50 protein-coding genes (1 of these 50 only partly in view) are annotated in these 56,964 nt (G+C 65.2%); 20 read left to right on the forward strand and 30 right to left on the reverse strand.

Annotated features, from left to right (window positions below; all coding sequences use genetic code 11):
• Nucleotides 1-127: the end of a phospholipase D-like domain-containing protein gene (locus KRZ98_RS04585; RefSeq protein ID WP_217672491.1), read on the forward strand. The gene continues 1,340 nt to the left of window position 1, outside the view; only the last 127 of its 1,467 coding nucleotides appear in the window; its start codon lies beyond the left edge, outside the window; its stop codon occupies nt 125-127.
• Here KRZ98_RS04585 and KRZ98_RS04590 read toward each other — a convergent pair.
• The 6 genes from KRZ98_RS04590 to KRZ98_RS04615 all read right to left on the reverse strand — a co-directional run bounded on the left by KRZ98_RS04590 (nt 124) and on the right by KRZ98_RS04615 (nt 6,324).
• Nucleotides 124-402 carry a BrnA antitoxin family protein gene (locus KRZ98_RS04590; protein ID WP_254798096.1) on the reverse strand — a complete coding sequence of 93 codons (279 nt, stop codon included), beginning with the start codon at nt 400-402 and terminating at the stop codon, nt 124-126. The two genes, KRZ98_RS04585 and KRZ98_RS04590, sit on opposite strands and share 4 nt — an antisense overlap.
• The gene (locus KRZ98_RS04595; protein ID WP_217672492.1) at nt 362-634 is read right to left on the reverse strand and encodes a BrnT family toxin; all 273 of its coding nucleotides are present in this window, start codon (nt 632-634) and stop codon (nt 362-364) included. Before KRZ98_RS04595 ends, KRZ98_RS04590 begins: the two co-directional genes overlap by 41 nt.
• A 128-nt stretch (nt 635-762) precedes the next feature.
• Nucleotides 763-4,206 (reverse strand): chromosome segregation protein SMC, encoded by a 3,444-nt coding sequence (gene smc / locus KRZ98_RS04600; RefSeq protein ID WP_217672493.1) that lies wholly within the window; start codon nt 4,204-4,206, stop codon nt 763-765.
• A 74-nt stretch (nt 4,207-4,280) separates the two neighbouring features.
• Complete coding sequence (locus tag KRZ98_RS04605) at nt 4,281-5,015, reverse strand: thioredoxin domain-containing protein (protein ID WP_217672564.1); 735 nt, start codon at nt 5,013-5,015, stop codon at nt 4,281-4,283.
• A gap of 55 nt (nt 5,016-5,070) precedes the next feature.
• Nucleotides 5,071-5,736 (reverse strand): thioredoxin domain-containing protein, encoded by a 666-nt coding sequence (locus KRZ98_RS04610; protein ID WP_217672494.1) that lies wholly within the window; start codon nt 5,734-5,736, stop codon nt 5,071-5,073.
• Between the two features lie 45 nt (nt 5,737-5,781).
• A complete protein-coding gene (locus KRZ98_RS04615; RefSeq protein WP_217672495.1) occupies nt 5,782-6,324 on the reverse strand; it encodes a DUF721 domain-containing protein in 543 nt (180 codons plus the stop codon).
• 26 nt (nt 6,325-6,350) lie between these two features.
• Between KRZ98_RS04615 and KRZ98_RS04620 the strand changes: the two genes are divergently transcribed.
• The 4 genes from KRZ98_RS04620 to KRZ98_RS04635 are packed head-to-tail and all read left to right on the forward strand — an operon-like array spanning nt 6,351 to nt 10,507.
• Entirely contained in the window at nt 6,351-7,433 is a 1,083-nt protein-coding gene (locus KRZ98_RS04620) for an A/G-specific adenine glycosylase (RefSeq protein WP_217672496.1), read from the forward strand.
• Complete coding sequence (nudC, locus tag KRZ98_RS04625; protein ID WP_217672497.1) at nt 7,420-8,337, forward strand: NAD(+) diphosphatase; 918 nt, start codon at nt 7,420-7,422, stop codon at nt 8,335-8,337. Before KRZ98_RS04620 ends, nudC begins: the two co-directional genes overlap by 14 nt.
• Nucleotides 8,338-8,379: 42 nt before the next feature.
• Nucleotides 8,380-9,726 (forward strand): TldD/PmbA family protein, encoded by a 1,347-nt coding sequence (locus tag KRZ98_RS04630; protein WP_217672498.1) that lies wholly within the window; start codon nt 8,380-8,382, stop codon nt 9,724-9,726.
• On the forward strand, nt 9,713-10,507 hold the full coding sequence (locus KRZ98_RS04635; RefSeq protein WP_217672499.1) for a 3'(2'),5'-bisphosphate nucleotidase CysQ: 795 nt from the start codon (nt 9,713-9,715) through the stop codon (nt 10,505-10,507). The genes KRZ98_RS04630 and KRZ98_RS04635 overlap by 14 nt, the downstream gene beginning before the upstream one ends.
• Here KRZ98_RS04635 and KRZ98_RS04640 read toward each other — a convergent pair.
• The gene (locus KRZ98_RS04640) at nt 10,504-11,202 is read right to left on the reverse strand and encodes a GDSL-type esterase/lipase family protein (protein WP_254798098.1); all 699 of its coding nucleotides are present in this window, start codon (nt 11,200-11,202) and stop codon (nt 10,504-10,506) included. The genes KRZ98_RS04635 and KRZ98_RS04640 overlap by 4 nt on opposite strands.
• 156 nt (nt 11,203-11,358) lie before the next feature.
• Here KRZ98_RS04640 and KRZ98_RS04645 point away from each other — a divergent pair, with 156 nt between their 5' ends.
• Nucleotides 11,359-12,321: an acyltransferase gene (locus KRZ98_RS04645; RefSeq protein WP_217672501.1), complete on the forward strand. Its 963-nt coding sequence runs from the start codon at nt 11,359-11,361 to the stop codon at nt 12,319-12,321.
• Between the two features lie 4 nt (nt 12,322-12,325).
• On the opposite strand, the gene KRZ98_RS04650 is transcribed toward KRZ98_RS04645, so the two are convergent.
• Both KRZ98_RS04650 and purD read right to left on the reverse strand, forming a co-directional pair.
• On the reverse strand, nt 12,326-12,865 hold the full coding sequence (locus KRZ98_RS04650; protein WP_217672502.1) for a hypothetical protein: 540 nt from the start codon (nt 12,863-12,865) through the stop codon (nt 12,326-12,328).
• 65 nt (nt 12,866-12,930) lie between these two features.
• Nucleotides 12,931-14,208: a phosphoribosylamine--glycine ligase gene (purD, locus tag KRZ98_RS04655; RefSeq protein WP_217672503.1), complete on the reverse strand. Its 1,278-nt coding sequence runs from the start codon at nt 14,206-14,208 to the stop codon at nt 12,931-12,933.
• A gap of 7 nt (nt 14,209-14,215) precedes the next feature.
• On the opposite strand from purD, the gene xseA reads away from it, so the two are divergent.
• From xseA to KRZ98_RS04670, 3 genes are read left to right on the forward strand one after another with little or no spacing between them, the layout of a single operon-like run.
• Entirely contained in the window at nt 14,216-15,712 is a 1,497-nt protein-coding gene (gene xseA, locus KRZ98_RS04660; protein ID WP_217672565.1) for an exodeoxyribonuclease VII large subunit, read from the forward strand.
• Nucleotides 15,713-15,732: 20 nt separating this feature from the next.
• A complete protein-coding gene (locus KRZ98_RS04665) occupies nt 15,733-15,945 on the forward strand; it encodes a DUF2093 domain-containing protein (RefSeq protein ID WP_217672504.1) in 213 nt (70 codons plus the stop codon).
• Nucleotides 15,942-16,784 (forward strand): M23 family metallopeptidase, encoded by an 843-nt coding sequence (locus KRZ98_RS04670; protein ID WP_217672505.1) that lies wholly within the window; start codon nt 15,942-15,944, stop codon nt 16,782-16,784. The genes KRZ98_RS04665 and KRZ98_RS04670 overlap by 4 nt, the downstream gene beginning before the upstream one ends.
• Before the next feature lie 5 nt (nt 16,785-16,789).
• Here the strand turns inward: KRZ98_RS04670 and KRZ98_RS04675 are convergent, their stop codons facing one another.
• Nucleotides 16,790-17,332 carry a hypothetical protein gene (locus KRZ98_RS04675; protein WP_217672506.1) on the reverse strand — a complete coding sequence of 181 codons (543 nt, stop codon included), beginning with the start codon at nt 17,330-17,332 and terminating at the stop codon, nt 16,790-16,792.
• A gap of 395 nt (nt 17,333-17,727) precedes the next feature.
• On the opposite strand from KRZ98_RS04675, the gene KRZ98_RS04680 reads away from it, so the two are divergent.
• Entirely contained in the window at nt 17,728-20,727 is a 3,000-nt protein-coding gene (locus KRZ98_RS04680) for a TonB-dependent receptor (protein WP_217672507.1), read from the forward strand.
• Between the two features lie 257 nt (nt 20,728-20,984).
• On the opposite strand, the gene KRZ98_RS04685 is transcribed toward KRZ98_RS04680, so the two are convergent.
• Entirely contained in the window at nt 20,985-22,019 is a 1,035-nt protein-coding gene (locus tag KRZ98_RS04685; protein ID WP_217672508.1) for a hypothetical protein, read from the reverse strand.
• A gap of 111 nt (nt 22,020-22,130) precedes the next feature.
• On the opposite strand from KRZ98_RS04685, the gene KRZ98_RS04690 reads away from it, so the two are divergent.
• Both KRZ98_RS04690 and KRZ98_RS04695 read left to right on the forward strand, forming a co-directional pair.
• Nucleotides 22,131-23,411 (forward strand): aspartyl/asparaginyl beta-hydroxylase domain-containing protein, encoded by a 1,281-nt coding sequence (locus KRZ98_RS04690; RefSeq protein WP_254798099.1) that lies wholly within the window; start codon nt 22,131-22,133, stop codon nt 23,409-23,411.
• A gap of 75 nt (nt 23,412-23,486) precedes the next feature.
• On the forward strand, nt 23,487-23,738 hold the full coding sequence (locus KRZ98_RS04695; protein WP_217672566.1) for a hypothetical protein: 252 nt from the start codon (nt 23,487-23,489) through the stop codon (nt 23,736-23,738).
• Nucleotides 23,739-23,774: 36 nt separating this feature from the next.
• Here the strand turns inward: KRZ98_RS04695 and clpB are convergent, their stop codons facing one another.
• Together clpB and KRZ98_RS04705 are read right to left on the reverse strand one after the other, a co-directional pair.
• Nucleotides 23,775-26,354, reverse strand: a complete 2,580-nt coding sequence (clpB, locus tag KRZ98_RS04700; protein WP_217672510.1) for an ATP-dependent chaperone ClpB — start codon at nt 26,352-26,354, stop codon at nt 23,775-23,777.
• A 104-nt stretch (nt 26,355-26,458) separates the two neighbouring features.
• Complete coding sequence (locus tag KRZ98_RS04705) at nt 26,459-28,081, reverse strand: M28 family metallopeptidase (RefSeq protein ID WP_217672511.1); 1,623 nt, start codon at nt 28,079-28,081, stop codon at nt 26,459-26,461.
• 150 nt (nt 28,082-28,231) lie between these two features.
• On the opposite strand from KRZ98_RS04705, the gene KRZ98_RS04710 reads away from it, so the two are divergent.
• The 3 genes from KRZ98_RS04710 to KRZ98_RS04720 all read left to right on the forward strand — a co-directional run bounded on the left by KRZ98_RS04710 (nt 28,232) and on the right by KRZ98_RS04720 (nt 32,021).
• Nucleotides 28,232-31,099, forward strand: a complete 2,868-nt coding sequence (locus tag KRZ98_RS04710) for a pitrilysin family protein (protein WP_217672512.1) — start codon at nt 28,232-28,234, stop codon at nt 31,097-31,099.
• Between the two features lie 23 nt (nt 31,100-31,122).
• On the forward strand, nt 31,123-31,425 hold the full coding sequence (locus tag KRZ98_RS04715; RefSeq protein WP_217672513.1) for a hypothetical protein: 303 nt from the start codon (nt 31,123-31,125) through the stop codon (nt 31,423-31,425).
• A gap of 101 nt (nt 31,426-31,526) precedes the next feature.
• On the forward strand, nt 31,527-32,021 hold the full coding sequence (locus KRZ98_RS04720; protein ID WP_217672514.1) for a MarR family winged helix-turn-helix transcriptional regulator: 495 nt from the start codon (nt 31,527-31,529) through the stop codon (nt 32,019-32,021).
• On the opposite strand, the gene KRZ98_RS04725 is transcribed toward KRZ98_RS04720, so the two are convergent.
• The 11 genes from KRZ98_RS04725 to KRZ98_RS04775 form a co-directional block, all read right to left on the reverse strand.
• Entirely contained in the window at nt 31,977-32,915 is a 939-nt protein-coding gene (locus tag KRZ98_RS04725) for a glycoside hydrolase family 43 protein (protein WP_217672515.1), read from the reverse strand. The two genes, KRZ98_RS04720 and KRZ98_RS04725, sit on opposite strands and share 45 nt — an antisense overlap.
• A complete protein-coding gene (locus tag KRZ98_RS04730; protein ID WP_217672516.1) occupies nt 32,912-34,123 on the reverse strand; it encodes a glycosyl hydrolase 53 family protein in 1,212 nt (403 codons plus the stop codon). Before KRZ98_RS04730 ends, KRZ98_RS04725 begins: the two co-directional genes overlap by 4 nt.
• Nucleotides 34,124-34,233: 110 nt before the next feature.
• On the reverse strand, nt 34,234-34,989 hold the full coding sequence (kduD, locus tag KRZ98_RS04735) for a 2-dehydro-3-deoxy-D-gluconate 5-dehydrogenase KduD (protein WP_217672517.1): 756 nt from the start codon (nt 34,987-34,989) through the stop codon (nt 34,234-34,236).
• A gap of 107 nt (nt 34,990-35,096) precedes the next feature.
• Entirely contained in the window at nt 35,097-35,936 is an 840-nt protein-coding gene (kduI, locus tag KRZ98_RS04740; RefSeq protein ID WP_217672518.1) for a 5-dehydro-4-deoxy-D-glucuronate isomerase, read from the reverse strand.
• 82 nt (nt 35,937-36,018) lie between these two features.
• Complete coding sequence (locus KRZ98_RS04745; protein ID WP_217672519.1) at nt 36,019-36,651, reverse strand: LUD domain-containing protein; 633 nt, start codon at nt 36,649-36,651, stop codon at nt 36,019-36,021.
• Nucleotides 36,648-38,042: a lactate utilization protein B gene (locus KRZ98_RS04750; RefSeq protein ID WP_217672520.1), complete on the reverse strand. Its 1,395-nt coding sequence runs from the start codon at nt 38,040-38,042 to the stop codon at nt 36,648-36,650. The genes KRZ98_RS04745 and KRZ98_RS04750 overlap by 4 nt, the downstream gene beginning before the upstream one ends.
• Nucleotides 38,039-38,809: a (Fe-S)-binding protein gene (locus tag KRZ98_RS04755; RefSeq protein WP_217672521.1), complete on the reverse strand. Its 771-nt coding sequence runs from the start codon at nt 38,807-38,809 to the stop codon at nt 38,039-38,041. The genes KRZ98_RS04750 and KRZ98_RS04755 overlap by 4 nt, the downstream gene beginning before the upstream one ends.
• A complete protein-coding gene (locus tag KRZ98_RS04760) occupies nt 38,806-39,774 on the reverse strand; it encodes an alpha/beta hydrolase (RefSeq protein ID WP_217672522.1) in 969 nt (322 codons plus the stop codon). The genes KRZ98_RS04755 and KRZ98_RS04760 overlap by 4 nt, the downstream gene beginning before the upstream one ends.
• On the reverse strand, nt 39,771-40,649 hold the full coding sequence (locus KRZ98_RS04765) for a rhamnogalacturonan acetylesterase (protein ID WP_368389783.1): 879 nt from the start codon (nt 40,647-40,649) through the stop codon (nt 39,771-39,773). The genes KRZ98_RS04760 and KRZ98_RS04765 overlap by 4 nt, the downstream gene beginning before the upstream one ends.
• Nucleotides 40,646-41,410, reverse strand: a complete 765-nt coding sequence (locus tag KRZ98_RS04770) for an SDR family NAD(P)-dependent oxidoreductase (RefSeq protein WP_217672523.1) — start codon at nt 41,408-41,410, stop codon at nt 40,646-40,648. The genes KRZ98_RS04765 and KRZ98_RS04770 overlap by 4 nt, the downstream gene beginning before the upstream one ends.
• A gap of 22 nt (nt 41,411-41,432) precedes the next feature.
• On the reverse strand, nt 41,433-42,272 hold the full coding sequence (locus KRZ98_RS04775; RefSeq protein WP_217672524.1) for an IclR family transcriptional regulator: 840 nt from the start codon (nt 42,270-42,272) through the stop codon (nt 41,433-41,435).
• Nucleotides 42,273-42,461: 189 nt separating this feature from the next.
• On the opposite strand from KRZ98_RS04775, the gene rhmD reads away from it, so the two are divergent.
• The 5 genes from rhmD to rhaT all read left to right on the forward strand — a co-directional run bounded on the left by rhmD (nt 42,462) and on the right by rhaT (nt 47,406).
• A complete protein-coding gene (rhmD, locus tag KRZ98_RS04780) occupies nt 42,462-43,646 on the forward strand; it encodes an L-rhamnonate dehydratase (protein ID WP_217672568.1) in 1,185 nt (394 codons plus the stop codon).
• 22 nt (nt 43,647-43,668) lie between these two features.
• Nucleotides 43,669-44,526 carry a fumarylacetoacetate hydrolase family protein gene (locus KRZ98_RS04785; protein ID WP_217672525.1) on the forward strand — a complete coding sequence of 286 codons (858 nt, stop codon included), beginning with the start codon at nt 43,669-43,671 and terminating at the stop codon, nt 44,524-44,526.
• On the forward strand, nt 44,523-45,275 hold the full coding sequence (locus KRZ98_RS04790; protein WP_217672526.1) for an SDR family NAD(P)-dependent oxidoreductase: 753 nt from the start codon (nt 44,523-44,525) through the stop codon (nt 45,273-45,275). Before KRZ98_RS04785 ends, KRZ98_RS04790 begins: the two co-directional genes overlap by 4 nt.
• 167 nt (nt 45,276-45,442) lie before the next feature.
• Nucleotides 45,443-46,345 (forward strand): amidohydrolase, encoded by a 903-nt coding sequence (locus tag KRZ98_RS04795; RefSeq protein ID WP_217672527.1) that lies wholly within the window; start codon nt 45,443-45,445, stop codon nt 46,343-46,345.
• The gene (gene rhaT, locus KRZ98_RS04800) at nt 46,342-47,406 is read left to right on the forward strand and encodes an L-rhamnose/proton symporter RhaT (RefSeq protein WP_217672528.1); all 1,065 of its coding nucleotides are present in this window, start codon (nt 46,342-46,344) and stop codon (nt 47,404-47,406) included. The genes KRZ98_RS04795 and rhaT overlap by 4 nt, the downstream gene beginning before the upstream one ends.
• Here the strand turns inward: rhaT and KRZ98_RS04805 are convergent.
• The 6 genes from KRZ98_RS04805 to KRZ98_RS04830 all read right to left on the reverse strand — a co-directional run bounded on the left by KRZ98_RS04805 (nt 47,382) and on the right by KRZ98_RS04830 (nt 56,901).
• On the reverse strand, nt 47,382-48,398 hold the full coding sequence (locus KRZ98_RS04805; RefSeq protein ID WP_254798100.1) for a glycoside hydrolase family 43: 1,017 nt from the start codon (nt 48,396-48,398) through the stop codon (nt 47,382-47,384). The two genes, rhaT and KRZ98_RS04805, sit on opposite strands and share 25 nt — an antisense overlap.
• The gene (locus KRZ98_RS04810) at nt 48,361-49,857 is read right to left on the reverse strand and encodes an MFS transporter (protein ID WP_217672529.1); all 1,497 of its coding nucleotides are present in this window, start codon (nt 49,855-49,857) and stop codon (nt 48,361-48,363) included. Before KRZ98_RS04810 ends, KRZ98_RS04805 begins: the two co-directional genes overlap by 38 nt.
• Before the next feature lie 95 nt (nt 49,858-49,952).
• On the reverse strand, nt 49,953-52,448 hold the full coding sequence (locus tag KRZ98_RS04815) for a glycosyl hydrolase 115 family protein (RefSeq protein ID WP_217672530.1): 2,496 nt from the start codon (nt 52,446-52,448) through the stop codon (nt 49,953-49,955).
• Nucleotides 52,449-52,457: 9 nt separating this feature from the next.
• Nucleotides 52,458-53,573 carry a glycoside hydrolase family 88 protein gene (locus KRZ98_RS04820; protein WP_217672531.1) on the reverse strand — a complete coding sequence of 372 codons (1,116 nt, stop codon included), beginning with the start codon at nt 53,571-53,573 and terminating at the stop codon, nt 52,458-52,460.
• Between the two features lie 2 nt (nt 53,574-53,575).
• Nucleotides 53,576-56,578: a beta-galactosidase gene (locus tag KRZ98_RS04825; protein ID WP_217672570.1), complete on the reverse strand. Its 3,003-nt coding sequence runs from the start codon at nt 56,576-56,578 to the stop codon at nt 53,576-53,578.
• 8 nt (nt 56,579-56,586) lie between these two features.
• Nucleotides 56,587-56,901: an L-rhamnose mutarotase gene (locus KRZ98_RS04830; RefSeq protein WP_217672532.1), complete on the reverse strand. Its 315-nt coding sequence runs from the start codon at nt 56,899-56,901 to the stop codon at nt 56,587-56,589.
• Nucleotides 56,902-56,964: the final 63 nt, after the last annotated feature.

Here is a 56,964-nt window from a genome sequence, read left to right on the forward strand (position 1 = left end):
TGTGCAGGCCTGGCTGGCCGACCATGAGGTGCTGGACCCCGAAGGCCCGGACGAAATGTTCGAGGCGGTGAGCGAACGCGGCCTGTTCCGGCGGATGAAGGGCTGGTTCGGGCGGGTTAAGGATTAAAGGCCGAGCGCCTTGCGCAGTTCGGCGTTGATCCGGCTTTGCCAGCCCGGCCCGGTGGCGCGGAAACCGTCCAGCACGGCGGCGTCGAGGCGGAGGGTTACCTGTTGCTTGGGATCGTCCGATTTGGGGCGACCGGGACGGGTCAGCGTGCCAGTGGCGGGACGGATGACCTTATCGCCGATGCGAAATTCGGCGCGGTCAAATATCTCATCCGTCCATTCGGGAATGTCATCATCATCCCAATCTGCGGGCAAAGGCTTTCTGCTCTCGGTCATTGCACTTCCTCATGGAAATGACCCGGATGCCATCATCAACTGGCGTCCAGACCACCGTAATGAGCCTGTCGTTCATCAGGCCATAAGTCTGAAAACGCGGCTCCACATAGTCATATCTATCGTCCTCTACCGTGTAGGATGGACTGTCAAAAACCTGCGCGGCGTCGGCGAAATCCAGTCCCCGCTCCTGCAGGGTTTTCAATCGCTTTGCCGGATCGAAACTCAATTCCATAACCCAGTATCTCCGGTCGATCAGCAGTGCCTTGGCCGATCAATTGTCCCGTTACATGGCTGGGTCTAGTTACCCAGTTACAATATTGTAACTACGCAAAGTGTCAAGCATTTCCGTAACTACAAAAATCATTCCGCCGCCAGTAGTGCCTCGGCGCTCTGGAGGTTGACGGAGACGAGGCGGCTGACGCCGCGTTCGACCATGGTGACGCCGAACAGGCGGTGCATCCGGGCCATGCTGACGGCATTGTGGGTGACGATGAGGTAGCGGGTCTGGGTCTGGGCCACCATGGCGTCGAGCAGGTCGCAGAAGCGCTCGACATTGGCATCGTCGAGCGGGGCGTCGACCTCGTCCAGCACGCAGATCGGCGCGGGGTTGGTCAGGAACAGGCCGAAGATCAGTGCCACGGCGGTCAGCGCCTGTTCGCCACCCGACAATAGGGTGAGCGCGGCGAGTTTCTTGCCCGGCGGCTGGGCCATAATCTCCAGCCCCGCCTCCAGCGGGTCGTCGCTGTCGATCAGCTCCAGATGCGCCTGCCCGCCGTTGAAGAGCGTGGTGAAGAGGCGGCGGAAATGGCCGTCGACCGCCTCGAACGCGGCAAGCAGACGCTGGCGCCCTTCACGGTTGAGGCTGCCGATCGATCCGCGCAGACGGTGGATCGCCTGGGTCAGTTCTTCGCTTTCGGCGCGGCTGGTCGCCTGCACCTGTTCCAGTTCCTCCAGTTCCTGTGCCGCGACGAGATTGACCGGGCCGATCCGCTCACGATCGACACTGAAACGTTCATGATTGGCCTGTTCGGTCTGGGCGAGCCGGATGTCGGCGCTGGCGAAGCCCAGTTTTTCGGGTAGCAACGGCGGCGGACATTCGAAGCGTTCGCCCGATAGCCGATTGGTTTCGATCCGCCGTTCGTCGGCGGATTCAGCGCGGGCGATGGCGGTAGCGCGGGCTTCGCGGGCTGCGGCGAAAGTCTCGCCACTATGTGCAGCTCGCTGTTCGGCTTGGCGCAAGGCGGCTTCGGCGTCCTGCTCCGCGTGGCGGGCGGCATCGGCGGCGGCGATCAGGGTTGCGCCCTGATCGTCCAGCGATGCGATGGCCTGCGACAGCGCCTCTGGCTGGCCTTCGATCGTGGCGCGTTCGGTGGCGATCTCTTCGCCGCGCGCGACCATGGCGGCGATGCGCTTGGCCGCTTCGCCCGCGCGGGCGCGCCAGCCCTTGATTTCCGCGTCGGCGGCACCCTGTCGTTCGCGGTCGCTCGACAAGGCACGGTCGGCCAAGGCCTGATCGGCCTGCAACTGGCTGACCACAGCGCGCGCCTTTTCGCTCGCCTGTGCCAGCGCGGTGACCTGCGCGCGTGTCTCGGCCCCGTCAGGCATGGCGGCGCGGGCCGATTGGGCGCTGTCATGATCGGCACGGGCGGCGTCGGCATCGCGCCGCGCCTCGATCAGCCGTTCCTCTATTCCGTCGCGTCGCCCGGCCAGCCGTTCGAGCGCAGTGGTCGCCTCGTCAGCGGTGCGCAGCGCGGTGCGCAGGCTCTGATCGGCCTGGGCGAGCTGGGTACGGCCACTGGCTAGGGCTTCGCTGGCAGCCTGTTCGCGGGCCTTGGCGTCCTGTTGCGCGGCGGTGGCGGCATCGACATGCGATTGGGCGGCTGGGCGGGCGGCGGCGATCGCCTCCAGCCGGTTGAGCCGGATCAGCCGTTCCGCCGCCGCCGCGCCGCCTTCGATCGCGACATAGCCGTCCCAACGGCGCAGCTGGCCATCGCGGCTGACGAGGCGCTGGCCGACGGCGAGAGGCTGGCCCTCGTCGCTGTCGACAACGGCGATCTGGGCCAGACGGCGCGCCAGTTCGGGCGGGGCGGTAACATGGGCGGCAAGTGGCGCGCAGCCATCGGGCAGGGCGGGATCGCTGGCCAGCGAAGCTGCGCCTGCCCAGCGGCGTTTGCCGTCCGGGGCGATTGGCGCTTCCAGATCGTCGCCCAGCGCCGCGGCGAGCGCGCGTTCATAGCCGGGCGAGGCCTTGAGCTGGTCGAGCGCGCGAGTGCGGCCGCCGGGGCCGCTATCGACCGCGCGTTGGAGCGCGGCGGCTTCGCTGTCGAGCGCGGCCAGTGCGGCGCAGGCGGCGGAGAGCGCGCCTTCGGCGGCGGCGCGTTGCTCGCTGGCGGACTGGCGCGCGGTTTCGGCGGCGTGGATTGCGGCTTCGGCAGTGTCGCGGGCGGCGCTCGCCTCTTCCTGCGCGGCGATGGCGGCGGCGCGCCGGGTTTCAAGCGGGGCAGGGTCGGGCAGGGCGGCGGCTTCGCTGGTCAGTCGCTGAACCTCGCGTTCTGCGCGCTCCAGTCGGGAACGGGCGGCGACCAGCGCGGCTTCGGCGACGCGCAGTTCGGCCTGTTCGCCCGCCTGTTTCGCCATCGCCTTGGCGAGATCCAGTTCGGCGTCGCGCGCGCCATCCTCGGCGCTGGCGATGCGGCTGGCGAAATCGGGGCGCAGCTTTTCGGTCTCGGCGATCCGGGCTTTCAGCGTCGCAATTTCGGCAGTGAGGCGCGCGATGGCGTCGGCAGCGTCATTGGCGAGCGTGCCTTCGCGGGCGCGATCCTCCTCCAGCCGGGCGGCCTGCTGGGCCAGATCATGCAGCCGCCGGACCACGCCGTCGCGCTCCGTGCGCAGGGTGGACAGGCGATGGCCCGCTTCGCTGGCGTCGTCACGCGCGCGCTGGGCGGCGGCGCGACGGTCGGCCAGTGTGGCGAGGGCGGCCTGCGCATGGGCGGCGGCGGCCAGTTGCGCCTCCTGCGCTTGGGCGACGGCGGCTTCTGCTTCCTTCGCCTGCGCGCGGGCGGCTTCGGCGCTGGCATGGGCTTCGCGCCAGCGGGCAAAGAGGGTGCGCGCTTCGGCTACGCGAATCTGGTCGGACAGGCGGATATAGCGTTCGGCAGCGCGCGCCTGACGACGCAGCGCATTGGCGCGGGCGTCCATGTCGAGCAAGATTTCGGCAAGCCGCGCGAGATTGCCTTCGGCAGCGCGGAGCTTCTGTTCAGCGTCCTTGCGCCGGACATGGAGACCCGCAATGCCCGCCGCTTCCTCCAGCATGGCGCGCCGTTCCTGCGGTCGGGCTGCGATGACGGCGGCGATGCGGCCCTGGCTGACCAGCGCCGGGCTGTGCGGGCCGGTGGCGGCATCGGCGAAGATCAGCGACACGTCCTTGGCGCGGACGTCGCGGCCATTGGCTCTGTAGGCACTGCCCGCGCCGCGCTCGATCCGGCGGGTGACTTCCAGTTCGCCGTCCGCGCCGACATCTACGGCGCTGAACAACTCGCCCTGTTCCTGCACGGTGAGCAGCGAGACTTCGGCAAACTCGCGCTGGGGCCGGGTGGCGGTGCCTGCAAAGATCACATCCTCCATGCCGCCGCCGCGCATGGATTTGGCGCTGGATTCGCCCATGACCCAACGGATCGCTTCAAGCAGGTTGGACTTGCCGCAGCCATTGGGGCCGACGATGCCGGTCAGGCCGGGTTCGATGCGCAATTCGGTTGCATCGACGAAGCTTTTGAAGCCCGAAAGCTTGAGCCGCTTTATTTGCATGGGGACGCGCAGGGGCAGTGTGCCGCCCCGGCCTTTATACGCTCAAGCGCTGATGTCCGCCCCCCGACGCGCAATCAGATGCCTGCTTCCTTGAGCTTGGGCTGGAGTGTCGCCCAGTTGGCGACATTGTCGACCAGCACGCCGTTGATCAGGAAGCTGGGGGTGCCGGTGATCTGGTACTGGCTGTTGGCCGCCTCGACGCCCTTGGCCAGCTTTTCCGCCGATGCAGTGTCAGCAAGGCATTGTTTCGCCTGATCTTCGGCAATGCCGCGCTGCTTGGCGAAATCGACCAGGCCCAGCGCACCCGCCAGCTTGCCGAAACGCTCTGCCGGGGGGGCGCTCATCAGCGCCTGATAGGGCTGGTCGCCCAGTGCCTGCGCTTTCTCGAACATGGCATTCTGGTTGGCGAAAAACTGTTCAGACAGGGGATAGAAAATATCCTTGCCGCCGCAACGGGCCAGCAGCGCGGTCGAAATGTCGATCGGGTCGCGGACAAAGGTGCGGAATTCAAAGCTCATCTTGCCAGTATCGACCAGCTTTTTGATCTCTTCCGAGGCTTCGGCGGAGAAATCCTTGCAATGGCTGCAGGTGTAGGAACCGAACTCGACCAGCTTCAATTTAGCCGCCGGATTGCCCATCACATAATAGCCATCGGGCGTTTCCGCGACAGTTTCCGACCAAGTGGCTCCCGCTGGCGGGGCGACGGCGGCGATGGCTTCGCCCTTGGGCGTGGCCCCCTCTTCGCTCTTGCCACAGGCGGCGAGGGTCAGGGACAGGGCGATGAGGGCAACACCGGACAAGGCTTTCACGACGGGCAAGGCTCCGATTATGGGCGGGTTGGCAGGTTTATTAGATCAACTTAGATCAGCGCGCGGCGGGGGGCAATGCGGCCTGGAGCTTGCCCCAGTCCGATCCGGCGACCAAAGTGCCGTTGATGGTGAAGCCGGGGGTGCCGCTGATCTTCACCTTGTTCCACGCTTCGTCCGTCATCGCCATGATCTGCTTCATCGCCATGGGGCTGGCGATGCAGGCGTTAAGCTGGGCGGGGGTATAGCCACGCTTGGCCATCAGCGTGTAGAGGCCGGTTTTCTGGCCGATATCGCGCAGCGCCGCGATCTGGTCGGTCGGCTTGGTGGCGTCGCGGTCATAGGATTGGAGCTGTTCCATCCAGGCGTCCTGATTGGCAAACAGTGCCTCATGATTGCCCATGAAGCGCGCCGGGCCGCCGCAGCGGGCGAGCAGGGCGGCGGTCAGGTCATATTTGTCGCGCACGGCGTTGCGTATTTCGACGCTGACCTTGCCGCCCTTCACATAATTGGCCTTGAGCGGGGCGCTCGCCTCGCCAACGAAATGGGCGCAATGGCTACAGGTGTAGCTGACATATTCGACCAGCTTGGTGGGCGCGGCGGGATTGCCCATGGCGTGGCCGCCGATGGCCGAGATGGTGACGCGGCTGACCCAGTTGGCGGCAGGCGCGGCCAGGACGGCGACGGGAAGGGCGAAGAGGGCGAGGGGGAGCAGTTTTTTCATGAGACAGGTCCATTGAACGACTGGCCATGAACGCCAGCCGAATATTCAGCCGATTTTGGGCAGGCCGCTGCTGTTGGCAAGCCCCTGCGCCAGCGATTCCAGCACGGTGCGCAATTCCGGGTCGCCAATGTCGCGCAGCGAATCGCCCAGTTCGACCGGAATGGGTTTGAGGTTGCGCGGCGGTGGGCGGCGTTCAGCGGGGGTCGGCATGATGTCTCCCTGCCGCATCGCAACTTTCGCCACGGCGGCATAGCCGAAAAAGCGGTTCACCCGTTCAATCAGGTCGGGCAACATATGCTGCACCATTGGCGCATGGCCGCTCATGACTGTCAGTTGCAGCGTGCCGCCTGCCTTCTGCCCCACCGGGAAGCGGATCGATTCGGGCGCGGAAATGCTGGCATAATGGCTGCCGACGATTTCCGACCATCGGGTGACGATGCTCGATTGGACGAAGCCGAATTTGCGGAAGGCGGCGCGGCCGATGTCGGGCATCAGGTCGGCGATTCGCCGCGATCCGCCGATGCGCGGGCGTTCCGCTGCTGGAATGGCGCGGCTTTTCACTTTAGGCGTCGGGGGGCGTTCCGTCATGGGTCGCACCATGGCATAGCGCCGCCATGCGCGTCGAGGGTGACATGACAAAGGACGGGGGAAAAATAGCAACGGACCTGCTGGCCCATTATGATGTCCATGCCCGGCGCCTGGCGTGGCGCGCGCTGCCCGGTGCCAATGCGGCCGATCCTTACCGGGTCTGGCTGTCCGAAGTCATGCTGCAACAGACGACGGTGGCGGCAGTCGGCCCCTATTTCGCGACATTCACTGCGCGCTGGCCCAGCGTCGAGGCGCTGGCGGCAGCGGCGGATGCCGATCTGATGGCGGCGTGGGCCGGGCTTGGCTATTATGCTCGCGCCCGCAACCTGCTCGCCTGCGCGCGGGCGGTGGTGCGCGACCATGGCGGGGTGTTCCCCGATACGGAGGAAGGGCTGCGCGCGTTGCCGGGGGTGGGTGCCTATACCGCCGCTGCGGTGGCCGCGATCGCCTTTGGGCGGCGCGCGGTGGTGGTGGACGCCAATGTAGAGCGCGTGGTGGCGCGCCTGTTTGCCATCGACACCCCGCTGCCTGCCGCCCGCCCGGCGATCCGTGCGGCGGCGGATGCGATCACGCCCGATGCGCGGGCGGGGGATTTTGCGCAGGCGATGATGGATCTGGGCGCGACCATCTGCACGTCGCGCAATCCGGCCTGCGGCATCTGCCCGCTGCGGAACGATTGCGCGGCGGTGCGGACGGCCGATCCTGCGGCCTATCCGGTCAAGGCGGCCAAGAAGGCGCGGCCCCACCGGACTGGTCATGGCTGGTGGATCGAGCGGGCGGACGGCCATGTCTGGCTGGTCCGTCGCCCGGACAAGGGATTGTTGGGCGGGATGCGCGCATTGCCCAGTTCCGACTGGAGCGCCGATCCCGACGCCACACCGCCCTTTGCCGCCGACTGGCGGATGCTGGCCGAGCCGGTCGATCATGTTTTCACCCATTTCTCACTGGCGTTGGCCGTCCACACGACCCATGTGGGGGAGGATCATGCCCCGTCCGGTGCGGGCGAATGGTGGCCGGTCGCGCGCATTGCCGATGCGGGGCTGCCCACTTTATTTGCCCGCGCGGCGCAGGCGGTGTTGAAGGAGAAGGATGCGGATGCACGGCACTGACCCCCGGCTGGACGATCCGCCCGGCTTCGTCGGCGGCACGCTCGACCGCGTCGATCATATCCGCACCAACCCTGCACTGCTGGCGCAGACCTTCGCTGATCCGGCGGCGCGGCTGCTGGTGCTGGACGGGCTGGAGCCGGTGGAGGTTGATGGCGCGCTGGTGCTGGAGCCGATCGAGGCTGACGCGAGGGTCGAGGATCATGTGCTGCTGGGGCTAGATCCGGCGGGGCGGCCTATATTTGCTGAACTGCTGGTCGAGTTGACGAGTGGTTTCGGTGCGACACCGCGTAGCCGGGCGCTGGCAGGGCAGGTGTCGGCGCAGGAACTGGCGCTCTATGGCACGGCGCGCAGTCTGCTGCATTGGCATGTCCGCCACCGATTCTGTGCGGTGTGTGGGGGGAGGACTGGTCCGGTCAAGGCGGGCTGGGCGCGCCAGTGCGGGGCATGTCAGGCGGAACATTTCCCGCGCGTGGACCCGGTGTCGATCATGCTGGCGGAATATGAGGGCAAGGTGTTGCTGGGTCGTCAGCACGCCTGGCCACCGGGTCGCTATTCGGCGCTGGCGGGCTTTATCGAGCCGGGCGAGACGATCGAGGAAGCGGTCGCGCGCGAATTGTTCGAGGAAGCGGGCATCCGCGTCCATGACGTGCGCTATGTGATGAGCCAGCCATGGCCCTTCCCATCGTCGCTGATGATCGCCTGTATCGCGCAGGCGACCGGCGACGCGCTGAGCCTGGACGCGACCGAGATTGAGGACGCTTTCTGGTGTGATGCCGATGGCGTGCGCGCGGCGATGGCGGGGGAGCCGGACGCGCCCTTCATCGCGCCGCCGCGCATGGCGGTGGCCTGGCACCTGCTCGACCGCTGGCTGGCGGGCGTTGCCCCGCGCGAGCCAAGCGCGTAAGGCCGGTCACTCCATATATCGTTTCGGGAATAGCTTGCCTCCATGCTCAGCCTAGAAGAAGCCCAGTCGCGCGCGCAGGATCTGGTGAGCGCCGCGCGCAAGGCGGGAGCGGATGCAGCCGACGCCATTTATGCCTGCAACGCATCAACCAACGTATCGGTGCGGCTGGGGGCGCTGGAGGATGTCGAACGGTCCGAGGGCGAGGAAATCGGCCTGCGCGTGTTCATCGGGAACCGGTCGGCCAGCATTTCCGCGTCCGACATGAATCCCGCGACGCTTGGGACGTTGGTTGATCGCGCAGTGGCGATGGCGCGCGAGGCACCTGAAGATCCCTATGCGGGCCTGGCCCCGCAGGACAGGCTGATGAAGAAGCGCCCGCCAGCGCTGGACCTGACCGACAGCGAGGAGCCGGAACCCGCCGCGCTCCGCGAACGCGCGCTGGTGGCTGAGGAGGCTGCGCGCGCCGTGCCGGGCATCACCAACAGCGAAGGCGGCGGCGCGTCGAGCGGGCGCAGCCAGGTGGCGTTGGCGACCAGCCATGGCTTTGCCGGTGCCTACGGCGCGACCAGCCACTCGACCTGGGCCAGCGTATTGGCAGGCAGCGGCGCAGACATGCAGCGCGACTATGCCAGCCATAATGTGCGCCATCTGGAGGATCTGGACGATGCCGAGGCGATCGGCGTGCGGGCGGGCCAGCGGGCAGTGGCGCGGCTGAAACCGGTCAAGGTCGATAGCGGGGTCATGCCGGTGATTTTTGATCCGCGCATCGGCTCCAGCCTGTTGGGGCATCTGATTGGTGGCATGGTCGGCCCAGCGATTGCGCGGCGGTCGAGCTTCCTGCTCGAATCGCTGGGCGAGGCGCTGTTTGACGCGGGCGTGACCATCATCGACGATCCGCTGCTGGTGCGCGGCCTTAGATCGCGCCCGTTCGATGGCGAGGGGCTGCCGGTCGAACGGCGCGCGCTGATCGACAAGGGGGTGCTGACCGGATGGCTGATGGACAGCGCGTCGGCGCGGCAATTGGGGCAGGAGCCAACCGGCCATGCCAGCCGGGGCGGGAGCGGCGCGCCGGGCGTCAGCATTACCAACGTCCATATGGAAGCGGGCAGCATATCGCCGGGCGACCTGATGGCGGACGTGAAGCGCGGCATCTATGTCACCGAACTGATCGGTATGGGCGTCAATGGCGTCACCGGCGATTATAGCCGGGGGGCGGCGGGCTTTCTGATCGAAAATGGCGCGGTGGCCCATGCCGTGTCGGAAATCACGATTGCCAGCAATCTGAAGGCGATGTTCAAATCGCTCGTCCCCGCCAACGACCTGCATTTCCGCTATGCGATGAACGTGCCGACGCTGCGCGTCGACGGGATGACCGTTGCCGGGGGCTGAACTGGATCTGCGCGCCATCGTGGCGGCCGTGTCGGACGCGGCCGATCATGCGCTAACGCTGTGGGCAGGTGGCGAGACGCGCGTGCGCCAGTGGGAAAAAGTGCCCGGCCACCCGGTGTGCGAGGCTGATCTGGAAGTGGACGGCCTGCTGCGCGCATCGCTGGGCGCGATCGATCCGGGCGCGGGATGGCTGTCGGAGGAGACGGCGGATACCGTGCATCGGCTGGGCGTGTCGCGGGTGTGGGTGGTCGATCCGATCGACGGCACGCGCGATTATCTGCGCGGGCGACCCGGATGGGCGGTGTCGGTCGCGCTGGTGGAGGATGGCGCGGTGCGGCTGGGTATATTGGCAGCACCCGCTCGCAACGAATATTGGATCGCGCAGGCCGGGCAGGGCGCGACGCGCAACGGGCGGACTCTTCGTGCTGGTTCGCGCGATGCTCTGGCGGGCGCGCGGGTGCCGGCCGAACAATTGCCGCGCATCGACCGTGATCTGGTGACGGTGGAAAAGCCCAACAGCATCGCGCTGCGCATGGCGATGGTTGCGGCGGACGAGGCCGATCTGGTCGCCACGGTGCGCTGGGGCAATGAGTGGGACATCGCCGCCGCCGCGATCATATGTCAGGAGGCGGGCGCTATGGTGACCGATGCGCTGGGCGATCCGTTGCTGTTCAACCGGCCCCGACCGACCGCCTTTGGCCTGCTCTGCGCAGCGCCCGGCATCCACGCTGCCGCCACCGAACGACTGGCGCCGCGCGCGCGGGAGATATTGGGCGGTTAAGTGCAACTGCGCAGCGTATCGGTGGGCAGGATTTGCTTCAGGCGATGGCGCACGACGTCGGCCCAGATATGATAGCCCTGCGCATTCATGTGGACGCCGTCCGGTTGATAATTGTCCCCAAGCTGGCCGTCCTTGAGCAATGGCGACGTGATGTCGGCATAGAAGCTTGCGGGCATATGCGGGATCAGCCGCTGGGCGGCGGCGTTGAACAGGCGCTGATCCGGCAGGCTGGCGGCGCGACCGGGGCTGGGTTTCATCGACAACACAAGCACCGGCAGATCGCCGAATTTTTGGCGGCGCATGTCGAGGAAGGCGGCAAGCTGGCGGATGATGGTGCGCACGGGAACGCCGGTGGCGATGTCATTTTCCCCCGCATAGAGGATGATCGCACGGGGGTGACCATCGGCGGGGTCGATATGGGCGAAGCGCGGCAGAATGTCGACAAAAGTCGCGCTGTTGATGCCGCGATTATGGGCGATCCACGGGGCCATGTCGCGATCGAGGCTGGTCCAGCGGTGGACCGAGCTGCTGCCCACGAACCAGAGGGTGCAGTTGCCCTGACGGTTGGCATCATCAGGCAGGACCATATTGGCTTCGCGATAGCGTGTGACGAGCATCCAGCTGCCGACAATCAGGCCGAACACGGCCAGCGCCACTGCCAGCTTGGCCAGGGGCGATGCGTTGAGGCTAGTCAAAGGGCGCTTATCCGTCATCCCGTCCAGTCTTAGCGCATTTGCCGGCGCGGAAAAGCCACCGTAAAGGGACGCGGTAGCGCCTTGTTTACCCTGATGGTTAATTGGAAGGCAGCAGTCCATGCGCTAACTCCATGATCGGGGACATGGGGTTATCATGTGACGAAAAATCCGTCGGTGGACCTGCTCAAGGGTGCGCTGATCATATTGGTCATGGCCGGACATTCCATGGAACTGACGCAACAGCATCATCTGGCGCTGTGGGTCGGGGCGGGCTTTCGTATGCCGTTGATGATCGGCATTTCAGGCTACCTGCTCAATGTGACACGAACCCGGAACGACCCGCCGGAGCGGATGTTTGGCCGTTATGGCAGCCGGATGCTGCTGCCATGGGCCGTGGCGCTATTGGTCTATATATTGGTCAGTGGCTGGCAGATCAGCTGGACGTTGCCGATCGAGCTGCTGCTGCACCCGCCCTTCCACCTCTGGTATGTGCCGGTGCTGTTCTTCCTGATCCTGGTGACGCGGCTGGTGCCTTTGTCGCCGCTCCTGTTGCTGGCGATCGGTACGCCAGTCAGTTTGGCGACCATGTATAGTTTCGGGCTGAACCATGGCGTCGTCGGCGTCAGCCTGTTGTCGCCCGATAGTCGCTTCCTGCGCTATCCGGTCTATTTCTTCTTCGGGATGCTGATGGCGGAGCGGGGATTGCCGACCCGCTATCTGGGGGTGACGCTGCTGCTGGGCGCGCTGGGCATGGGGTGGTGGAGCGCACTCTATGGCAGCGAAAACGGTCTGGCCTTTGTGCCTGCCCGGTTGCTGATGTGCCTGGGGCTGATCGCGCTGCTGCCTCAGCTGTCGGCGCTGCGCCTGTCATTTGGACCGCTCAATGCGGTCGGGCGGGACAGCCTGTTCTTCTATCTATGGCACCCGTTGGCGATGGCGGCGGTCATGTTGGCGGGCGCGGGTGCGCTTCCCACGTTGGCGCTGTCCATCCTGCTGCTGGCGATCGCCAGCAGGTGGTCGGCGCGCAATGCGCTGGTTCAGAGGCTCGTTGGCAGTGCGGCGGCAGTGCGTCCGGCGTCAGCGTCGATGGGGCAAGCACCGGTTCCGGCCAGCGCCTGACCGGTCAGAGCTTGCCATATTTGGCTTCGAAGCCGGCAATGTCGCCTGCCGCGAGATATTTGGCCTGATCGATCCACTGGTCGCGGACCGGACGGCCTTTGAAATTGCCGAGTTTCGCGTCGATCGCGGCCAGGTCCGTGTCGGTCCAGGCGGCGATTTGGGCGAAGCGGGTGATGCCGAGCTCAATCAGCAATGTCCTGAGCTTTGGCCCCACGCCTTTGAGGCGGAGCAGGTCGTCCTCGCCTTCCGGTGCAGCCGTGACGGCGGGTGACACAGGCACGGGTTCGTGTGCCGGTGTCGGTTCGACTGCGACGGGGGCGATTGGCGCGGTGACGGGGGCCTCGGCTTCGACCGGCACGACGACGGGGGCAGCGGGCACCGGCTCCACAAAGGCGACAGGTGGGGTTTCGGCGGGCGGGGTTGGCGCGATGTCCTGCATAACGTCCTGGGCCTTGCCCCTGCCGGACAACAGAAAGACGAGGCCGATGATGACCAGCAGCCCGATCAGCAGCCACAGGCCATAGTCCATGAAAAATTCCTGCATCGCGCGTCGCCTTTCGTGAATATGCCGTCGCTATCTAGGGCTGTGTCGCCCCGCTCGGCAAGGCTTCATGCCTGTTCGCGGGCGACTTCGCGCCAGCCAATGTCGCGGCGGCAGAAGCCGGTGGGGAAGTCGATCGCATCGACCGCGGCATAGGCCGCCGCCTGCGCCGCGCCGACCGTATCGCCGGTTGCGGTCACATTGAGGACGCGACCGCCATTGGCGACCAGCGTGCCGTCCTGATCCGCGGTTCCGGCGTGGAACACGAGCGCGCCACCGGCCTGCGCCGCGTCGATGCCGCTGATTGCGCCACCCTTGTCCGGGGTGCCGGGATAGCCATTGGCGGCCATGACGATGGTGAGCGCGGTGCGGCTCGCCAGCTCGACCGGACCTTGGGCTTCCAGCGTCCCCTGCGCGACGCTGAGCAGCAGGTCGACCAGATCGCCGTCGAAGCGCATCATCAGCACCTGACATTCCGGGTCGCCAAAGCGGGCATTATATTCGATCAGCTTGGGGCCCTGATCGGTCAGCATCAGCCCGGCATAGAGGACGCCGGAATAGGGCATCCCTTCCGTCGCCATGGTGGCGACCGTAGGCTTGATGATCGTTTCGATGACCTGGGCTTCCAGCTCAGGGGTCAGGACGCGGGCCGGGCTATAGGCACCCATGCCGCCGGTATTGGGTCCGGTATCGCCATCGCCTACGCGCTTGTGATCCTGCGCCGATCCGAAGGGCAGGATGGCGGTGCCGTCGGTCAGCGCGAAGAAGCTGGCTTCCTCGCCGGCCATGAATTCTTCCAGCACCACTTCCTCGCCCGCAGCGCCGAACGCGCCGGAGAACATGGTGTCGAGTGCTTCGAGCGCCTCGTCACGGGTTTCGGCGATGATCACACCTTTGCCCGCGGCCAGACCATCGGCCTTGATCACGACCGGCAGCGCGAAATCGTCGAGCGCGGCAATCGCGCCATCCTTGCTGGTGACGCGGACATAGGCGGCGGTCGGAATGTTCGCGCGTTTGCACAGATCCTTGGTAAAGCCCTTGGACCCTTCGAGCTGGGCGGCTTTCTTGTTCGGGCCGAACACCGGCACGCCCATGGTGCGCAGATTGTCGGCGAGGCCATCGACCAGCGGCGCTTCCGGGCCGATGACGACCAGGCCGATCGAATGGCGGGTGCAGAAATCCAGCACGGCGCGATGATCGGTTGCGGCGAGGTCGACCAATGTCGCGTGCTGGGCTATGCCGGGGTTGCCCGGCGCGGCGTAGAGCGTATCGAGCCGGGGCGATTGCGCCAGCTTCCACGCCAGCGCATGTTCACGGCCGCCGCCGCCAAGCAAAAGGATGTTCATGTCGCCCATGTCCCCGGAATATGATGCCTATGACAGTTCGGGCCGCCTGTTAGCGGAGGAACGGGCGGGCGACAACGCGCCGCCGCTGTCCGTCAGCGAATTGTCGGGGTTGCTCAAGCGCACGGTGGAGGATCGCTTCGGCCATGTCCGGCTGCGCGGTGAGATTTCCGGCTTCAAGCGGGCGGCGTCCGGGCATCTCTATCTGGCGCTGAAAGACGATAATGCCGTGCTGGACGGGGTGATGTGGAAGGGCGGGGCGCAGCGGCTGGCCTTTGCGCCGCAGGACGGGGTGGAGGTGATCGCGACCGGCAAGCTGACCACCTATCCCGGCCGGTCCAAATATCAGATCGTCATCGAGCGGATGGAATTGGCGGGCGAAGGCGCGCTGATGGCGTTGCTGGAGAAGCTGAAAGCGAAACTGGCGGGCGAGGGGCTGTTCGCAGCGGAGCGCAAGCGGCGGCTGCCCTTCCTGCCGCGCACCATCGGCGTCGTGACGTCGCCCACGGGCGCTGTGATTCGCGATATCTTGCACCGGCTGGCGGATCGCTGCCCGACCGATGTGCTGGTCTGGCCGGTATTGGTGCAGGGGCAGGGGTCTGCCGAACAGATTGCGCGGGCGGTGCGCGGGTTCAGCGCGATGGAAGCGGGCGGGCCGCTGCCCCGGCCCGATCTGGTGATCGTGGCGCGCGGGGGCGGGTCGATCGAGGATCTGTGGAGCTTCAACGAGGAAATCGTCGTGCGGGCGGTCGCCGACTGTTCGATCCCGATCATATCGGCGGTCGGGCATGAAACCGATACGACGCTGTGCGACTATGCCGCCGACATGCGCGCGCCAACTCCAACGGCGGCGGCGGAAATGGCGGTGCCGGTGCGGGCGGAGCTACTGGCGGGCTTGAGCGAAATGGGCCTGCGCGCCGGGCGCGCGGTGCGACGCGGGGCGGGGCAGGCGAAGGAAAGGCTGGAGATGCAGGCACGGCTGATGCCGACGCCGGATATGTTGCTGGCGCCGCAGCGGCAGCGGCTAGACCAACTGTCCGACGCGCTGGGTAGCGGCTTGCGGCACCGGATTGCGGATGCGCGCGGGCAATTGGGGCAAGCCGGTGGCGCGTTGCGGCCCGCGCTGCTCCAGCAATATCTTGCACGCGCGACCGAGCGGCTGGACCGGTTGCGCCCGCGCCCGGACTATCTGGCGCGGGTCTATCGCGATCGGGCGACGGCGCTCGACCGGGTGTCGCGCCATTTCGCCTCGCTCGACCCCGACCTGCCGCTGGCGCGGGGTTATGCGCGGGTGATGGCGGGGGCGCGACTGGTTCAGTCGGTCGCGGCAGCACAGGCGGCGGGCGCGGTGACTCTGCATTTCCGGGACGGGACGGTCGATGCCGCCGTTGGGCAAGGCGGGGCATCGCTTGAGAAGCCCGGCCCAGCCGCTATATCTGCTCCACCACGCCCAACGCGCAAAGCGCGCGGCGCGGACGACGTGCCGCAGCAGGATTTGTTTTCGTGAAGCGCCAGAAAGGCTGACAAATGTTGATGTCCAACAGCGACCGTGTCGCCCGGCTCCATTATATGGCCTATAGTTTCCGCGTGTTGCAGGCGGGCGACCATGTGTTGTGCGCCGTGACGGGCCAGAAAATCGCGCTGGAAGATCTGCGCTACTGGAGCATCGCGCGGCAGGAGCCCTATGCCAATGCCGAAGCCTCCGCGCGGGCCGAGATCAAGGCGACCGGCGGGCGATGAGGCGCTGGGCCGCAGCGCTGCTGCTGGCACTGGTGGGAGCCTCCGCACCTGCCGCCCCCGTGCAGACGCGGGCGAATTTCGTGATTGTCGGACCAGTGACACAGGGCGGGGCGCTGCTGGGGACCGTGCCGACCGGCACGGTGGCGCTGACGCTGGATGGCAAGTTGGTCCCGGTCGATGCCGACGGCCGGTTCCTGATCGCCTTCGATCGCGATGCCGGGCCGACCGCGCAACTGGTCGCCCGGCTGGCCGATGGCCGCGTGGTCGAGCGCCCGATCGCCATTGCCCCCCGCGCTTGGCGGATCGAGCGGATCAATGCGCCGATGCGCCCGACCAAAAGCACCGAGGCGTTTCTGGCGCTGCGCAAACCGGAATTGGAACAGATTGCCGCAGCGCGCACGTTGGTGACAGACGCCAAAGGCTGGCGGCAGCGCTTCATCTGGCCGCGTATCGGTCGTCTGTCCGGCCTGTTCGGATCGCAGCGTGTCTATCAGGGGACGCCGGGTGCCTATCATGGCGGGGTCGACATTGCAGGTGCGACCGGCGCGCCGGTGGTGGCACCGGCTGACGGGGTGGTGGTGCTGGCGGCGGCGGACAAGCCCTTCACGCTGGAGGGGCATTTATTGATGATCGACCATGGCCATGGCCTGGGCAGCGCCTTCCTCCATCTGTCGCGGATCGACGTGAAGCCGGGCGATCATGTGGCGCAGGGGCAACGCATTGGCGCGGTCGGCGCGACCGGGCGCGCGACCGGGCCGCATCTCCATTGGGGGATGAAGTGGAATGACGCGCGGATCGACCCGCTGCTGCTTGCGGGACCGATGCCGAACGGGTTGTAGGCGCCTTAGCTGATCCGCTTCATCCGCACCGCGCGGCCACCATCGACCTTGCCCATGAAACTGCCCATGGCGGCACGTTTCAGTTCGATCGTCTGGCCGACCTTGGGATCACGCGCGGTCATGGCTTCGGTCGTGATCCATTGCGCGCCGTCCTCCAGCCCGATCTGCCATTTGCCATAACCAAGGCTGCGGACCGATGCGATCACTGTCTGGATATGGGTGATGCCTTCCTGCTCTGGCGCTTCTTCCTTGTCATCGCCGCCGCCAAGGAAGGGTAGTTTGGGGAAGGAGAAGCCGAACAGGGTCTTGCGGGTCTTGTTCAGTTCGCCCTTGTCCAGCACGACGACTTCATCGCGTTGCGCCGCAGCATCCATCGCGCCGACCTGCCGGTCGAAACAGGCGAGCCGCTCGGCATCGACGGGAATCGTGCGGCATTTCAAAAGGTCAGTGAAGATTTCCGGCCGGGGCTGCTGACGCTGCGGCGCGGCGGAGGATTGGGCCGCGATGCAGAGCGGGACCAGCAGAAACAATGCGCGCAAGCCCGTCATAAATCGTCTCTCCATCGCGTCGGACATAGTATTCCCTTACCATGCACCCGCCAGAGGCAAGGTCAATATGTGGCCGCTGGCCGCATCAGAACGCCCGTGATGTCACAATAGGCCTGCCTTGCTGCATCGCACGAAATGATTGCTGCATCCTGTTGTATCCCCGTGCAATAATATTGCTAATCACCTGTAAAACAGTCATGCCACGTTCATGTTGCAATAATGATACAGGGGCATCCAAAAGCGGTGAATGCCCTTTTCCACGGCTTTACAGCGCCCTTAACCCCGCGCAGTTTCCCGCCATCCATATGGGGGGATCGCTGTCGGGCACCATGTCCCCCCATAGGTAAACATTAGTGGCAGGCCATCTGCCAGCCTCCAGAGCAAGGGACTGGACCGTGAAGACATTTTCCAAGAGGGCACTTTTGCGTGCCAGCGTCGCACCGGCGATTCTGGGCGCGTCGCTGATCGCGACCGCCGCTATCGCACAGGATGCGCCGCAGGCCGCCGAAGCCGAAGCGGGCGACACCATCATCGTCACCGGATCGCTGATCAAGAACCCCAATCTGGCGCGTTCGACCCCGGTTACGGCGACCACCGCCGACCAGATCGAACTGAAGCAGAACAACACTGCCGAAGAAATTCTGCGTGAAATTCCTGGCATCGTTCCCAGCATCGGTTCGGCCGTCAACAACGGCAATGGCGGCGCTTCGTTCGTCAACCTGCGCGGCCTTGGTTCCAACCGCAACATCGTCCTGATCGACGGCAACCGTCTGGTTCCTGCCGAACTGAACGGTCGTTTCGACCTTAACAACATCCCGCTGGCCCTCATCGACCGCGTCGATGTGCTGACCGGTGGTGCTTCGACCACTTATGGTGCGGACGCCATTTCGGGTGTCGTCAACTTCGTCACCAAGTCCGACTTTGCCGGTCTGGAAGCGAATATCGCCAACCAGCTGACCGAAGAAGCCGACGGCCATTATGTCCGCGCCGACGTGACGCTGGGCGCCAATTTCGATGATGGCCGCGGCAACGTGGTGTTCTCGGTTGGCTATCAGCAGTCCGACCCGGTCTATCAGGGCGATCGTCCCTTCTCGGCCTTCTCGATCGACTCCTTCACAGGCGCCAATGGCGGTTCGGGCACGTCGACCCCGTCGCGCTTCACCAATGTCAACACGACCGGCGCCGATTCCATCACGACTGGTTGCGGCCTTGATGGACAGCCAGCCTGTAACGCCGTTCAGGGCAACCGCCAGGTTACTGCTGCTGGCGGCGCCTTCCGTGGCACCTCCGCGTTTGACGCCTATAACTTCAACCCGTTCAACATCTTCCAGACGCCGTTCGAGCGTTTCAACATGTACGGCGCAGGCCGCTACGAAGTTAGCGATGCGGTGGAAGTCTATTCGCGCGGCATCTTCTCGAAGAACACCGTCAGCACGATCATCGCGCCGTCGGGTGCCTTCGGCATCTCGGTCGTCGTTCCGCTCAGCAACCCGTATCTGACGGCTGCCCAGCGTAACGCCTTCTGCGCCTTCGACACGACGCCAGGCGTCGGCTATACCGCTCGCTTCTCGCCAGCTGAATGCGCCGCTGCCGCGACCGCGACCAGCCCGACCGATCCTAACTATCGCACCGTCACGACCACGCTGTCGCGTCGTGCGACCGAACTGGGTCCGCGTATCTCCGACTTCACCACCACCTTCTTCGATTATCGCATCGGCGCGCGCGGTGGTATCACCGACTCGATCGACTGGGATCTGTCGGGTAGCTATGGCGAATCCGAGAACGTCCAGACCCAGCAGGGCTACTGGCTGAACTCGCGCGTCCGTCAGGCGCTGCTGGCGACCAACACCGCCACCTGCCTGACCGACACCAATGGCTGCGTCCCGCTCAACGTGTTCGGCCCCGACGGCTCGATCACCGCAGCGCAGAACGCCTATCTGACGGCCAACAGCCAGGTCACGACCAAGACGTCGCTGGCCCAGGTCAAGGGCACCGTCAGCGGTGACTTCGGCGTTGCCTCGCCCTTCGGCACCGACAGCCTGGCTTTCGCGCTGGGTGGCGAATATCGCAAATATGGTGCCAGCCAGGAATCCGATCTGCTCTCGCAGTCGGGCGATCTGGGCGGTGCCGGTGGTGCTGCTCCGAACATCGACGGCGGCTATGACGTCTATGAAGCCTATGGCGAAATCATCCTGCCGCTGGTGCAGGACAAGCCCTTCTTCCAGGATCTGACGCTGGAAGCGGGTATCCGCTACTCCGACTATTCGGTCGATGGCGGTTCGGGCTACAACACCACCACTTGGAAGGTGGCCGGCAACTGGACGCCGGTTGACGGCATCAAGTTCCGCGGCAACTATTCGCGCGCCGTTCGTGCCCCGAACATCGCCGAACTGTTTGCGCCGGTGAACACCACGCTGACCAACCTCGACAGCGATCCCTGCGCCGGCGTTGCGCCGACCCAGAACGCCAATCTGGCGGCTGTCTGTATCGCCCAGGGCGCGACAGCAGCCCAGCTCGGCTCGATCATCAACGATCCGGCTGGTCAGGTGAACTCCACCGGTGGCGGTAACCTCGCCCTCGGCCCGGAAAAGTCGAACAGCTGGGGTCTGGGCGTGTCGCTTCAGCCTGCCGCCCTGCCGGGCTTCAGCCTGACGGTCGATTATTACAACATCAAGATTACGGGTGCGATTACCAACCCGACGCCTGATGACGTGATTTCGGCCTGCTTCGACAACATCACCGCCGCCAGCGCATCTGACGCAGCCTGCACCGGCATCCGTCGCGATCCGTCGACCGGCGCGCTGTTCGGTGAAGCGGCTGTCGTCGGCGGCCTGCCGCAGACCCTGTCGAACCTGGGCAAGCTGGCCACGGATGGTATCGACGTTCAGCTGAACTATCAGAAGGATGTCGGTTTCGCGAAGTGGGCGCTGAGCGCCAACGGCAACTGGACCAACAGCTCGACGTTCCAGGCAACCCCGACGTCGGTTAATCGCGAATGCGTTGGCCTCTACAGCGTCAACTGCGCCTCGATCCAGCCCAAGCTTTCCTGGTCGGTGCGTAACACTCTCTCGTTCGAGTCGGTCGATCTGTCGCTGCTGTGGCGCTATATCGACGGCGTGAAGTATGAGGATGGCGATGCGTTCGTCGGCACGCTGAACGGCAAGGAAGTCGATTTCAACCGTATCCCGGCTGAACATTATTTCGACCTGACCAGCCGCTTCCACGTTTCGGACGAGGTTACGCTGACCATGACGGTACAGAACCTGCTGGACAACCAGCCCAAGGTGGTCGGCAACACCATCGGTTCGACCAGCTACAACAGCGGTAACGTCTATCCGTCGACCTACGACGCGCTGGGCCGCCGCTACACGGTCGCTGCCAAGCTGCGCTTCTGATCCTTCGATCAGGCAAGACAAAGAAAGGGGGCCGGTGGCGACACCGGCCCCCTTTTTCTATGGCGGTGTGTGGCGCGCGGTGTTGGCGGCACGCGATGACGCCAGAGCAACGGGTCTTTGCAAAGTGTCGTTCGGGCTGAGCCTGTCGAGGCGCCGTTCTTTCTTGCCGTGAAGTGAGACCTCCTTCGGCGAAGCGCAGGACAGGCTTCGACAGGCTCAGGGCGAACGGATCGAGGGGTGTCCCGTGAGCTTCTCTGTCAGTCGATCAGGGGTTGTGGCAGATGCATCGCAATTCCCGCATCGTCGGCCAGCAGCGTTGCCCAATGGGCTACCTTGGCAACTTCGTCGGCGTGGACCTCCAGTCCGCGTTGCGCTGCCTCAGCGCGTTGGCCAGGCGTAAAGGTCGCGCCATTTTTGGCGTCGCGGGCAAAGACCGGGCCGGTTGCGATTGCGGCGACCGCTTCATCGTCCAGAGCCAGCCCGAATAGCTGCGCTAATGCGGCCAGACTCTCTGCCGGCCTTGCGACCAGCGTATCGCTGTCCAGCGTGGCGACCCGTGCGCCCAATTGATCGCACAGCGTCTGGAACTGGCGCTGTTGCGCCAGCCAGCCGACGGCCGCGACCTGAATATCGGTCAGTCCCAGATAGTCGGACGGGGCGATGCCCAGCGGTTCGATCATCCCTTCGCGCACCAGTTTCTGGAACAGGTCACGTACCCAGAGCCGCCCCCACATCCCCTTGCGCGCGATCGACGCGAGATAGGGTTCCAGCGGGGCGTGGAGCAGCAGGGCGCGGGCACCGGGCCGCAAGCCCATGATTGCGGGGATCAGCGGATTGATGAGGTTTGAGGGTTTGATCACCACCGCCTCACTTGAGCCGAACGGGCGGGCGAGCAGATGGAGGCTGGCATCCAGCACGCGCGCGACCTCCGGCCCCTTCGCCCCGCGATGTCGCCAGCCGATCAGGTCGTTGAGCAGCACAGGTTCCTTCAGCCCCATCGCGACGCCGGGAATATCCATCGCGGCAGCCAGCAGGGTCGAGCAGCAATAGGCGGAATGGAACAGGAAATGGAGTGGCGCGCGGGGCGGCGCATGGGCCATGGCATCTGCCAGTCGCAACACCAGCGGCGCGTTCGTCTCTCCCAGATGCTCGTCCGTCAGGAAGGGGATGTCGCCATGCCGCGCGCGCGGAACCAGGCGCAGATGGACCGCATCGTGGCCTGGATCATATCGATGGGCCAACCATTGGGCATCGCGCAGGATATCGCGGATCGCTGGATCGGATGAGGTCATGGTGACCAGCCTTCGCATGGCTTTTCGGGTCATTCAAGCCGCCGGGCTTTCCCCTACTTGCCAGCGGCCCGGCTTGTGGTAGCGATGAGGGACAAGAAGCTGGGGGGCTTTATGGAATTGGCGGTTGGTCGGTTGGTGCAGCAGGCGGCGGAAGCGCGGCGGCAGGGGCGTGCCGCGGCGGCGGAGCAACTGTTAAACGATGCACTCACGCGACAACCGGGGGAACCGCAGGCGCTCAACCTGCTGGGGATGATTGCGCTGGACCGGCGGGATTTTGCGACGGCCACCACGCATTTTCGCGGTGCGGCGGCGGCTGATCCCAAGGAAGCGGCGCTATGGATGAATGTCGCGTCGGCGGAGCGCGGGCTGGGCGCGGCGGAGGGCGAACGCGCGGCGTTGCAGGCGGCGATCGACATCGACCAGCGCAATTTGATGGCGCAAATCCGCATGGCGCAGCTCCAGCAACGGCTGGATGAGCGGCAGGGTGCGGCGGACAGTTGGGGCAAGGCATTGGCGCTGTCGGCGGGCTTGCCCGACCTGCCGCCCGCGCTGGTAGAAACATTGGCGGAGGCGCGGGGCTTCGTCACCGCGCATCAGGCGGAGTTTGCAGCCTTTGTCGAAGCGGGTGTGGCGGCGCAACTGACGGCGGCGGATGCGGTAACGCAGCGGCGCTTTCAGGCCTGTCTAGATCGGGAATTTGGCCGTCGGACGATTTACCAGAATCACTGTTCGGGCCTGCATTACCCCTTCCTGCCTGCCGACGAATTTTTCGACCGTCAGCATTTTGCCTGGATGGATGCGCTGGAGGCACAGACCGATGTGATCCGCGCGGAATTTCTGGCCATGATCGGGCAGCATGACGGGGCGATCCGCCCTTATGTGCGGCAGGAAGCTGGTACGCCGGAGAATAAATGGACCGCGCTTGATGGCTCGCTCGACTGGGGCGCGGCCTTCTTGTGGGAATATGGCGTGCGGAACGAACCGGTCTGTGTCGCCTGTCCGCAGACGATCGCGGCGCTGGAGGCTCTGCCGCGTGCCGACATTCCGGGGCGAGCGCCATCGGCCTTCTTTTCGCTGCTGAGGCCGCGCAGCCGGATTCCGGCGCATAGCGGGGTCACCAATACACGCGCGATCATCCATCTGCCGCTGGTCGTACCGCCGGGTTGCTTCTTTCGTGTCGGGGGTGAAACGAGAGCCTGGCAAGAAGGGATCGCCTTTGCCTTTGACGACACGATCGAACATGAGGCGTGGAATGACAGCGATCATTTGCGGGTGGTGCTGATTTTCGACGTGTGGAACCCGCATTTGTCGCTTGCGGAGCAGGCGTTATTAAAGCAATTCTACGCCACGGCCGATGCAAGCAAGACGAAGGACGTCCTGCCGCGCATCTGATCGACGGCATGGAGGCTGGCCCGTTGCGAGAGACGAGGCCAGCGCTGCCGCCTATCCAGGAGAATGAGAGTGCGAATGTTCAAGGCAGTGATTGCGTCCAGCCTGATCGTCATGGCCATGCCGGTGCTGGCGCAGGACAAGGCTCCGCTGGACAAGAATGATCCCAATGCGGTGCGGTGCAAGCGGTTTCAGGTCACCGGGTCGCTGGTGAAGAAGGAACGGGTCTGCAAGACCAACGCCGAATGGCGGGCGATCACCGAGCAGCAGAATCGCGATGCCGATGACATCATCACCCGCAGCCGGGCGGGGATGAACCCCAACGGGTGAGGTGCAGGAGGGGCGTGGCCCCTCCCGCCTTTCGCGTCAGGCGACGCTGAGCGTCAGCGCGCCGTCGCCATCCTCGACCCGCACCTGCGATCCATCGGGGACGTCCCCGCGCAGGATCAGGTCGGCGAGCGGGTCTTGCAGGTAGCGCTGGACCGCGCGCTTCAATGGCCGTGCGCCATAGACCGGGTCATAGCCGACACGCCCCAGCCACGCCCGCGCGCCGTCGGTCAGGTCGAGCGCGATCTTGCGATCCTTGAGCAGTTTCTGCACACGGGCGACCTGAATATCGACGATCGGCGCCATATGGGCGACGCCGAGGCGATGGAACAGGATGATCTCGTCCAGACGGTTGAGGAATTCGGGGCGGAAATGGCTGCGGACCACCTCCATCACCTGATCCTCGACCTTTTCGACCGGATCATCGTCGCCAAGCGCCGCGATATATTGGCTGCCCAGGTTCGATGTCAGCACGATGATCGTGTTGGTGAAATCGACCGTGCGGCCCTGACCGTCGGTCAGGCGACCATCGTCCAGCACCTGGAGCAGGATGTTGAACACGTCGCCATGGGCCTTTTCGACCTCATCGAACAGCACGACCTGATAGGGGCGACGGCGCACCGCTTCGGTCAGGACGCCGCCTTCCTCATAGCCGACATAGCCGGGCGGCGCACCGATCAGCCGGGCGACGCTGTGCTTCTCCATGAATTCGCTCATGTCGATGCGGACCATGGCATTTTCATCGTCGAACAGGAAACCGGCCAGCGCCTTGGTCAGTTCGGTCTTGCCGACGCCCGTGGGGCCAAGGAAGAGGAAGGAGCCGAGCGGGCGGTTGGGATCCTGTAGCCCCGCGCGGGCGCGGCGCACGGCGGTGGACACGGCCTTGACCGCATGGGCCTGCCCGATGACGCGCTTGCCCAGCGTTTCTTCCATTGCCAGCAGTTTCTCGCGCTCACCAGTCATCATCCGCTCGACCGGGATGCCGGTCCAGCGGGCGACGACCCCGGCGATGTCCTCTGCGGTCACTTCCTCACGCAGCATGGCACCTTCGGACGCGGTTTCCGCTTCGGCGAGGCGCTTTTCGAGGCCTGGAATGGTGCCGTAGGACAACTCGCTCATTTTGGCGAGGTCGCCCGCGCGCTGCGCCTGTTCCAGTTCAAGCCGGGCGGCGTCGAGCTGTTCTTTGATCTTCGCTTCGCCGGCGATCTTGTCCTTTTCCGCCTGCCAGCGGGTGGTCAGCGAGGCGGATTGTTCCTCCAGATTGGCGAGATCGGTTTCGAGCGTGGTCAGCCGGTCGGCGGAGGCCTTGTCGGTTTCCTTCTTCAGCGCCTCGCGCTCGATCTTAAGCTGGATGATGCGGCGGTCGAGATTTTCAATCTCTTCGGGCTTGGATTCGACCTCCATGCGCAGGCGCGACGCGGCCTCGTCCATCAGGTCGATCGCCTTGTCGGGCAGGAAGCGGTCGGTGATGTAGCGGTTGGAGAGGGTCGCGGCTGACACAAGGGCGCTGTCGGTGATCCGCACGCCATGGTGCAGCTCATATTTTTCCTTCAGGCCGCGCAGGATGCTGACCGTATCCTCAACCGTGGGCTCGCCGACGAACACCGGCTGGAACCGGCGCTGGAGCGCAGGGTCTTTTTCGACATATTTGCGATATTCATCGAGCGTCGTCGCGCCGATGCAATGCAGTTCGCCGCGCGCCAATGCGGGCTTGAGCAGATTGCCTGCGTCCATCGCGCCTTCGGATTTGCCCGCGCCGATCAGCGTGTGCATTTCGTCGATGAACAGGACCACCTGGCCCTCTGCGGCCTTCACCTCGTCCAGCACGCCTTTCAGCCGCTCCTCAAACTCGCCGCGATATTTGGCGCCCGCGATCAGGCTGCCCATGTCGAGCGCCATCAATGTGCGGTCTTTGAGCGTATCGGGCACGTCTCCATTGGCGATGCGCAGCGCGAGGCCCTCGGCAATAGCGGTCTTGCCGACGCCGGGGTCGCCGATCAGCACCGGGTTATTCTTGGTCCGGCGGGCGAGGATCTGGATGGTGCGGCGGATTTCCTCGTCCCGGCCAATGACCGGGTCGAGCTTGCCGCTGCGCGCGGCTTCGGTGAGGTCGCGGGCGAATTTCTTGAGCGCGTCATAGCGATCCTCCGCGCCTGCGGTGTCGGCGCTGCGGCCCTGACGCAGATGATTGATCGCGGCGTTGAGCGCTTCCGCCTTGACGCCAGCGGCGGCCAGCGCCTTGCCAGCCGTCGTTGTGGTGGCCAGCGTCAGCGCGAGCAGCAGTCGTTCGACGGTAACGAAACTGTCGCCTGCCTTGGCCGCGACCTGTTCGGCGGAGTCCAGCACGCGCACCGCGTCATTGTCCAGGCCCGGCGTCTGCTGCGCGCCGCTGCCGGAGACCGACGGCACTTTGGCGAGCGCGGCGTCGGTGTCGCGCAGCGCAACTTCGGGTGCGCCGCCTGCGGCCTTGATCAGGCCGGACGCCATGCCCTGTTCATCCTCCAGCAGTGCTTTGAGCAGATGTTCGGGGCTGATCCGCTGATGGCTCATGCGGATGGCCACGGTTTGCGCCGACTGGAGGAAGCCCTTGGCGCGGTCGGTGAATTTTTCGAGGTTCATGACTTACCCTTGTGAAGCCCTTGGCTCTGTATGGAACTGCGGCTGATGTGGTGTTGCCAAAAGGCCACACAAGAGGCACTACGCAATTTCCACCCAAGATCAGCTCATTTTGGCGCGCTGGCCTTCGGCTGATCGGGCGCGAAGGCATCGCCGAAAAAGTCGCCCTGATACCAAAGCGGGGCTTGCGGCGCGTCGGCAATGTCGCGGGCGATGGCGTAATTGACGCGGGCGAATTTGGCGGCGGCCTGCCAGTTGAAGGGCAGGCTGATCTGGTCCGATGGCTGGTGATAGTCGGTCTTGAGGAAATGTTCGAATGCGGTTTTGCCGGGGCCAGCGAAGCCGGTCATCAGGAATACCGATGGTACGCCTTCCTGCACGAAGCGATAATGGTCGGATCGGGTGAAGAGGCCTTCCGCCGGGAGCGGATCGGGCGAGAGGGTGACGCCTGCGGATTTGGCCGCCCGATCGACGATCGGGCCGAGGGTGGAATGTTCCGCGCCGAACGCGACGACATCGGCGAAATCATAGGTCAGGATCGGCATGTCGAGATTGACCACGCCGACCAGCTTGCCCCCTGTCGGCAGGACGGGATTGCGCGCGAGATATTGGGAGCCGAGCAGGCCGTCCTCCTCTGCCGTGACCGCCGCGAGCAGGATGGAGCGTTTGGGGCGGGTGCCGCTGTCGGCAAAAGCCTTGGCCACGGCCAGCATCGTCGCGGTGCCTGACGCATTGTCCATCGCGCCATTATAGATTTTGTCCGGTCCCTTGGCGCTTTCGCGCACGCCATTATGGTCGAGATGGGCCATCAGCAGGACATATTCGCCTGCCAGCGCCGGGTCCGATCCGGGCAGGATGGCGATGACGTTGGAGGAGGCGGCGGTGCGGACCGTGCTGGTGCGGTCGAGCCGGATGAGGGGTTTGAGAGCAAAGCCCTTGGGCCGCCCCCCCCTCTTGGCGGCGAGTTGCATGATTGCGGCGATCTTGCGGCCTGATCCGGCGAACAGGGCTTCGGTAGCGGCCCCATTGATCGATGCGCCGCCGCGAATGGCGGGGGTGCGGGTGAAAGGCTTGGCCTGCGCATCGAGCCAGCTGACGGTCGGTTCGCTGGCGCGGTCGCGCAGCTTTTCCCAAGGGGTGCGGGCGAGCAGGCTGGGGCTGGGAATCGTGATAAGGCCGATCGCGCCCGCCTTTTGCGCGGCCAGTGGCTTTTCGGCGGCCAGATGCGCGCCGACTTCGCTGGGCATACCGACCGGCGAGCCGGAAAGGGCGACGGCGAATTTGCCGCGCAGGTCGAGGCCCGCATAATCGTTAATCTTCTCGCGGTCCGATTGCAGGCCATAGCCCACGAACACCGCGCCTGCCTCGATGCTCTGGACCGGTTCGCGACCGAATGCACCGATCGCGACATCGCTGCCCGTGTCGAAGCGGGTGCCGCCGATCGTGAGCGCGGGCTTCACTTTGGCGTCAAGTTCGGCGACCGCCAGCGTGACCGGCTGATACCAGCTATCCTTGACCGCCTGTTGCAGGCCGAGCGCGGCGAAGCGGGCGGCGACGTAGCGGGCGGCAATGTCAAAGCCGCGCGTCCCGGCGTCGCGCCCTTCAAGCAGATCGTCGGCCAGGAAGCTGACGTCGGCGCGGATCGCGTCGGGGGAGAAGGTCGGTTCCTGCGCGAGGGCGGGCGCGGAGAGAGCGAGCAAGGAAGCGAGCAGGGGCAGGCGGCGGAACATGGGAAGTGCCTTTGCAATCTATGATGTCCCGGAACCTATCGCGGCCAGCCGCGCTGTCCAGCGTCATGCGTATTGCGCTGCTAAAACGCCCCGCTATTCTAGCGTCCTCCGCGGGTGACCAACCCGGCTGCATTTTCCTAGAGGTTGTTCATGACCCTTTCCCCCCTGTCGCGTCGCCTGTCACTGCTGATCGGCCTGTCGGCGATTGCCCTGTCCCCCATGACGCAGGCAGTGGCACAGACGGTAGCGACCAGTGCTGCGCCCGCGCCGCTCTCCAGCCTCGTGTCGGCGGTCGATATTCCCTATGAGCAATTCACGCTGAAAAACGGGCTGCGGGTGATCGTCCATACCGATCGCAAGGCGCCGGTGGTGGCGGTGTCGATCTGGTATCATGTCGGATCGCGCTTTGAACCGGCAGGCAAGACCGGCTTTGCCCATCTGTTCGAGCATCTGATGTTCTATGGCTCTGAAAATGCCGATGGCCCGTTTTTCGGGCGGCTGGAGGATATTGGCGCGACCGACTGGAACGGGACGACCTGGTTCGACCGGACTAATTATTTCGAGACGGTGCCGACCGGGGCGCTCGACCGGGCGCTGTTCCTGGAGTCGGACCGGATGGGGCATCTGCTGGGCGCGGTGACGCAGCAGAAGCTGGATACCCAGCGCGGCGTCGTCCAGAATGAAAAGCGGATGGGGGAGAATGAACCCTATGGGCTGGTCGAATATGCGCAGCTGGCCGCTTTGCTGCCCGAAGGCCATCCCTATCGCCATTCGACCATCGGGTCGATGGCGGACCTGAACAGCGCCAGTCTGGGTGATGTGCAAAACTGGTTCAAGACCCATTATGGTCCCAACAATGCCGTGCTGGTGCTGGCCGGGGATATTGACGCGGCGACCGCGAAGAAGAAGGTCGAGCGCTGGTTCGGCAATATCGCGGCTGGCCCCGCGCCGCAGGATGTGGACGCGACCGTCCCGACGCTCGACAAGGATGTCGAGAAGGTGATGCATGACAATGTCGCGGCCACCCGCCTCTACCGCAACTGGGTGGTGCCGGGCGTCAATGGCGCGGATCTGCCCGCGCTTGATCTGGCGCTGTCGGTTTTTGGTGGGCTGGCTTCCTCGCGGCTCTACAACACCCTTGTGCGCGACGAGAAGGTGGCGGTGGGCGTCAAGGCCAGCGTCCAGCCGTTCGAGAAATTGAGCCTGGCCGAGATTACCGTCGATGTGAAGCCGGGGACCGATGCGGTCGCCGTGGGCAAGCGGCTCGATGCGCTGCTGGCCGACTATCTGGCCAAGGGACCGAGCGCCGACGAGGTGCAGCGCGCCGCGACCCGGCAGCTGGCGGGGACGATATCGGGACTGGAGCAGGTCGGCGGCTTTTCGGGCAAGGCGGTGACGCTGGCCGAAGGGGCGGTCTATTCCAACGACCCGGAGAAATATCGCAAGGATCTGGCCGCCTATGCCAGCGCGACCCCTGCCCAGGTGGGTGAGGCCGCGCGCAAATGGCTGGGGCGGCCGGTGTTCCGCCTGACGGTGGCACCGGGCGAACGATCGGCGGCGGACAATGCGCTGGCGGGGAATGCGACGCATAAGCCCGCTTATTTCCGTGATCCCGCCGCGCCTGCACCAGCGGCAGCGACGCCGCCTGCCCCCACCAAGATTGCCGAGCCGCCCATCGAGCCAGTGGCTGATCTGGATTTCCCGACGGTCGAACATGCGAGACTCAAGAACGGAATCGCCGTGCAGTTTGCGCGTCGGGCGACGGTGCCGACGGTGCGGGTGTCGGTGGCGTTCGATGCGGGCAATGCGGCGGATGATCGGGCCAAGCTCGGCACGGCGGCGCTGACGACGGCGTTGCTGGACGAGGGGACCAAGACCCGCAGTGCGCTGGACATTGCGCAGGAGCAAGAGCGGCTGGGCGCATCGGTGAGCGCGGGCAACAGCATGGACCGGACCACGGTGGGGCTGTTTGCGTTGAAGCCCAATCTGGATGCGTCGCTGGGGCTGCTGGCCGATGTGGTGCGCAATCCCGCTTTCGCGCCGGGCGAGGTGGAGCGGCTGCGCGGGCAGATGCTGACCCGGATCGCGGCGGAAAAGACCGAGCCGACCGCGATCGCCCAGCGGATGTTGCCGCCGCTGCTTTATGGCAAGGCGCATCCCTATGGCATTCCCTTTACCGGGTCGGGCACGGAAAGCGGGGTCAAGGCGGTGACGCGGGCGGACCTGACCGCTTTCCATGACCGCTGGCTGCGGCCTGACAATGCGACGATCTTCGTCACCGGCGACACCAGCCTGGCCGAATTGCTGCCGTTGCTGGAAAAGCGCTTTGGCGACTGGAAAGCGCCTGCGACGGCAAAGGGCACCAAGCTGTTCCGCATGGACCGGATGGCGCGCCCGCCGCGGATCATCCTGATCGACAAGCCGCAAAGCCCGCAGTCGATGATTCTGGCCGGGGTTCTGACAGCCAAGAAGGGGACCGACAATCCGGTGACGCTCCAGTCGGCCAATGAAGTGCTGGGCGGCAGCACGACGTCGCGGCTGACGATGGATCTGCGCGAGACCAAAGGCTGGGCCTATGGCGCCGGGACATCTCTGCCCGGCGTCAAGGACACTATCCCGCTGCTGGTCTATGCCCCGGTGCAGACCGACAAGACCGGCGAATCAATCATCGCGGCGCGGCAGGACATCAAGGATTTCCTGACGACCAAGGGGACGAGCGAGGCCGAGCGGAACCAGACGATCAACGGGCAAATCCTGTCGCTGCCCGGCAGTTTCGAGACGTCGTCCGACTTGCTGGGCGCGATGATGCGCAACAGCCTGATCGGGCGGGCGGATGATTTCTACGAGACGCTGCCCAACATCTACCGCGCGATGACCGCAGCCGATTTCGACAAGGCGGCGCGCGAGGCGATCAATGCCGACGGGCTGATCTGGGTCGTGGTGGGCGACGCAAAACTGGTGCGGCCGCAGCTTGACGCGGTGGGCTTGCCGGTCGAAACCGGCACCCTGGCTGACTGACAATTTCCAAAGGAGTGAATGAGATGGCAAGTGTCGATGGCGCCTATGATTGCGTGGCCAAGACGCCGATGGGCGACCAGAAGGGCGTGTTCACCGTGATCAGCAATGGCGACCGGTTCAACGGCACCTTTGCGGGCATGATGGGGTCGCTCGACGTGGTCGATGGCAAGGTCGCGGGCAACAGCCTGACCTGGAAGATGGAAATGACCATGCCGATGCCGATGACGCTGGAGTGCGAAGCGGACGTCAGCGGGGACGCGATTACCGGGACGATGCAGCTGGGCGCGTTCGGCGCTTCGGCCTTTACCGGTACGCGGCGGGCCTGAGTTGGCGGGGGCCGGGTGATGCCCGGCTCCCTTAACCCGACACTGAGCTGGACAATGACAACGCCCTTGCCCGTTTATGATTAGTTAGCTAACTAATTGATATGAAAGAGCGGGACGCCGGGCGGGCTTTATTGCATGTGCTGGGGCCGGTGGCGCGGGGATGGCGGCAGACGGCGGATGGGGCGCTGGCGGGCCTTGGCGTGTCCGGGAGCGCGGGCTGGTGTCTGGTGCATCTGGCCAGCGTGGGCGCGGTGTCGCGGCAGGCAGAGCTGGCGCAGTGGCTGGAGGTCAGCGCGCCCTCGCTGGTGCGGACGCTGGATCAGTTGCAGCGCGCCGGGTGGATCGAGCGGACGACCGATCCAGAGGATGGGCGGTCCAACCGGGTGACGCTGACCCCGGCGGGCAAGGCCATGGCGGCGCAGATTCAGGCGCGGCTGGACGTGCTGGCCGGCGAATTGCTGGGCGGCTTGCCGGACGGGGCGGTGGAGATCGCGGTGGAGCTGCTGGGATTGCTCCGGCTGCGGATTGCCGAACAGAAGCTGGCGCAGCTATTAGCCGATGGCGGCGATGATCCTGCGGGGGACGCGGAGCAGTGAGCCGTGGCGCGCACCCGGCGGCATGATCACGCGGGGGCTGACATCGCTCCATGTCAACATGTCGCGGGTGATGGCCGCGCCCCAGCGGCCTTCCTTATAGACGTCATAATAGCAGATCAGCGCGTCGCCAACCTGCGCGGTCATCGGCCCTTCGACCCAGGACGGGGAGAAGGGGGGCGAGAGCGGGCCGAAGGGACCGGCGGGGCTTTGCGCGGGCGCACTGCGCAGCCATTTGCGCGGCGGAGTGAGGGTTTCGTCCTTGATGATGAGGTGGAGGCTGCCGTCGGGCGCGCGGGCGAAGCTGCCGTCGATCAGGCTGAAACCGGGATCGTAGAGCGGTTGTGGCGGGGTGAAGGTCACGAAATCCGGGGTGGTGGTGGACCAGAGACGATGGTTGTAGCCCGATTCTGATGTGCCTGCGGTGTCCGGGTAGAGCCCCGTTACGGTGCTGGACCAGAAGAGCATCCAGTGGCGGGCGACGGGGTTGTAGATCGCTTCGGGCGCCCAGCAATTGCAGGTGCCGGGGACGGTGGCCATGACCGGCAGCGCGCGTTGGGGCGACCAGCGGATGAGGTCGGCGCTGGTCGCGTGGCCGATCGTCACCCCTTCCCAGGCGGTGGTCCAGAGCAGGTGGAAGGTCGCCCCGTCGTGAAACAGGAAGGGGTCGCGCAGCAGCTTGGTCTCGCCCACTTGCGGGACGAGCAGGCTGCGGCCAGCGGCCAGCGGGCGGAAGGTGAAGCCATCGTCGCTGGCGGCGAGTTTGAGGCCGTCGGCTTCGCCCTTACCGCTAGTGAAATAGGCGAAGAGGAGCGGGTCGGCGGCTAAGGCGGGCCGGGTGGCGCAGGCGGTGAGGGCCAGTGCGCCTGCCCCCAACGCAAAATCGCGCCGGTTCATGGATTATAGTCTTTCGCCATCTGGGCGTAGAGATCGAGCAGGGGGTTGGCGATATAGTCGCCGCCTTCGCCGATCGGGCCGGTCTGTTCGGGCTTTGGCGGTGGTGGGGCGCTGGCGAGGCCGCCGGGGGCTTCGGCGCTGTTGATGCCCTGGCTCAGCAGATCGGGTTTCGCGCCTTCGCCTGCGTTGCGGCCCTCCCGGTCGAACAGGGCTTCCTGATGACGGGTCGGTTCCCAGATGAAAGTCCCCCAGCCGCGCCGGTCGGGCAGGGCGTGGACCAGATCATTGAGGTAGCGTTTGCGGCTGGAATATTCGGCGACCAGCAGGCCTTTGCCGGGATAGCGGGCGAGGAACTGGTCGAAGGTCGTGGCCCAGTCCCCCTGTGCGCGCTGCTGGTAGCAGGAGAAGCCGATGACGTCGAAATCGACCTTGCGGGCGATCAGCGCGTCGGTCCATTCGCGCACGATTGGCCAGTGGCGGCCAAGATGATTGTGGAGCTGGATGGCGATGGCGGGTTCGGCGCGGCGCGCACCCGCTATCCCGGCGCGCAGCAAAGCGGCGAAGGCATCGAAGCCGCCCACGGCCCCGACCTTGGCATGGTTGGCGTCGGTGACGGGGTTGCCGGTGGGGGTGGAGAGCTTCACCCGGCCATGGGGCCAGAGGATGCCGAAGGTGGTTTCGTTGCCGATGACGGCCATGTCGACCGGCGCGCCGCCCGCGCGCATGGCGACCAGCGTGTCGTGGGTGTGGGCTTCGACGGCTTTGGCGAGTTGGGGGAGGTCGTATCCGGCCCAGGATGCGGGGACGCCCTGATGTTCCGGGTCGGCCCATGTGTCGCTATAGTGGAAGCTGAGGACGAGATAGAGGCCTGCGTCGCGGATGCGGCGGCCCAATGTGATGGTCTGGGCGAGGCCTGCCCAGGCCTTGTCGGGTTCGCGTCTGGAATAGCCCTTGGCGGGATCGACGAAGATGCGCAGGCGGATGGCGTTGAACCCGGCGTCGCGCAACAGGAGGATAGGGTCTTTCCGCACGTCGCCGACGAAATAGCGCGCACCGGCGGCTTCATCTTCGGGAATCCAGCTGATGTCGGCCCCGATGAGGAAGGGGCCGGGGCGGGTGCCGGTCTTTTTAGGCGCGGCGAAGGCCGGGCTGGCGAGCAGTGGCAGGGCTGTAGCGGCGAGCGCGGCGCGGCGGGTGAGGGCGGGCATCCTGTCTCCTTTGCGTGGGGCGGGAGGGAGGGTTGGTGCCTCCTCTTGTTTGGGCTTTTGGGTTGGTGTGCGACGCCCTGGGCTCCCGCTTTCGCGGGAGAACGGGTGGATTAGCGCGCCAGCCATCCGCCATCGACGGCGAGGGTGTGGCCGTGGATATAGTTTGCGGCTGGTGAGGCGAGGAACACGGCGGCTCCGCCAATGTCGCTGGCGTCGCCCCAGCGACCTGCGGGGATGCGTTCCTGGATCTGGCGGTTGCGGGTTTCGTCGGCTTGCAGCGCGGCGGTGTTGTTGGTGGCGATATAGCCCGGCGCGATGGCGTTGACGTTGACGCCTTTGGCCGCCCATTCGTTTGCCAGCAGCTTGGTGAGACCCGCGACGCCGCTCTTGGACGCGGTGTAGCTCGGCACGCGGATGCCGCCCTGGAAGGAGAGCAGGGAGGCGATGTTGATGATCTTGCCTGCACCCTGACCGATCATGTGGCGACCGGCGGCCTGGCTGAGGAAGAACAGCACCTTCAAATTGGTGTCGATCACTGCGTCCCAATCCGCCTCGGTAAAGTCCACGCTGTCGGCTCTACGGATGATCCCGGCATTGTTGACCAGGATATGGAGGCCACCCAGCGTGGCGATGGTTTCGTCGATGACGCGCTGAACCGGCTCGATGGTGGAGAGGTCCGCCGAGACGATCTCGGCCCGGCGCCCCAGCGCGCGGACCTTCTGCACCGTCTCCAGCGCAGGCGTGCGGCCGACAGCGGCGATGTCCGCACCAGCGCTGGCGAGCGAGAGGGCGATCGCCTGGCCAATGCCGGTATTCGCGCCGGTGACGATGGCGACTTTGCCGGTGAGGTCGAAGGGGTTGGTCATGGGGTTTCCTGTCCCCCTCCCTTCAGGGAGGGGTTAGGGGAGGGGCTGTCGGGACCGGGCGTTGCGGACATGCCCTCCCCCGACCCCTCCCTGAAGTGAGGGGAGAATTACGCCAGCTGGCAGATGTCCAGCACGTTCATGTCGGTATAATCCTGATTCTCGCCCGCCATCGCCCAGATGAAGGCATAGGCTTTGGTGCCCGATCCCATATGGATCGACCAGGGTGGCGAGATGACCGCTTCCTCGTTCGCCATGACGATGTGCCGCATCGCGTCGCCCTCGCCCATATAATGGAATACGCGATCGGCCGGGCCATCCAGCTCGAAATAGAAATAAATCTCGCTGCGCCGCTCATGGATATGCGGGGGCATGGTGTTCCAGACCGAGCCGGGCTTGAGCACGGTCAAGCCCATGACCAGCTGCGCGCTGTCGCAAATTCCGGGGATGACCAGCTGATAGATGGTGCGCTCGTTGGATTCTTCCAGGCTGCCGCGTTCCAGCGTCGTCGCGTCGGCCAGCGAGATCAGGCGCGTCGTGAACGCCTTGTGCGCCGGGCAGGAGGCGAGATAGTAGCGCGCGCCTGCGCCCGCAAACTGCACATCCTTCGCGCCCATGGTGACATAGAGGCAATCCTTGTTGCCCAGGGTGAAGCTCTCGCCATCCACGGTCACGGTGCCGGTGACGCCCGACACATTGACGATCGCCAGTTCGCGCCGTTCCAGGAACGGGTGGCCAGCGGCGGAGGCGGGTTCGGTCTGGGCGGGCAGCGCCACCGGCGCATCGGCGACCGCGACGCCGCCGATCACGAAGCGTTCGGCATGGGTGTAGTTCAGCACGCACTCGCCATCGCGGAACAGCCCGCCGATCAGGTAACGATCGCGCAACTCGTCATTGCTGACGCACTCCATCATGTCCGGGTGGGTTGCGTAATAGGTCTTGTCGAACATGGAGTCTCTCCGCTGGCGGGCTTTGGCCCGGCTTATAGCGGGGGACGGGCGGCCTGTCAGCCATAAATTCCCGATATATGGACTAATGGTCCGAAATGTGAGGAAATTCGTCGCGCAGCAGGATGACATGGAGGAAGCGCGGGCCGTGCGCGCCGCGGACATAGGTGCCTTCAATGTCGGTCGTGCCGGACACGCCGGTGATCCAGTAATGGGCGCGCGGTTGCGGGCCTGGGAGGGGGGCGTCCTCCAGATGGGCGGCGATGGCGGCGACCGGCAGCAGGACGATGTGGTGGAGCGTCAGGAAATTAGGCAGCATCGGCGCGGTCGGGCTGGTTTCGAAGATCAGCGATCCGGTTTCGGCGATGGCGGTGCGGGCAATGGCGAGGGTGGCGGTTTCGTCCGGCGCGGCAGTGGCGTGGAGGGTGAAGGCGGACCAGTCGCAGACGTCAAGGCGCGGATCGGGCGGGCAGCAGAGGGTGAGGGGTTCGTGCTGGTCGGCGAGATAGCGGGCGATTGCTGCGGGGAGGTCGGTGAGGCTGGCGATGACGTCATGGCTGGCATTGACGCTAGGAAGGGCCAGCCGGGCGAGAAATTCGGACAAGAGATTGGTGGCGTCCACTGCTGGGCGTTCGGGGGTGCCGAGCAGCGCGGCGGCTTGCGAGGCATCCGGGGCGGGGCTTTGCAGGCGGGCGAGGATCGCGGCACGGGCGCTCATTTGCGCTGTTCCTGCTTGTATTGGTTCATAAAGGTCTGCGCGGCGGGTTTGGGGAGGTCGCGATATCGGGTCCAGCCACCCGCCAGCGGCAGGCGGGCGATCCAGCCGTTGCGGCCGAGCAGGCGGATCGCGCGAATCGCGATGGCGGTGCCGAGCCGGTAGAGCGCCGGGCGAGTGGCGACCCAGGCCCAGAGGCTGAGGCCTGCGCGCATGGAGGTCGGCTCCAGCCCCTCGCGCCAGCTTTTTTCTCGCCAGCCCTTGAGCAAAGTGGGGAGCGGGATTTTGACCGGGCAGACCTGCTGGCACATGCCGTTGAGGGTGCAGGCATGGGCCAGGTCGCGATTAGGGGCGAGGCCGTCGAGCGCGGGGGTGAGGACGGCGCCCATCGGGCCGGGATAGGTGCCGCCATAGGCGTGGCCACCGATCTGGCGGAATACGACGCAATGGTTCATGCACGCGCCGCAGCGGATGCAGCGGAGCATCTCCGCCAGCCCTTCCTCGCGCATTTTGGTGCGGCCATTGTCGACCAGGACGATGTGCATTTCCTCCGGCCCGTCGCGATCGCCGGGGCGCTTGGGACCGGTGTAGAAGGTCGTATATTGGGTCAGCGCCGCGCCGGTGGCTGAGCGCGCGAGCATCCGCAGCATATGGATGGCGTGGGGCATGGATGGCACGATCTTCTCGATCCCTGCGGTCACGATATGGACGCGCGGGGGGACGAGCGAGAGTTCGGCATTGCCTTCATTGGTGACGGTGCAGACTGCGCCAGAGTCCGCGATCAGGAAGTTGGCGCCCGATATGCCGACATCCGCGCCGAGCATGGCACCGCGCAATTCGCGCCGGGCGCTCTGGGCCATGGCGGCGATGGTTTCTTCTTCATGCGGGGTGCGATGTTTGGCCTTGAACAGGGCGGAGACCTGCTCGCTTGTCTTGTGCATGGCGGGCCAGATGATGTGCGAGGGGCGTTCGTCGGCCAATTGGATGATATGTTCGGCAAGGTCGGTTTCGACCCGGCCGATCCCGGCTTCCTCCAGCGCGTGGGGCAGGCCGATTTCCTCGCCCAGCATGGATTTGGAACGGGCGACGGTCTTGGCATTCGCGGCTTTGCAGATGGCGATGACGATGCGGCAGGCTTCGTCGGCGGTCTGCGCCCAGTGGACCTGCGCGCCTGCGGCGATGGCGTTGGCCTCGAACTGTTCCAGATAGGGGCCGAGATGGGCGATCACATGATCCTTGATCGCGGCGGCGCGGGTGCGGGCGGCCTCGAAATCGGGGAAGGCGTCGATGGCGATGGCTCGCTTGGCCTGCGCGGTGCCGGCGGTGCGCTCGACCGCGATTTTGAGGATCGGGTCGGCGAGCGCGGCGTCGGCGCGGGTGGTGAAGCTGCTCATGCTTCTTCGCCGATGGCGGGGCCGTCGCCCATGCCCGCGATCAGCTCGATCGCATGGAAGGCGCGGACCTTGCTGCCGTCGCGGTGGAGCTTGCCCGCCATGTTCATGAGGCAACCGAGGTCGCCCGCCAGCAGCAGATCTGCGCCGGTCGCGTCGATCGCGGCGGCTTTCTCCCCCACGATGGCGTTGGAGATGGCGGGATATTTGACGCAGAAGGTGCCGCCGAAGCCGCAGCAGGTTTCTGCGGCCGCCAGCGGTGTCAGCGACAGGCCGTCGATCGCGTCCAGCAGGCGGCGGGGCTGGGCTTTGATGCCGAGTTCGCGCAGGCCGGAGCAGCTGTCATGATAGGTGGCGGTGGCGGGGAGGGTGACGCCGTCGGGTTTCCAGCCGCACACTTCGTCGAGATAGGCCATGACCTCGAAGGTTTTGGCGGCAATCGCCTGCGCGCGGGGGAGCCAGGCCGGGTCGTTCTCAAACAGTTCGGGATAGTGGCAGCGGATCGTCCCGGCGCAGGAGCCGGAGGGGACGATGATGGCCTCGTACGGTAAGAGCGCTTCGATCGTCTGCTTCGCCAAGGCGACGGCATGGTCGCGGTCGCCGCTGTTGAGGGCGGGCTGGCCGCAGCAGGTCTGGCCCTGTGGCACCACAACGTAGCATCCGGCGGCTTCGAGCGCGCGGATCGCGGCGAAGCCGATGCGGGGGCGCATGATGTCGACCAGGCAGGTGACGAACAGGGCGACCTGACGGGTCCCAGCTTGACCAGTCATACCCCGTGGCGCTTCGCGAAATGAAGGAACAGGTCGGGCCATGGCGCGGGCGCGGCAGGCGGGGCTATGAGGCCGAAGCCGTGGCCGCCATTTTCGAACAGATGCGCTTCGACCGGGATGCCCTTGGCGCGCAAGGCGGCGAGCATGGCGAGGCTGTTTTCGGGCGGCACGGCGGCGTCGTCCAGCGCATGGGCCAAGAATATGGGCGGGGTTTGCGTGCTGACATTCTGGTCGAGCGAATAGGCGCGCATGGTTTCGGGCGACGGGGTGGGGCCAAGCAGCTGGGTGCGCGATCCCTGATGGACGAACGCGCCCTCCATCTGGATCACCGGATACATATAGGCGGCGATGGCGGGCTTGATCGGTTCGCGATCGCTGGCGTCGATGGGCGTGTAAGTCTGTTCGGGCGTGCGGCTGGTGAGCCAGGCGGCAAGGTGGCCGCCCGCCGAAAAGCCGATCACGCCGACGCGGTTGGCGTCATAGCGTTCGCGGGGGGCGAGCGCGCGGACGAGGCGCAGGGCGCGCTGGGCGTCCTGCAACGGGGCCTGCGGGCCTGCCGCCCAGCCATCGGCGGGCAGGCGGTAGAGCAGGCTATAGCAGGCATAGCCAGCGTCGGCGAAACGGCGGGCGATGCTATAGCCTTCATGGCCGATTGCGACCCGGCTATAGCCGCCGCCGGGGATGAGTAGGATCGCCGCGCCATTGGGCTGTGCCGGACGCACCAGCGTCAGCGTGGGCGTGGTGACATGGGTGAAGAGGCTGTCATGCGGGCCACCGTCGGGGCGGCGCAGGGTTTCGGCTTCGGTCACGGTGACATGATCGCCGCCCGGTGCCTTGCCCGGCCAGATCGGGAAACGGACAAAGCCCGGCGGCAGCGGGATGGCCTGTGCGTGGGCAAGGGTCGGGGCGAGGGCGGCACCTGCGATCGCGCCGGAAATCAGGGTGCGGCGGTCGATGGCTGTCATTGGCAATCCGTCCTTCCAAGCGGGGTGGTGCGGGTGAGCGCCGAGCGAGGGTCGGCTATTTTGACGGATATGGGAAGGGCCAGCGACTTAAGGCCGTCGGCGACCAGATCGGCCACCTGCCGCGCGCCAAGCTCGCTGAAATGGGTGTCGTCGCTGATCCCCTTGGGGAAGGCGGGGATAGCGTCTTGCGCGCTGTAGTGGAGGTAGAGGGATTTGGACTTGTCCGGCCCGGCGCGGTCGAGCCAGGCGCGTGAGCGGGATTCCACGTCGATGAGCGGGGTGGCGGTTTTGGTGGAGAGGTCGCGCACCACGGCGGACCATGCGGGATAATCGGCGATGGCGCGGCCGTCCGGCCCGAAGTTGCGCCGCGCGACCGGGGTGAGAAGGACGGGGACGCCGCCTGCGATCCGCACGTCGCGGATGAAGCGGAGCAGATTGTCGCGATAGTCGGTCTGCGCGGGCGCCCAGCGTTCGGGACGGCCACGGCTCTGGTCATTATGGCCAAACTGGATCAGCACCGTATCGCCGGGCATGATGTCGGCGCGCAGGGCGTCCCAGCGCCCCTCGGCCAGGAAGCTGCGGGTCGAGCGGCCATTTCTGGCGTGGTTGAGGATGCGCACTTCGGGCGATACGGCACAGCGCAGCATCATGCCCCAGCCGGTTTGCGGGTAACGGGCGGGGGCATAGTCGGCGGCGGTAGAATCGCCCGCGATCAGTATGGTGTCGCCGGGGCGGGTGGCGTGCGCAGGGGTCGTGAGGAGCAGGGCGGCGAGTGGCAGGAAGCGCATGGCAAGCGTGCGCCCTAAAGGAAGGCGCGAGGCGGTGATATGGGTGCCCGCCTTCGCGGGGATGACGAGGGGAGGTGGGGGTGTCACTGGAGATTTACATACATGCCGCCGTCGACCAGTAGCGCGGCACCGGTGACATAGGCGGCCATGTCGGAGGCGAGAAAGACGATGGGTCCGGCGAGATCCTCCGGTGCGCCGAGGCGGCCCAAGGGAGTGCGCTGTTCCATGTAGGTGCGCTTTTCGACGTCGGCGAGATCATCCTTGTTGATCTCCGTCAAGATGGTGCCGGGCAGGACGCTGTTGCAGCGGATATTATGTTTGCCAAGGGCAATGGCGGTGGACTGCATCAGCGAATGAACGCCCGCCTTGGTCGGGGTGTAATGGGTCTGATATTCGCCGCCGACCAGCGCGGAGATGGAGGAGACGGCGACGATCGAACCGCCATGGCCCTGTTTGACCATCTGCTGGGCTGCGGCCTGGACCATGAAATAGGCGCCGTGCAGGTTCACCTTGAAGGTGCGCTCGACCACATCGACCGGCATGTCGAGAAAGGCGTGGAAGGGGCAGATGCCCGCATTGCTGACCATGACGTCGACCTTGCCGAAGGCGTCCACGGCTTTGGCCACGAAATCCTGCGCGGTCTGCGGGTCGGCGACGTCGCCCTTTACCGCGATGGCGCGCTGGCCCAGCGCCTCGATTGCCTCGACACAGCTTTGGGCAGGGCCGTCGCTATTGGCATAGTTGATCGCGACATTGGCGCCATGTTGCGCCGCGCCGATCGCGGCGGCGCGGCCAATGCCGGTCGATGCGCCGGTGACGAGGACGGTCTTGCCTTCAAGCAGTTTCATGGGGCGGGGCTTTCTTGTTGGATTATCGCCGCACGGCGCGGCGGGGTTTGAGGCCGGGGGTCCAGCCGAGGTCGGCGCTGACCCGGTTGGCGGTGGCGCGGACGTCGTCGCTGAGCGCGGCCATGCGATCATCGTCCATATATTGGGCGGCGCTCGACAGGCTGATGGCGGCGACGATCGCGCCGGACGCATCGCGGATCGGCGCGGCGACGCAGCGTATCTGGTCCTCATTTTCCTCCAGATCATAGGCGCGGCCCGCGGTCGCATAGGCGCGCATCCGGTCGAGCCAGAGCGCATAGTCGGCGGCGTGGATGCCCGCTTCGCGTTCGGCGTCGAAGGCGCGCTGCCAGCGCTGCTCGGCTTCATCGAGCAGCAACGCCTTGCCAAGGCCGGTCGAGGTCAGGGGATGGCGATCGCCGATGCGGCTGGAGATTTCGACGCGGCGGCGACCTGGAATCTTGTCGAGATAGAGCGCCTGATCGCCGTCGAGACGGCCAAGATGGACGACATCCTCACTGGCGGCGGCGAGTGCTTCGATATGGGGGCGGGCGATCTGGACGATGTCGGTCTGAGATTGGGCGAGGAAGCCGAGCTGGAGCAGCTTTGGCCCCAGCTGATAGCCTTCGCGCGGCAGGAAGGTCAGGAAGCCGCGTTCCACCATCGCATTGGCGAGGCGGTGGGTGGTCGATCGGGTGAGGCCCATGCGGACGGACAGGTCAGCCAGCTTGATCGGCCCGTCAATCACCTGGTCGAGCAGGTCCAGCCCGCGATGCAGGGTCTGCGAACCAGCCGCCTTCGATTTTTCCTCAACCTCAACGATTTTCATTTCGCCCGATTCTGGATTTGACGTATTTTGTCTCATCTAATAATACTCTATCCCACAAAATGAGAAAAACAAGGGTGAAGGCGAGGACGGGCTGATAGTTTCGATCAACCCATCTCATCCAATACCCAGCCGTTATCGGCGTTTTGATCATATAGTGAAAGTTTTGGCTGCCGGTTCCCACATATTGGGCGGCGGCTGCGTTCAGGGAGTGGGTGTGTGCCGATCGTGAACTTGCCGAAAATCAAGCATGTCCGTGCCTTCACGGTGCGTGGGGGCGGCGCCGATTATCATGACCAGGGCGAAGGCCACTGGATCGACGACCATATTGCCACGCCCATGTCGCGCTATCCCGAATATCGCCAGTCGCGGCAGAGCTTCGGCATCAACGTGCTGGGCACGCTGGTGGTGGAGATTGAGGCCGAGAACGGCACGATCGGCTTTGCGGTGACGACCGGGGGCGAGCCGGCGGCGTTCATCGTCGAGAAGCATCTGGCGCGGTTCCTCGAAGGCCGCAGTCCCACCGATTATGAAAAAATATGGGACCAGATGTATTTTTCGACCCAGTATTATGGGCGCAAGGGTCTGGTCGTGAACGCGATTTCCGGGGTCGACTTGGCGCTGTGGGACTTGCTGGGCAAGTTGCGGCAGGAGCCGGTCTATCACATGCTGGGCGGGGCGGTGCGCGACGAGCTGCAATTTTACGCCACCGGCGCGCGGCCTGATGTGGCCAAGGAACTGGGCTTTATCGGCGGCAAGATGCCGCTGCACCATGGCCCGGCGGAGGGCATCGAGGGCCTGAAGAAGAATATCGCCGAGCTGGCCGACATGCGCGCGAAGTGCGGGCCTGACTTCTGGCTGATGTGGGACTGCTGGATGGCGCTGGACGTCGACTATGCCACGCGGCTGGCGATTGCCGCCCATGAGCATGGGTTGAAGTGGATCGAGGAAGCGATCAGCCCCGACGATTATTGGGGGTATCAGCAATTGAAGCGCAACGTCCCCAAGGGGATGCTGGTGACGACCGGCGAGCATGAGGCGACCCGCTGGGGCTTCCGCATGTTGCTGGAGATGGACTGCTGCGACATTATCCAGCCCGATGTCGGCTGGTGCGGCGGCGTCACCGAATTGCTCAAGATCAGCGCGCTGGCCGATGCCCATGGCAAGATGGTCGTGCCGCATGGATCATCGGTCTATTCCTACCATTTCGTCATTACGCGCCACAATTCGCCCTTCGCCGAATTTCTGATGATGCATCCCGGACCGACCGAGGTGGTGCCGATGTTCCATCCGCAGCTGATCGGCGAGCCGGTGCCGGAAAATGGCCGCCTGAAGGCGAGCGCGCTGGATGCGCCCGGCTTCGGCGTCGAGCTGAACCGCGATATCGCGATGCACCGCCCCTACACTCATTGATTGCCAAAGAGAGACTGATCCCATGAAATTCTGCCGTTTTGGGCCGCGTGGCCAGGAAAAGCCCGGTATCGTCGATGCCGATGGTAACATCCGCGACCTGTCGGGCGTGGTGGCCGATCTGACGATCGAGACGCTGGCTGCGGCAAAGGCCGCCGATGTCGCGTCGCTGCCGGTTGTCGAGGGGACGCCGCGCTATGGCGTGCCGTTGAAGGGCGTGGGTAAGATCGTCGCCATTGGCCTCAATTATGAGGACCATGCGATCGAATCCAACCTGCCGATCCCGACCGAGCCGATGATGTTCATGAAGGCGCTGTCGTCGCTCAATGGCCCGAACGATGAAGTGATGCTGCCCAAGGGCGCGACCCATGGCGATTGGGAAGTCGAACTGGGCGTCATCATCGGGGAGACCTGCCGCTTTGTGAGCGAGGAAGAGGCGCTGTCGAAGGTCGCGGGCTATACGTTGGTCAACGACGTGTCGGAGCGTTTCAACCAGAAGCAGCGCGGCACCCAGTGGAGCAAGGGCAAGGGGCATGACACCTTCTGCCCGACCGGTCCCTGGCTGGTGATGCCCGACGAGGTGGGCGACCCGCAGGATCTGGACATGTATCTGGACGTCAATGGCGCGCGGATGCAGACCGGCAACACGCGCACGATGATCTTCAATGTCGCGCAACTGATTTCCTATGTCAGCGAATATATCACGCTGTATCCGGGCGACCTGATGATCACCGGCACACCGCCGGGCGTGGGCGAGGGCAAGAAGCCGACCGCCATCTACCTGAAGGCCGGCGACGTCATGGAACTGGGCATCGCCAAGCTGGGCGTGCAGACGCAGAAGGTCGTCGAGTGGCGACATCTGGGTGATGAGGTGCTGGGATGAGCGTCTGGTCTGGACGATTTGAGGGTCGCACGGCGATCATCACTGGTGGTGCATCCGGCCTGGGCAAAATGGTCGCCAAGCGCATTGTCGCAGAAGGTGGCAAGGTATGCCTGTGGGATCTGAACGCAGAAGCGCTGGCCCAAGCCAAGGTGGAAGTGGCAGCGACGCACACCGTAGCGCTCGACATTTCCGATCAGGCGGCGGTTGAAAAGGCTGCCGCGGAAAGCTTCCACGCGCTTGATACGCGTATCGACATTCTCGTCTGTTCGGCCGGGATCACCGGCGCGACAGCAACTGTGTGGGACTATCCGCTCGACAGCTGGCAGCGGGTCATCGACATCAATTTGAATGGCCTGTTCTACTGCAACCGGGCGGTGGTGCCGTACATGCTTCAGAACGGCTATGGCCGGATCGTCAATCTCGCCTCGGTCGCTGGCAAGGAGGGCAATCCCAATGCGTCGGCTTACTCCGCCAGCAAGGCGGGGGTGATCGGCCTGACCAAATCGCTGGGCAAGGAATTGGCGGGCAAGGGCGTGATCGCCAATGCGCTGACGCCTGCGACCTTCGAAAGCCCGATCCTGGCGCAGTTGCCGCAGAGCCAGGTCGATTATATGCGCTCCAAGATTCCCATGGGCCGTCTGGGCGAAGTCAGCGAGTCCGCCGCGATGGTGTGCTTCATGGCGAGCGAGGAGTGCAGCTTCACCACGGCGTCGACCTTCGACACGTCGGGCGGGCGGACGACCTTTTAAGATAAGTCGCGCGGCGCGACTGGACGGAAAGAGCCAGCGGGTCACGTTTTGAATGATCCCTGTAACCCGTTCGGGCTGAGCCTGTCGAAGCCTTGTCCTTCTTCTCAAGAAGAACGGCCCTTCGACAGGCTCAGGGCGAACGGAGGGGGGATTGAGAGAGGACCGGCATGATTCCCTTTGTCGATGCGCATATCCATCTGTGGGATCTGGCGCATATCCGCTATGACTGGCTCAGCCCGCCTTTCTCCGACGAGGGGCCAAATGGCAGTGTCGAGGCCATTGCGCATAATTATGGCGTGGCGGCGTATCGCGCCGATCTGGCCCGGTGGAACGTCGTGGGTGCGGTGCATGTCGATGCCGGGGCGGCGGCGGAGAGTGCGCTGCGGGAGACCCAGTGGCTGGACGGGCTGGCCGCGATCGAAGGGTTGCCGACCGGGATCGTCGCCTTTGCCGCGCTCAACGACCCGCAAGTCGATGCGCTGCTGGCGGCGCAGGCGGCGCATGGCCGGGTGAAGGGCATCCGCCATATCGTCAACTGGCATCCCAGCCCTAAGCGGACCTATGGGCCGGTCGACCTGACCCGCGATCCGCAATGGCAGGCGGGCTATGGGCTGCTGGCCAAGCATGATCTGTCCTTCGACCTGCAATGCTATCCGGGGCAGATGCGGGGGCTTGCTGCCCTGATCGAGCGGCATCCCGATATTCCCGTCATCGTCAACCATATGGGGATGCCGGTGCTGACCGACTCCGACGGCATTGGCGACTGGCGGCGCGGCATGGCGGCGCTGGCTGCGCTGCCGCATGTCGCGGTCAAGCTGTCAGGCATGGGTTTCATCCGCCGCGACTGGACCAAAGAGAATATCGCCTCCTTCATCCGCGAGACGATCGACCTGTTCGGGGTGGGGCGCTGCATGTTCGCCAGCGACACGCCGACCGACAAGCTGTTCGGTAGCATCGACCGTTACATGGAATCCTATCACGCCATCGTTGCCGATCTGCCGGAAGCAGAGCGGCGCGCCCTGTTCGGCGGCAACGCCAATCGCCTCTATCGTCTGGGACTTGAACTATGACACCCAATCCCTTGCTCGGCGTGCTGTTCCACTGGCTGGGCGGTCTCGCCTCGGCCAGTTTCTACGTCCCCTATCGTGGGGTGAAGCGGTGGAACTGGGAGATTTTCTGGCTGACCGGGGGGATCTTTTCCTGGGTCATCGCGCCCTGGTTCTTTGCCTCCATCCAGACCAATGACCTGATGGGGGTGATGCGCCAAGTACCGGGCAGCGTTGTGGGCTGGTGCATGTTCTTCGGTTTTCTCTGGGGCTTTGGCGGGCTGACCTATGGTCTGACGATGCGCTATCTGGGGCTGTCGCTGGGGATGGCGGTGGTGCTGGGGCTATGCACCGTGTTCGGCACGCTGATCCCGCCGATCGTGCAAGGCACGTTCATGCGCGAGATTGCAGGCACGCTGTCCGGGCAGATCGTGCTGCTAGGGCTGGCGGTAACCGTGCTGGGCATCATCGTCGTCGCCATGGCAGGCGCGCGCAAGGATGCCGCGCTTTCGCCGAAGCAGAAAGCGGCGGTGGTCGCGGAGTTTGATTTCAGGAAGGGGATCGCGGTCGCCATCTTCTCCGGCATCATGTCGTCCTGCTTCGCCTTTGGCCTGGCGGCGGGCCAGCCGGTCAATGAGCTCAGCCGGGCGGCGGGAACCGGGCCGCTATGGGTTGGCCTGCCGACCCTGTGTATCGTCATGTTCGGCGGGCTTGTAACCAATGCCCTGTGGTGTGCCTGGCTGATCGTAAAGAACAGATCGGCGGGGCAATGGCTGGGCGCGGCGGATGCGCAGGGACAGCGGCCGGCGCTGCTGCCCAATTTCCTGCTCTGCGCGCTGGCGGGGACGGCCTGGTATTTCCAATTCTTCTTCTACACGATGGGCGAAAGCCAGATGGGCCGGTTCGGCTTTTCCAGCTGGACGCTGCACATGGCATCCATCATCATCTTCGGCACCTGCTGGGGCTTCGCCTTCCGCGAGTGGAAGGACGCCGCGCCCACTGTCCGGCGGATGGTGTGGAGCGGGGTCGGGCTGCTGATCCTGGCGACGATCATTATCGGCTATGGCAACCGGCTGGCGGTTTGAGGTTTCAGGCGGACGCGCACCGGGGCGTTGCGATCGACGCTCAGGATGCCGTCTGTCTCCTTGAGTTCGGCGATCTGGAGGACGCTGCGGCGCCAGAGGTCGGGTTTGGCCTGTGTGTCCGCTTCGCCGCTCTGGTGGACGAAGTAGAGGATGTAGGCGCGGTTGCCCGTAACGATGATGTCGGGGTGCTGGCCCATGGCGCGATCGGTCGGATGGACGCCGGGAGTGGCGAGGATATGGTCGGGCTGGGCGGTCCATGTCGTGGCGTCGGGTGAGCGCATGACCAGCAGGCCTTTCCAGGCGTCGGAGATGAGCCACCAGCTGCTCTTCCAGTAGAAGGCCTTTGGTCCTTCGCCCGGCGTTTGCGTCAGGCGTTCGCCCGGCGTCCAGTGGACAAGGTCGCTGCTGTCGGCAGTGCGGATCGCCTTGTTCTGATGCTCGTCATTGTAGAAGAGGCGGTAGCCGCCTTTTGGCAGCGCGATGACGCTGGCGTCGATCACCCGGTCGGAGCCGAGATCGAGCCTTTCGCCGCAGGTCCAGCTCGTCAGGTCGGGGCTGGTCAGATGGATGATGAAGCGCGGGGCGTTCCAGTCGCGGAAGATGCCCGGCACTACGGTCAGCCACATATGCCACTGGCCCGCGAGATACTGGACTTCGGGCGCCCAGAGCGTGTCGCCGGTGCAGCTTTTGGGGATATTGGCGGTGCCGCCGTAGGTCCAGTGCGCGCCGTCGCGGGAGCGGGCGGTGCCGATCGCGGTGCCATGGACCCAGCGGACGTCCTTGGAATCATCCTGTGGCAGGTCGGCGCGGCGGTTGGTGTAGAACATCACCCATTCGCCGCTTTTGCGGTCATAGACGGTCGAGGCGTCGGCGGCACCGTCATGCACCGGGTCGCGATAGAGCGGCTTGGGCGCGACCGGCGCGCTGGCGAGCAGGAGCAGCGCGGTGATCATCCTAGCGGGCGACCGGGTTGTTGCCCCATAGCTGGTCATAGCGCCAGCCGGACAGATTTTCGACGATCGCGCCTGCCTGTGCGCTGGTGGGGGTGCGGGCGCCGCTGCGCAGATGCTCGATCTCCGCCATCAGGATGGCGTGAGTGGCGGGGCTGAGGCGGAAGCGGGTGGAGACGAGGATGCCAAAGCCCAGCATCCCGACCGTGCCGATGCCCAGCAGCAGCGCGATGGTGAGGATGGCGGCGTAGCTCTGCACCGGCGCGCCGGAGACAAAGCCGCCTGCCTGCATGATGAAGCCGACGCCCGCGACGGCGGCGGCCTGCGTCGCCTTGCGCACGAAGGTCATGACCCCGGCGAAGCTGCCCTCGCGCCGCTGGCCGGTGACGATTTCATCGACGTCGGCCATATAATTATAGGTCGCCCAGGGGATATAGTTGAGCGCGCCGCGACCAAGGCCCGCCAGGATGATCGGCAGCCAGATCATCGGGCTGCTTGCCGGGATGCCCAGCACCCACAGGCCGATCAGCGTCAGCGCGCCCGCCGCGAAGGCGGCGGCGGCGATCTGATAGGCGCGGCTGGGGGAGGCGCGGAGCGCGAGGTTGATGGCGATGATGACCGCGACGAACTGGACGATATACATGGTGCCGAGCAGGCCCGACGCGATCGCCATGGAGCCGGTCAGCGCGAAGATGACGAAGAAGGTGAAGGCGGCGTTGAAAATATCCTGGCTGATGTAGCCGCCCAGATACATGCCCAGATGCAGGCGGAAGGCGCGGATGCGCATGGTGGAGAAAAGGTTGCGATAGAGCGCCTTGAACGCCTGCCCCGCGCCGCCCGAGGAGGTGGGCTGCGGAGCGAGTGTCGTGCCGGGCATATGCCGTTCCCAGCTAAACAGATAGAGCAGCCCGGCGGTCGCCATGAACAGGATAGCGAAGATGATGCCCATGTAGAAGAAGGTGTCGGCGCTGTCGCGGCCGAGCGTGGTGATCAGCCAGAGCGGCAGGAAACCGGCGAGGATGGCCGACGCCTGACCGAACAGGATGCGCGCGCCGGCGAATTTCGCCTTGGTCTTATAGTCGGACGACATTTCGGCGGCGAGGGTTTCGAACGGGATGATCTCCATCGCATAGACCAGCTCGAACAGGACATAGCTGACGAGATAGTAGCAGAATGTCTGGCCCGGCAGCCACATCAGCGCGAAGCTGGGGAGCAGGGGGATGGCGGCGAGGATGAAGAAGCGGCGACGGCCAAAACGCTGGCCAAGCCGGGTGCGGCCGAAATGGTCGGAGATATAGCCGATCATCGGCGAGGCGAAGGCGTCGAGGATGCGCGCGACCGCGAAGATGGTGGCGGCCTGCCCCGCCGACAGGCCGCAAAACTGGGTGTAGAAGATCAGCACCCAGCCGGAAATCACCGCCATCGACCCCGCGCCCAGCACGTCGTTGGAGCCGTAGGCGAGATAGTTGCGCAGGCGGACGGGGCGGGTTTCGGGGGTCATTATGCTTCCGTCCTCTGCCTTCGGTCGTGCTGCCCTGTTCGGGTCTGGCACGTAGTTAAATACCATATAGTGGATGCGTATCACGCCATGTGAAATTAATGCAAGTCGTCTTTGTCGGTTGCCAGGGTGAAGCGGATCGTTTCGATCATCACGCCCAGATCGGCGGCGCGCAGCGTCAGGCGATGGGTGCCAGCGGCTAGCGCGGCGGGCAGCGGCAGGGCGATGCGATTGTCCAGCACGGCCAGCGCCCAGGCGCGGTCGCCGGTCTGGCGTGGGGCGGTAAGGGGATAGTCTATGCCGTCGATGATGAGGGTGAGGCGCAGCGGGTCGCCATCCCTGTCGGCATAGGTGGGCAGGATGTCGACGGTTGCGCGCCACTGGCCTGCGGGCAGGGTGATGGTCGCGCTGGTCGGGCCGGGCTGGCCGGTGGGGGCGAGGACAGTGCCGTGGCGGCCCAGCCCGTCGCCTTGTCGCCAGCCTTTGGCCGGGGTGAAATCGCGCGGGGTCAGAAGGGGGGCTGGCGGGGGTGGGGCGATGGTGTGTGGTGTGGCGGCCAGCGTGGGGACGTCCGGCGCGGGGAGCAGCGGCGGGGTGAGGCGGTAACTGCGCCATTGCCCGTCGGCTGGCTCGACCGCCATCATGCCACGCCATTTGCCGCCTGCAATGGCGTGGTTGTAGCGGTGGGTCTGGTCGCGGAGGCTGTCGTCCGCTCGATGGGCGATCGCGCCGCGTTGGAGCGCCTGGGGGAGGTCCATGTCGCGCAGACGGTCATGCGCTTCGGCAGCAAAGAAGCGACGATTGGCCGCGGCGGATGCGGCGACGGGATAGGTGACCAGCTCGAAAAAGGCATCGTGGCGATCGGCGGGGATGGCGGGTTCCAGCGCTATGGCGGCGGCGGCCATCGCGGCGAAATCGGCGAGGCGGGCGTCGGCCTGCGCGATCGACAGCGGGCTGGGGCGGGCTTTTTCGCCGGGCAGATAATATTGGAGATGTTCGGGCCGCCGATCGAAATTGAGCCGGTGATAGTCGCGCAGGACTGTCGCGATCGGGCGAGCCTGGGCCGGGTCGATATTTTCGGCGGCCCAGCCTTCGACGAAGCGGTCGATCGGCTGGGCGCGGGTGGCGTCCACATCCCAGGCGAGGCTTAGAAAATAGTCGGTGGCGAGTTCGGCGGGTTTGAGATCGCCGACATTGGCGACCCAGATTTGCCGCGCGCCGCGATCATAGGCGCGACCCATTTCCTCACGGATCAGGGCGGGCGGGGTGGTGGACAGCCAGAGATAGGAGAGCGGCGCGCCGAGATAGGAGAGGTGATAATAGACGCCGGAGCCGCCCGACCGCGCGCGTTCGGTGGCGTCGGGGAAGTGGCGGATATAGCCGAAATTATCGTCCGGCCACATCAATGTGACATTGTCGGGGATTTTGAGGCCCGCGCGGTAGAGGTCCAGCACTTCCTTATAGGGCGTGAAAACCTGTGGCGCTTTGGCGACGTTGGCGTAATCAAGCATCGCGCGCTGGTCGGCGATGATGCGGTCGAGCGTGGCACGGCGATCGTCCAGCGTTGCCGGGCCGACCATGCCGCTATCGTGGATGCCGCGCATTCCCAGCGTCCAGATGCTTTCATAGCGGGCATGGCTGGCCACGCGCGTCTGCCAATAGCGCTGCACCCCCGGTGCGTTCGTCACATAGTTGAAATCGTCGGGCGGTGCCGTCCATTCGCCGACATTGTTGCGCAGCATCGGTTCAGCATGGCTGGACCCCATGACGATGGCATAGCGATCCGCCAGTGCAGCGTTCGCCGGATCGGCATTGAAAGGCTGGGTCAGCTTGTGCATCGCGGGCCAGAGCAGATTTGCCTTCAGCCGGAGCAACAGTTCGAAGAGTCTGGCGTAGGTCTTGGGGCCGAGCGGCTTTTCGTCCGGGGCGTGGGTGGTTGCGGCCCAGGGCACCAGTCCCCAATCCTCATCATTGAGGAAAATGCCGCGATAGCGGACCGAGGGCGGGCCGAAGCGGCGCAGCCCTTTGGCGACATGGAGCGAGGCGCGCCGGGCGGGCGTGACGTCGGCCCACCAGTGCCAGGGGGAAACGCCGATGGCGCGGGAGAGTTCATAGGCGCCATAAGCGGTGCCGCGCCGGTCGCTGCCGATGATCAGCAGCGCGCGGGCGACGCCGGGGCTGGGCCGATCGACGCTGGTGATGAGGAAACTTTCCCACGCGCCCTTGAGGGAGCCGATGGCGATACGCCGGTCCGCCACCAGCCGGTCGATCGCGGCGTTGCGGCCGAGCGTTCCGATCCAGATTTGCGTGTCGCCGCCGGGCGTGCCGCGCGTGACGGTGGCCAGATCATCGCGCAGATCCTGCGCGGCGATGGCGACGACGGCGTGGTCGGCCGGATCGGTGACGACAGGCGCAACCTGCTGGCCCGATGCTAGCGTTACATCACCTTTGCGCGCGGCGGCATGGACCCAGCTTTCCGCATGGGCGGTGACGGCAAAAGCCAACAGCAATGCCGCCAGCCCGGTGAGGCTGGCGGCACCCTTCAGCAGAATGCGGCGAGGGAACGATCCTTCCAAGATATCGGCCCCGCCCATGCTGCCGTGTCAGATATAGGTGCGCAGAAATTCGGCGAGGGCGCAGATCGCCAGGCTCTGGCCATAGGGCATGGAGGTGAGCGGGATGTCCTTGTAGAATTGCAGCGTGTCGCCCATCGCGGTGCCGAAGCTCACCTGTTTGAGTTCGCCCGTCTCGTCGATGTTGGCCAGCACGCCCTCGACCGCGCGGATGCCGACGGCTTCATAGTCGCGCGGCAGATAGCCCTTTCGCACGGCTTTGAGGATACCATAAGCGAAACCGGCGGTGGCGGATGCTTCCAGATAGCTGGTCGGGTCGGTAATCAGCGTGTGCCACAGGCCGGTTTGCGCGTCCTGCGTGGCGGCCAGGGTTTTCACCTGGGCGGCGAGCGTATCGATCAGGAAGAGGCGCAGCGCGTCGCCTTCGGGCAGGTCGAGAATCTCGATGATTTCGGGGATGGCGATCGTCACCCAGCAATTGCCGCGCGCCCACAGCGCTTCGGCGAAATTGTGGCGGCCGTTGAAATCCCAGCCGTGGAACCACAGGCCCGTTTTCTTGTCGAACAGATATTTGATGTGGATGAGGAACTGGCGCTTGGCTTCCTCGACATAATGGGGGCGGTCCAGCAGCAGGCCGATCTTGGCCAGCGGCAGCACCGACATCATCAGCGTGTCGTCCCACATTTCGCCCGGATTTTCGTCATTATAGACGATATGCTGGAAGCCGCCTTCCTCCGTCTTGGGCAGGCCGTCGGGGGCCATCAGCCATTCGGCCCAGCTGTCCAGATAGGGGATGTAAGCGGGCGAGGGTTCATGCTCGTAGAGATAGGCGAGCGTGATGAACGGGGCCATGGTGTTGATATTCTTGGTCGGCGTGCCTTCGGCAAAGCGATCCGCAAACCATTGTTTGATGATGGTCAGCGCCTTTGTGTCGCCGGTCTGCTCATAATAGCGCCACATGCCGAACAGGCCCACGCCATGTGTCCATTCCCACCCGGCCCAGCCCTTGGTATCGATGATGCGGCCATCGTCCAGATGCAGAAGGAATTCCCCGGTCTCGTCGGTGATGTTGACCAGATTGTGCATCAGACGGTCGATGGCGTCGATCACGCTGGACCGTGCGACGTCATGAGTAAGGGCGGCCACTATTATTTCTCCTGCTTGAGGTCGGACGGGGCGGTGGGGGCGGACACCATCCGCACCGGCACGCCGCCTTTGACATTGTGAAGGGTGACGAGGCGCACGGCTTCGAGCGCGTCGCCGGGCGCACCGTCGGACGTGACGGCGAGCGCGATGTGATTCTTACCCCGATGGTTGAGGATGCCTTCGGGGATGGGGAAGCTACGTTGCGGGCCGACATGCGCGATGAACTGGCCCATATTCCAGCCATTGACGAAGATCAGCACGCGGTAGCGGACGGGCGAGCGCGGGGTGGTGGCGTCGCCGAAGCTGAGGCCGATGGTGGCGTCCTGCCCTTTCGGCACGGCAAGGTCGAAGCTGGTGCGATACCAGCTGGTGCCGGGCGCGCTCTGGCTGGCGGGGACGGTGGTTCTGGCCCAGCCATTGTCGTTGAAGGCGGGCAGGTGCCAGCCTATGCGTTCGCCGTGCAGGCCGCCATTGTTAGCCGCACCGCGCGCGACGTCGGGCAGATTTTCGCCGCCCTGCCTGCCCTGAATCTTCCAGGCGATCGGTATGGTGAAGCTGCGCCCGCCGGGGGCTTCGAGCGAGGCGGAGATCAGCCCGCGCGCTTCCTTGTGGAAATCGTCGCTGTCCAGATCCCAATTATGGCCGTTGTTACGGACCATGACGGACAGGACATGATCGCCGCCTTGCGCGCTGGCGGGCAGGGCGAAGCGGGCAGTGCCGGTGGTGATCGGGCGAGGCAGGCCGGACGGGGTTTCCGCTTCCCCCAGAAACTGGCCATCGACCCACGCCTGGACGAGGCCGGAGCCGCCTGCGCCATAATAAAGCGACAATGTCTTGGCGTCGGGGGTGCCGGTGAAGCGGCCACGATACCAGACATCGCCATCATGAAAGCCAAAGGCGTCCATGCCCATATTGGGCTGGCCATCGGGGCGCTGGGTGATGCTGGCGCTAGGGCGGGCGTCGATCGCCTGCCATGCGCCGTCGTCGAAGGCGGGGTCGGCTTCGGGCGATCCCTTGGCCATGCGCCAGTCGGAGAGGGCGGGGAGGGGGATGGCGGCGGGGCCGGGGAGCGGTTGGGTCGCGGTCAGGCTGCCGGTGGGGGTGGCGCGGGTGGCGATGCGGGTGCCGTTCCATGTGATGGTGCGGATCAAGGCGGGTGCCCAGATTTCGAGCGGGCTTGGCGCTGCGGTGTCGCCGGTCAAAGCGAGGGCGCTGCCCTTGGCAGTCGCGCTGCGGACCAGTTCGGGGCCGCGGATCAGCGCGTCGCCATGCCGCCAGTAGCGCGTGCCTTCGGCCTCATCCGCGAGGATCAGGGTGAGGGGCGGGCGACCACCGCCCTCGATCCGCACGATGGCGCGGGTCTGGTGGGTGTAGCGGAGGGTGAGGTCGCCCTTGGCGGGGTCGAAGCTAGTGGTGGCCTGGCCTTCCAGCAAGGTGACTTTGGGCGCGCTGGTGTAGCGCAGGACGGTTTCGCCCGGTTCGCCCGCGCGGCCATAGAGGAGGAGCAGGTCTTTGCCGTCCTGCCGCTGTGCGCTTTGCAGTTCCGATGTCGAATAGACCAGCCTTTGCTCGCCCAGCGTCACGCCGGCGACCAGCCATTTGGCGTCGAACCCGTTGAGCTGCATCGGTATGGTGTAGCGGCCATCCGGCAGGTCCGCGGTGAAGGTGAAACTGTCGTTGCTCTGCCCGTTGGATGGCTTGTGCGTCACCATCAGGAAGCGCGCGTCGCTGTCCGGGCTTTTATTATGATAGATCTGGATATTGGGTGACGATATCTCGACCGGCCCGGCGGGGACCATGCCGGCCAGGTCGGGGACTGAGGCGATCAGCCCGGCCAGCTGCTTCATTTCCTGCGCCTTTTCGCGCAAAGCGCGCGGTTCCGATATGGCCGCGCCATAATCATAGCTGGTGAACACCACCGGGCCGGGCAGCCAGCCCCAGCTGGTGCCGCCATAGGTCATGTAGAAGCTCTGGATGCCGATGCCGTTGGCCAGGTTCGTACCGTAGAATACCCGCTGGAACCGCTTGCCGCGCTGGATGGCGTTGCAGTCATAGCCGCCATTTGAGCCCCAATAGTCGAACCAGCCACCGCCAAATTCGGCGAGGAAGCCGGGGGTATCGGGGGAGGCGGATGCGCCGCCCTTTGCCCCGCCGGGACCATAATAGCCCCAGTCGGGCGCGGCGACATCGCGGGTCGGCTGGCCGGTAACGGTGCAGGTGCCGCCGGGATAGCCGTCAAAAGCGTACATATCGACCGGGCCGGGGACGATCTTCTCGACTTTGGACGACTCCGGCGTCCAATAGCCGTTGCGCCCCTGATCGTTGTGGAAGATCGGCACGGTGATGCCGTCGGCGCGCGCGCGGGCATAGAGATGGTCCATGTACCGGCGCTGCGCAGGCGTGGTCAGCGCCAGCTCATTTTCGATCTGGTGCAGGATGACCCCGCCCTTGCGCGTCTTGTCCGCATTGATCTGGTGCCGGGCGATGATCGGGTTGACGTGGCCGAGCCACTCGTCGACCGCCTTGATATAGTCCGGGTCGTCGGTGCGGGCGCGGCCGCGCTGGTTGACCAGCCAGCCGGGGAAACCGCCGCGCGACAGTTCGGCATTCACATAAGGACCGGCGCGGGTGATGACGTAGAGGCCTTCTTCCTCCGCCATCGTCAGCAACCGGTCGAGATCGCGGATGCCGGTAAAGTCGTACACGCCCTGTTTGGGGCTGTGATAGCCCCAGTCGAAATAGAGGGCGACGGTGTTGAAACCGCTGGCCTTCATCTTCTGGAGGATGTCGCGCCACAGGTCGGGCGATGGCAGGCGGAAGGGGTGGAATTCGCCGCCCCAGATGATCTGCCGCTGCCCGTCGATCATCAGTGAACGCGCGTCATAGGAGACGCGGCCGAAGGTCTGGACCGGGGCGGCGAAGTTCGCCGTGGGTTTCGCGACCTGCGCGGGGGCGGGGCTGGCCAGCATGGTGCCGAGCAGCAAAGCGGAGAAAAGGCGGTGCATCATGGCCATCAATCGAGATGGAACAGCGGGACGAGCGGCCATTCCTTGGGCCGGTTGTCGGGCTCGACCTCCATCAGCGGCGCCATGCTGGCCCACCAACGCTGCATGACCGGATGGCCGGGCAGCGTGTCGCGCTGATTGTCGTCGGACAGGGTCAGGACGGCGAACAGGCTGAGCGTCGCTTCATCCAGGAAGATGGAATAGGCCGAAATGCCCGACGCGCTGAGCAGGGCGGTCAGTTCCGGCCAGATTTCATCATGGCGGCGGCGATATTCCGCCACCACGCCCGGCTTGAGCTGCATCTTGAAGGCGTGGATCGCCACCCGACTCTCCTAAAGAACCATATTATGGAACAGTTGACCGATATATGGTAACAACGTCCCACA

Origin of the sequence: Sphingobium sp. AS12 (assembly GCF_019097845.1) — a bacterium.
Classification (GTDB): Bacteria; Pseudomonadota; Alphaproteobacteria; order Sphingomonadales; family Sphingomonadaceae; genus Sphingobium.

Excerpts from the sequence above, each read along its gene's own strand:
- KRZ98_RS04590 (WP_254798096.1), bottom strand. The coding sequence starts at position 402 with ATGACCGAGAGCAGAAAGCCTTTGCCCGCAGATTGGGATGATGATGAC.
- KRZ98_RS04595 (WP_217672492.1), bottom strand. The coding sequence starts at position 634 with ATGGAATTGAGTTTCGATCCGGCAAAGCGATTGAAAACCCTGCAGGAG.
- smc (WP_217672493.1), bottom strand. The coding sequence starts at position 4,206 with ATGCAAATAAAGCGGCTCAAGCTTTCGGGCTTCAAAAGCTTCGTCGAT.
- KRZ98_RS04610 (WP_217672494.1), bottom strand. The coding sequence starts at position 5,736 with ATGAAAAAACTGCTCCCCCTCGCCCTCTTCGCCCTTCCCGTCGCCGTC.
- KRZ98_RS04615 (WP_217672495.1), bottom strand. The coding sequence starts at position 6,324 with ATGACGGAACGCCCCCCGACGCCTAAAGTGAAAAGCCGCGCCATTCCA.
- KRZ98_RS04620 (WP_217672496.1), top strand. The coding sequence starts at position 6,351 with ATGCGCGTCGAGGGTGACATGACAAAGGACGGGGGAAAAATAGCAACG.
- nudC (WP_217672497.1), top strand. The coding sequence starts at position 7,420 with ATGCACGGCACTGACCCCCGGCTGGACGATCCGCCCGGCTTCGTCGGC.
- KRZ98_RS04630 (WP_217672498.1), top strand. The coding sequence starts at position 8,380 with ATGCTCAGCCTAGAAGAAGCCCAGTCGCGCGCGCAGGATCTGGTGAGC.
- KRZ98_RS04650 (WP_217672502.1), bottom strand. The coding sequence starts at position 12,865 with ATGCAGGAATTTTTCATGGACTATGGCCTGTGGCTGCTGATCGGGCTG.
- purD (WP_217672503.1), bottom strand. The coding sequence starts at position 14,208 with ATGAACATCCTTTTGCTTGGCGGCGGCGGCCGTGAACATGCGCTGGCG.
- xseA (WP_217672565.1), top strand. The coding sequence starts at position 14,216 with ATGTCCCCGGAATATGATGCCTATGACAGTTCGGGCCGCCTGTTAGCG.
- KRZ98_RS04665 (WP_217672504.1), top strand. The coding sequence starts at position 15,733 with ATGTTGATGTCCAACAGCGACCGTGTCGCCCGGCTCCATTATATGGCC.
- KRZ98_RS04670 (WP_217672505.1), top strand. The coding sequence starts at position 15,942 with ATGAGGCGCTGGGCCGCAGCGCTGCTGCTGGCACTGGTGGGAGCCTCC.
- KRZ98_RS04675 (WP_217672506.1), bottom strand. The coding sequence starts at position 17,332 with ATGACGGGCTTGCGCGCATTGTTTCTGCTGGTCCCGCTCTGCATCGCG.
- KRZ98_RS04685 (WP_217672508.1), bottom strand. The coding sequence starts at position 22,019 with ATGACCTCATCCGATCCAGCGATCCGCGATATCCTGCGCGATGCCCAA.
- KRZ98_RS04690 (WP_254798099.1), top strand. The coding sequence starts at position 22,131 with ATGGAATTGGCGGTTGGTCGGTTGGTGCAGCAGGCGGCGGAAGCGCGG.
- KRZ98_RS04695 (WP_217672566.1), top strand. The coding sequence starts at position 23,487 with ATGTTCAAGGCAGTGATTGCGTCCAGCCTGATCGTCATGGCCATGCCG.
- clpB (WP_217672510.1), bottom strand. The coding sequence starts at position 26,354 with ATGAACCTCGAAAAATTCACCGACCGCGCCAAGGGCTTCCTCCAGTCG.
- KRZ98_RS04705 (WP_217672511.1), bottom strand. The coding sequence starts at position 28,081 with ATGTTCCGCCGCCTGCCCCTGCTCGCTTCCTTGCTCGCTCTCTCCGCG.
- KRZ98_RS04710 (WP_217672512.1), top strand. The coding sequence starts at position 28,232 with ATGACCCTTTCCCCCCTGTCGCGTCGCCTGTCACTGCTGATCGGCCTG.
- KRZ98_RS04715 (WP_217672513.1), top strand. The coding sequence starts at position 31,123 with ATGGCAAGTGTCGATGGCGCCTATGATTGCGTGGCCAAGACGCCGATG.
- KRZ98_RS04720 (WP_217672514.1), top strand. The coding sequence starts at position 31,527 with ATGAAAGAGCGGGACGCCGGGCGGGCTTTATTGCATGTGCTGGGGCCG.
- KRZ98_RS04725 (WP_217672515.1), bottom strand. The coding sequence starts at position 32,915 with ATGAACCGGCGCGATTTTGCGTTGGGGGCAGGCGCACTGGCCCTCACC.
- KRZ98_RS04730 (WP_217672516.1), bottom strand. The coding sequence starts at position 34,123 with ATGCCCGCCCTCACCCGCCGCGCCGCGCTCGCCGCTACAGCCCTGCCA.
- kduD (WP_217672517.1), bottom strand. The coding sequence starts at position 34,989 with ATGACCAACCCCTTCGACCTCACCGGCAAAGTCGCCATCGTCACCGGC.
- kduI (WP_217672518.1), bottom strand. The coding sequence starts at position 35,936 with ATGTTCGACAAGACCTATTACGCAACCCACCCGGACATGATGGAGTGC.
- KRZ98_RS04745 (WP_217672519.1), bottom strand. The coding sequence starts at position 36,651 with ATGAGCGCCCGTGCCGCGATCCTCGCCCGCCTGCAAAGCCCCGCCCCG.
- KRZ98_RS04750 (WP_217672520.1), bottom strand. The coding sequence starts at position 38,042 with ATGAGCAGCTTCACCACCCGCGCCGACGCCGCGCTCGCCGACCCGATC.
- KRZ98_RS04755 (WP_217672521.1), bottom strand. The coding sequence starts at position 38,809 with ATGACTGGTCAAGCTGGGACCCGTCAGGTCGCCCTGTTCGTCACCTGC.
- KRZ98_RS04760 (WP_217672522.1), bottom strand. The coding sequence starts at position 39,774 with ATGACAGCCATCGACCGCCGCACCCTGATTTCCGGCGCGATCGCAGGT.
- KRZ98_RS04770 (WP_217672523.1), bottom strand. The coding sequence starts at position 41,410 with ATGAAACTGCTTGAAGGCAAGACCGTCCTCGTCACCGGCGCATCGACC.
- KRZ98_RS04775 (WP_217672524.1), bottom strand. The coding sequence starts at position 42,272 with ATGAGACAAAATACGTCAAATCCAGAATCGGGCGAAATGAAAATCGTT.
- KRZ98_RS04785 (WP_217672525.1), top strand. The coding sequence starts at position 43,669 with ATGAAATTCTGCCGTTTTGGGCCGCGTGGCCAGGAAAAGCCCGGTATC.
- KRZ98_RS04790 (WP_217672526.1), top strand. The coding sequence starts at position 44,523 with ATGAGCGTCTGGTCTGGACGATTTGAGGGTCGCACGGCGATCATCACT.
- KRZ98_RS04795 (WP_217672527.1), top strand. The coding sequence starts at position 45,443 with ATGATTCCCTTTGTCGATGCGCATATCCATCTGTGGGATCTGGCGCAT.
- rhaT (WP_217672528.1), top strand. The coding sequence starts at position 46,342 with ATGACACCCAATCCCTTGCTCGGCGTGCTGTTCCACTGGCTGGGCGGT.
- KRZ98_RS04805 (WP_254798100.1), bottom strand. The coding sequence starts at position 48,398 with ATGACCAGCTATGGGGCAACAACCCGGTCGCCCGCTAGGATGATCACC.
- KRZ98_RS04810 (WP_217672529.1), bottom strand. The coding sequence starts at position 49,857 with ATGACCCCCGAAACCCGCCCCGTCCGCCTGCGCAACTATCTCGCCTAC.
- KRZ98_RS04815 (WP_217672530.1), bottom strand. The coding sequence starts at position 52,448 with ATGGGCGGGGCCGATATCTTGGAAGGATCGTTCCCTCGCCGCATTCTG.
- KRZ98_RS04825 (WP_217672570.1), bottom strand. The coding sequence starts at position 56,578 with ATGCACCGCCTTTTCTCCGCTTTGCTGCTCGGCACCATGCTGGCCAGC.